At 71.4% G+C, this 54,092-nt stretch carries 60 protein-coding genes and 1 tRNA gene (2 of these 61 running past the window's edge); 44 read left to right on the top strand and 17 right to left on the bottom strand.

Annotation, left to right across the window (positions count from 1 at the left end):
* Positions 1-1,036, bottom strand: the 5' portion of a protein-coding gene (locus tag NUT86_RS22325) for an ATP-grasp domain-containing protein (RefSeq protein ID WP_274737269.1). It extends 11 nt beyond the left edge of the window; the window shows 1,036 of its 1,047 coding nt (coding positions 1-1,036); it begins with the start codon at positions 1,034-1,036; its stop codon lies off the left edge, out of view.
* Positions 1,037-1,527: 491 nt separating this feature from the next.
* Between NUT86_RS22325 and NUT86_RS22320 the strand changes: the two genes are divergently transcribed.
* From NUT86_RS22320 to rocD, 4 genes are all read left to right on the top strand, one after another.
* Positions 1,528-2,928: an amidohydrolase family protein gene (locus tag NUT86_RS22320; protein ID WP_274740578.1), complete on the top strand. Its 1,401-nt coding sequence runs from the start codon at positions 1,528-1,530 to the stop codon at positions 2,926-2,928.
* Positions 2,929-3,076: 148 nt separating this feature from the next.
* Entirely contained in the window at positions 3,077-3,571 is a 495-nt protein-coding gene (locus tag NUT86_RS22315; protein ID WP_262042832.1) for an Lrp/AsnC family transcriptional regulator, read from the top strand.
* A gap of 255 nt (positions 3,572-3,826) precedes the next feature.
* A complete protein-coding gene (ddaH, locus tag NUT86_RS22310) occupies positions 3,827-4,648 on the top strand; it encodes a dimethylargininase (RefSeq protein ID WP_274737266.1) in 822 nt (273 codons plus the stop codon).
* Positions 4,648-5,883 (top strand): ornithine--oxo-acid transaminase, encoded by a 1,236-nt coding sequence (rocD, locus tag NUT86_RS22305; RefSeq protein ID WP_018089890.1) that lies wholly within the window; start codon positions 4,648-4,650, stop codon positions 5,881-5,883. The genes ddaH and rocD overlap by 1 nt, the downstream gene beginning before the upstream one ends.
* Before the next feature lie 79 nt (positions 5,884-5,962).
* Here rocD and NUT86_RS22300 read toward each other — a convergent pair whose 3' ends face one another.
* The 4 genes from NUT86_RS22300 to NUT86_RS22285 all read right to left on the bottom strand — a co-directional run bounded on the left by NUT86_RS22300 (position 5,963) and on the right by NUT86_RS22285 (position 9,628).
* A complete protein-coding gene (locus NUT86_RS22300; RefSeq protein WP_159487172.1) occupies positions 5,963-7,483 on the bottom strand; it encodes a SulP family inorganic anion transporter in 1,521 nt (506 codons plus the stop codon).
* 91 nt (positions 7,484-7,574) lie between these two features.
* A complete protein-coding gene (locus NUT86_RS22295; RefSeq protein ID WP_159487174.1) occupies positions 7,575-8,174 on the bottom strand; it encodes a carbonic anhydrase in 600 nt (199 codons plus the stop codon).
* 335 nt (positions 8,175-8,509) lie between these two features.
* Positions 8,510-8,905, bottom strand: a complete 396-nt coding sequence (locus tag NUT86_RS22290; RefSeq protein WP_274737264.1) for a hypothetical protein — start codon at positions 8,903-8,905, stop codon at positions 8,510-8,512.
* 147 nt (positions 8,906-9,052) lie between these two features.
* The gene (locus NUT86_RS22285; protein WP_274737263.1) at positions 9,053-9,628 is read right to left on the bottom strand and encodes a TetR/AcrR family transcriptional regulator; all 576 of its coding nucleotides are present in this window, start codon (positions 9,626-9,628) and stop codon (positions 9,053-9,055) included.
* 97 nt (positions 9,629-9,725) lie between these two features.
* Here NUT86_RS22285 and NUT86_RS22280 point away from each other — a divergent pair, with 97 nt between their 5' ends.
* Positions 9,726-10,184 (top strand): nuclear transport factor 2 family protein, encoded by a 459-nt coding sequence (locus tag NUT86_RS22280; protein ID WP_274737261.1) that lies wholly within the window; start codon positions 9,726-9,728, stop codon positions 10,182-10,184.
* 280 nt (positions 10,185-10,464) lie between these two features.
* A complete protein-coding gene (locus NUT86_RS22275) occupies positions 10,465-12,006 on the top strand; it encodes an IPT/TIG domain-containing protein (RefSeq protein WP_274737259.1) in 1,542 nt (513 codons plus the stop codon).
* A gap of 170 nt (positions 12,007-12,176) precedes the next feature.
* Here NUT86_RS22275 and pdxR read toward each other — a convergent pair whose 3' ends face one another.
* The gene (gene pdxR, locus NUT86_RS22270; protein WP_446750779.1) at positions 12,177-13,607 is read right to left on the bottom strand and encodes a MocR-like pyridoxine biosynthesis transcription factor PdxR; all 1,431 of its coding nucleotides are present in this window, start codon (positions 13,605-13,607) and stop codon (positions 12,177-12,179) included.
* Between the two features lie 193 nt (positions 13,608-13,800).
* Between pdxR and NUT86_RS22265 the strand changes: the two genes are divergently transcribed.
* On the top strand, positions 13,801-14,622 hold the full coding sequence (locus NUT86_RS22265; RefSeq protein WP_274737258.1) for a methyltransferase domain-containing protein: 822 nt from the start codon (positions 13,801-13,803) through the stop codon (positions 14,620-14,622).
* A 42-nt stretch (positions 14,623-14,664) separates the two neighbouring features.
* Here NUT86_RS22265 and NUT86_RS22260 read toward each other — a convergent pair whose 3' ends face one another.
* Positions 14,665-15,570, bottom strand: coding sequence for a helix-turn-helix transcriptional regulator (locus NUT86_RS22260; protein ID WP_266440899.1), 906 nt, complete (start codon positions 15,568-15,570; stop codon positions 14,665-14,667).
* A gap of 178 nt (positions 15,571-15,748) precedes the next feature.
* Between NUT86_RS22260 and NUT86_RS22255 the strand changes: the two genes are divergently transcribed.
* The 6 genes from NUT86_RS22255 (at position 15,749) to NUT86_RS22230 (ending at position 21,418) form a co-directional block, all read left to right on the top strand.
* The gene (locus NUT86_RS22255; RefSeq protein WP_274737255.1) at positions 15,749-17,227 is read left to right on the top strand and encodes an MFS transporter; all 1,479 of its coding nucleotides are present in this window, start codon (positions 15,749-15,751) and stop codon (positions 17,225-17,227) included.
* Between the two features lie 90 nt (positions 17,228-17,317).
* The gene (locus NUT86_RS22250) at positions 17,318-18,301 is read left to right on the top strand and encodes a BtrH N-terminal domain-containing protein (protein ID WP_159487190.1); all 984 of its coding nucleotides are present in this window, start codon (positions 17,318-17,320) and stop codon (positions 18,299-18,301) included.
* 194 nt (positions 18,302-18,495) lie between these two features.
* Positions 18,496-19,113 carry a TetR/AcrR family transcriptional regulator gene (locus tag NUT86_RS22245; RefSeq protein ID WP_274740574.1) on the top strand — a complete coding sequence of 206 codons (618 nt, stop codon included), beginning with the start codon at positions 18,496-18,498 and terminating at the stop codon, positions 19,111-19,113.
* Positions 19,110-19,766, top strand: coding sequence for a peroxiredoxin-like family protein (locus NUT86_RS22240; RefSeq protein ID WP_093641790.1), 657 nt, complete (start codon positions 19,110-19,112; stop codon positions 19,764-19,766). The genes NUT86_RS22245 and NUT86_RS22240 overlap by 4 nt, the downstream gene beginning before the upstream one ends.
* Before the next feature lie 228 nt (positions 19,767-19,994).
* On the top strand, positions 19,995-20,246 hold the full coding sequence (locus NUT86_RS22235) for a hypothetical protein (protein ID WP_018089873.1): 252 nt from the start codon (positions 19,995-19,997) through the stop codon (positions 20,244-20,246).
* Positions 20,247-20,257: 11 nt separating this feature from the next.
* Positions 20,258-21,418 (top strand): flotillin family protein, encoded by a 1,161-nt coding sequence (locus tag NUT86_RS22230; RefSeq protein ID WP_266440911.1) that lies wholly within the window; start codon positions 20,258-20,260, stop codon positions 21,416-21,418.
* 132 nt (positions 21,419-21,550) lie between these two features.
* On the opposite strand, the gene NUT86_RS22225 is transcribed toward NUT86_RS22230, so the two are convergent.
* Positions 21,551-22,048 (bottom strand): MarR family winged helix-turn-helix transcriptional regulator, encoded by a 498-nt coding sequence (locus NUT86_RS22225; protein ID WP_093641783.1) that lies wholly within the window; start codon positions 22,046-22,048, stop codon positions 21,551-21,553.
* Between the two features lie 311 nt (positions 22,049-22,359).
* Between NUT86_RS22225 and NUT86_RS22220 the strand changes: the two genes are divergently transcribed.
* Positions 22,360-23,598, top strand: a complete 1,239-nt coding sequence (locus tag NUT86_RS22220) for a cytochrome P450 (RefSeq protein WP_274737252.1) — start codon at positions 22,360-22,362, stop codon at positions 23,596-23,598.
* Between the two features lie 102 nt (positions 23,599-23,700).
* Positions 23,701-23,907, top strand: a complete 207-nt coding sequence (locus NUT86_RS22215) for a ferredoxin (protein ID WP_018089869.1) — start codon at positions 23,701-23,703, stop codon at positions 23,905-23,907.
* 174 nt (positions 23,908-24,081) lie between these two features.
* Here the strand turns inward: NUT86_RS22215 and NUT86_RS22210 are convergent, their stop codons facing one another.
* A complete protein-coding gene (locus NUT86_RS22210; RefSeq protein WP_274737251.1) occupies positions 24,082-24,513 on the bottom strand; it encodes a nuclear transport factor 2 family protein in 432 nt (143 codons plus the stop codon).
* 138 nt (positions 24,514-24,651) lie between these two features.
* Here NUT86_RS22210 and NUT86_RS22205 point away from each other — a divergent pair, with 138 nt between their 5' ends.
* From NUT86_RS22205 to NUT86_RS22185, 5 genes are all read left to right on the top strand, one after another.
* Entirely contained in the window at positions 24,652-25,221 is a 570-nt protein-coding gene (locus NUT86_RS22205; protein ID WP_093641777.1) for a PadR family transcriptional regulator, read from the top strand.
* A gap of 191 nt (positions 25,222-25,412) precedes the next feature.
* A complete protein-coding gene (locus tag NUT86_RS22200) occupies positions 25,413-25,760 on the top strand; it encodes a hypothetical protein (RefSeq protein WP_159487196.1) in 348 nt (115 codons plus the stop codon).
* A 195-nt stretch (positions 25,761-25,955) separates the two neighbouring features.
* Positions 25,956-27,011, top strand: a complete 1,056-nt coding sequence (locus NUT86_RS22195; protein WP_159487198.1) for an NAD(P)-dependent alcohol dehydrogenase — start codon at positions 25,956-25,958, stop codon at positions 27,009-27,011.
* 247 nt (positions 27,012-27,258) lie between these two features.
* Complete coding sequence (gene rpmF / locus NUT86_RS22190) at positions 27,259-27,429, top strand: 50S ribosomal protein L32 (protein WP_018089864.1); 171 nt, start codon at positions 27,259-27,261, stop codon at positions 27,427-27,429.
* Between the two features lie 6 nt (positions 27,430-27,435).
* A complete protein-coding gene (locus tag NUT86_RS22185) occupies positions 27,436-28,683 on the top strand; it encodes a GTP-binding protein (protein ID WP_274737247.1) in 1,248 nt (415 codons plus the stop codon).
* Between the two features lie 63 nt (positions 28,684-28,746).
* Here the strand turns inward: NUT86_RS22185 and NUT86_RS22180 are convergent, their stop codons facing one another.
* Positions 28,747-30,963: an MMPL family transporter gene (locus tag NUT86_RS22180; RefSeq protein WP_274740572.1), complete on the bottom strand. Its 2,217-nt coding sequence runs from the start codon at positions 30,961-30,963 to the stop codon at positions 28,747-28,749.
* A gap of 207 nt (positions 30,964-31,170) precedes the next feature.
* On the opposite strand from NUT86_RS22180, the gene NUT86_RS22175 reads away from it, so the two are divergent.
* The 5 genes from NUT86_RS22175 (at position 31,171) to NUT86_RS22155 (ending at position 33,842) form a co-directional block, all read left to right on the top strand.
* Positions 31,171-31,560, top strand: coding sequence for an ArsR/SmtB family transcription factor (locus tag NUT86_RS22175; RefSeq protein WP_159487204.1), 390 nt, complete (start codon positions 31,171-31,173; stop codon positions 31,558-31,560).
* Positions 31,557-31,793 (top strand): hypothetical protein, encoded by a 237-nt coding sequence (locus NUT86_RS22170; RefSeq protein ID WP_018089860.1) that lies wholly within the window; start codon positions 31,557-31,559, stop codon positions 31,791-31,793. The genes NUT86_RS22175 and NUT86_RS22170 overlap by 4 nt, the downstream gene beginning before the upstream one ends.
* 135 nt (positions 31,794-31,928) lie before the next feature.
* Positions 31,929-32,456 (top strand): LAETG motif-containing sortase-dependent surface protein, encoded by a 528-nt coding sequence (locus NUT86_RS22165; protein ID WP_274737244.1) that lies wholly within the window; start codon positions 31,929-31,931, stop codon positions 32,454-32,456.
* 31 nt (positions 32,457-32,487) lie between these two features.
* The gene (locus NUT86_RS22160; RefSeq protein WP_266440935.1) at positions 32,488-33,192 is read left to right on the top strand and encodes an RNA polymerase sigma factor; all 705 of its coding nucleotides are present in this window, start codon (positions 32,488-32,490) and stop codon (positions 33,190-33,192) included.
* Entirely contained in the window at positions 33,189-33,842 is a 654-nt protein-coding gene (locus NUT86_RS22155) for a hypothetical protein (protein ID WP_274737242.1), read from the top strand. The genes NUT86_RS22160 and NUT86_RS22155 overlap by 4 nt, the downstream gene beginning before the upstream one ends.
* Before the next feature lie 5 nt (positions 33,843-33,847).
* Here NUT86_RS22155 and NUT86_RS22150 read toward each other — a convergent pair whose 3' ends face one another.
* A complete protein-coding gene (locus tag NUT86_RS22150) occupies positions 33,848-35,464 on the bottom strand; it encodes an apolipoprotein N-acyltransferase (protein WP_274737240.1) in 1,617 nt (538 codons plus the stop codon).
* Positions 35,465-35,685: 221 nt separating this feature from the next.
* On the opposite strand from NUT86_RS22150, the gene NUT86_RS22145 reads away from it, so the two are divergent.
* The 3 genes from NUT86_RS22145 (at position 35,686) to NUT86_RS22135 (ending at position 37,599) form a co-directional block, all read left to right on the top strand.
* On the top strand, positions 35,686-36,312 hold the full coding sequence (locus tag NUT86_RS22145) for a DUF4232 domain-containing protein (RefSeq protein ID WP_274737239.1): 627 nt from the start codon (positions 35,686-35,688) through the stop codon (positions 36,310-36,312).
* A 183-nt stretch (positions 36,313-36,495) separates the two neighbouring features.
* A complete protein-coding gene (locus NUT86_RS22140) occupies positions 36,496-36,792 on the top strand; it encodes a type II toxin-antitoxin system VapB family antitoxin (protein ID WP_006604254.1) in 297 nt (98 codons plus the stop codon).
* A gap of 156 nt (positions 36,793-36,948) precedes the next feature.
* A complete protein-coding gene (locus tag NUT86_RS22135) occupies positions 36,949-37,599 on the top strand; it encodes a LytR C-terminal domain-containing protein (protein ID WP_266440947.1) in 651 nt (216 codons plus the stop codon).
* 76 nt (positions 37,600-37,675) lie between these two features.
* On the opposite strand, the gene upp is transcribed toward NUT86_RS22135, so the two are convergent.
* Positions 37,676-38,311, bottom strand: a complete 636-nt coding sequence (gene upp / locus NUT86_RS22130; protein ID WP_018089855.1) for a uracil phosphoribosyltransferase — start codon at positions 38,309-38,311, stop codon at positions 37,676-37,678.
* A gap of 175 nt (positions 38,312-38,486) precedes the next feature.
* Between upp and NUT86_RS22125 the strand changes: the two genes are divergently transcribed.
* From NUT86_RS22125 to NUT86_RS22110, 4 genes are all read left to right on the top strand, one after another.
* Positions 38,487-38,705 carry a hypothetical protein gene (locus NUT86_RS22125; protein WP_018089854.1) on the top strand — a complete coding sequence of 73 codons (219 nt, stop codon included), beginning with the start codon at positions 38,487-38,489 and terminating at the stop codon, positions 38,703-38,705.
* 210 nt (positions 38,706-38,915) lie between these two features.
* Positions 38,916-39,461 (top strand): tRNA adenosine deaminase-associated protein, encoded by a 546-nt coding sequence (locus tag NUT86_RS22120; protein WP_093641754.1) that lies wholly within the window; start codon positions 38,916-38,918, stop codon positions 39,459-39,461.
* Positions 39,462-39,531: 70 nt separating this feature from the next.
* Positions 39,532-40,032 (top strand): tRNA adenosine(34) deaminase TadA, encoded by a 501-nt coding sequence (tadA, locus tag NUT86_RS22115; protein WP_148592440.1) that lies wholly within the window; start codon positions 39,532-39,534, stop codon positions 40,030-40,032.
* 79 nt (positions 40,033-40,111) lie between these two features.
* Positions 40,112-40,198, top strand: a tRNA-Ser gene (locus tag NUT86_RS22110).
* A 241-nt stretch (positions 40,199-40,439) separates the two neighbouring features.
* Here the strand turns inward: NUT86_RS22110 and NUT86_RS22105 are convergent.
* Positions 40,440-40,925 carry a hypothetical protein gene (locus tag NUT86_RS22105; RefSeq protein ID WP_266440957.1) on the bottom strand — a complete coding sequence of 162 codons (486 nt, stop codon included), beginning with the start codon at positions 40,923-40,925 and terminating at the stop codon, positions 40,440-40,442.
* Positions 40,926-41,403: 478 nt separating this feature from the next.
* Here NUT86_RS22105 and NUT86_RS22100 point away from each other — a divergent pair, with 478 nt between their 5' ends.
* The 4 genes from NUT86_RS22100 to NUT86_RS22085 all read left to right on the top strand — a co-directional run bounded on the left by NUT86_RS22100 (position 41,404) and on the right by NUT86_RS22085 (position 44,107).
* A complete protein-coding gene (locus tag NUT86_RS22100) occupies positions 41,404-41,619 on the top strand; it encodes a hypothetical protein (protein ID WP_141725595.1) in 216 nt (71 codons plus the stop codon).
* A gap of 137 nt (positions 41,620-41,756) precedes the next feature.
* The gene (locus NUT86_RS22095) at positions 41,757-42,050 is read left to right on the top strand and encodes a Dabb family protein (protein ID WP_018089849.1); all 294 of its coding nucleotides are present in this window, start codon (positions 41,757-41,759) and stop codon (positions 42,048-42,050) included.
* Between the two features lie 220 nt (positions 42,051-42,270).
* A complete protein-coding gene (locus NUT86_RS22090) occupies positions 42,271-43,080 on the top strand; it encodes an RNA polymerase sigma factor SigF (protein WP_026169670.1) in 810 nt (269 codons plus the stop codon).
* A gap of 190 nt (positions 43,081-43,270) precedes the next feature.
* Positions 43,271-44,107, top strand: a complete 837-nt coding sequence (locus NUT86_RS22085; RefSeq protein WP_026169669.1) for an RNA polymerase sigma factor SigF — start codon at positions 43,271-43,273, stop codon at positions 44,105-44,107.
* A 194-nt stretch (positions 44,108-44,301) separates the two neighbouring features.
* On the opposite strand, the gene NUT86_RS22080 is transcribed toward NUT86_RS22085, so the two are convergent.
* Positions 44,302-44,772 carry a MarR family winged helix-turn-helix transcriptional regulator gene (locus tag NUT86_RS22080; RefSeq protein WP_159487218.1) on the bottom strand — a complete coding sequence of 157 codons (471 nt, stop codon included), beginning with the start codon at positions 44,770-44,772 and terminating at the stop codon, positions 44,302-44,304.
* Between the two features lie 144 nt (positions 44,773-44,916).
* Between NUT86_RS22080 and NUT86_RS22075 the strand changes: the two genes are divergently transcribed.
* The gene (locus tag NUT86_RS22075; protein WP_274737231.1) at positions 44,917-45,735 is read left to right on the top strand and encodes a hypothetical protein; all 819 of its coding nucleotides are present in this window, start codon (positions 44,917-44,919) and stop codon (positions 45,733-45,735) included.
* A 161-nt stretch (positions 45,736-45,896) separates the two neighbouring features.
* On the top strand, positions 45,897-46,370 hold the full coding sequence (locus NUT86_RS22070; protein WP_127152175.1) for a VOC family protein: 474 nt from the start codon (positions 45,897-45,899) through the stop codon (positions 46,368-46,370).
* A gap of 150 nt (positions 46,371-46,520) precedes the next feature.
* Here NUT86_RS22070 and NUT86_RS22065 read toward each other — a convergent pair whose 3' ends face one another.
* Positions 46,521-47,072 (bottom strand): MarR family winged helix-turn-helix transcriptional regulator, encoded by a 552-nt coding sequence (locus NUT86_RS22065; RefSeq protein WP_229838096.1) that lies wholly within the window; start codon positions 47,070-47,072, stop codon positions 46,521-46,523.
* Between the two features lie 73 nt (positions 47,073-47,145).
* Between NUT86_RS22065 and NUT86_RS22060 the strand changes: the two genes are divergently transcribed.
* From NUT86_RS22060 to NUT86_RS22045, 4 genes are all read left to right on the top strand, one after another.
* Positions 47,146-48,474: an amidohydrolase family protein gene (locus NUT86_RS22060; RefSeq protein WP_274737228.1), complete on the top strand. Its 1,329-nt coding sequence runs from the start codon at positions 47,146-47,148 to the stop codon at positions 48,472-48,474.
* Positions 48,475-48,742: 268 nt separating this feature from the next.
* Complete coding sequence (locus NUT86_RS22055; protein ID WP_159487222.1) at positions 48,743-49,060, top strand: WXG100 family type VII secretion target; 318 nt, start codon at positions 48,743-48,745, stop codon at positions 49,058-49,060.
* A gap of 2 nt (positions 49,061-49,062) precedes the next feature.
* Positions 49,063-50,337, top strand: a complete 1,275-nt coding sequence (locus NUT86_RS22050) for an amidase domain-containing protein (RefSeq protein ID WP_274737227.1) — start codon at positions 49,063-49,065, stop codon at positions 50,335-50,337.
* On the top strand, positions 50,337-50,720 hold the full coding sequence (locus NUT86_RS22045; protein ID WP_266440976.1) for a hypothetical protein: 384 nt from the start codon (positions 50,337-50,339) through the stop codon (positions 50,718-50,720). Before NUT86_RS22050 ends, NUT86_RS22045 begins: the two co-directional genes overlap by 1 nt.
* 87 nt (positions 50,721-50,807) lie before the next feature.
* Here the strand turns inward: NUT86_RS22045 and NUT86_RS22040 are convergent, their stop codons facing one another.
* Together NUT86_RS22040 and NUT86_RS22035 are read right to left on the bottom strand one after the other, a co-directional pair.
* Positions 50,808-51,044: a GntR family transcriptional regulator gene (locus NUT86_RS22040; protein WP_274737226.1), complete on the bottom strand. Its 237-nt coding sequence runs from the start codon at positions 51,042-51,044 to the stop codon at positions 50,808-50,810.
* A 361-nt stretch (positions 51,045-51,405) separates the two neighbouring features.
* Entirely contained in the window at positions 51,406-51,624 is a 219-nt protein-coding gene (locus NUT86_RS22035; protein ID WP_109891247.1) for a hypothetical protein, read from the bottom strand.
* 354 nt (positions 51,625-51,978) lie between these two features.
* On the opposite strand from NUT86_RS22035, the gene NUT86_RS22030 reads away from it, so the two are divergent.
* Together NUT86_RS22030 and NUT86_RS22025 are read left to right on the top strand one after the other, a co-directional pair.
* Positions 51,979-52,452, top strand: coding sequence for a MarR family winged helix-turn-helix transcriptional regulator (locus NUT86_RS22030; RefSeq protein ID WP_266440981.1), 474 nt, complete (start codon positions 51,979-51,981; stop codon positions 52,450-52,452).
* An 11-nt stretch (positions 52,453-52,463) separates the two neighbouring features.
* A protein-coding gene (locus tag NUT86_RS22025) for an MFS transporter (protein WP_266440984.1) crosses the window boundary here: on the top strand, positions 52,464-54,092 show its 5' portion. It continues 981 nt past the right edge of the window; only the first 1,629 of its 2,610 coding nucleotides appear in the window; its start codon is at positions 52,464-52,466; the stop codon falls past the right edge of the window.

Genomic DNA, 54,092 nt, shown 5'->3' with positions numbered 1-54,092 from the left:
CGCCGATCGACGCCGCGGGCCGGGCGGGGCGGGGAAGGGGCTGCACGGTGAACGGGGCCGCCGGGGCGGCTGGGGCGGCTGGGGCGGCCTCCCGTACGGATGCCTCCCGTGCCTCCCGCGCCTCCCGTGCCTCCCGCACGGACGTCGCCCCTACGGACACCTCCCGTACGGACGCCTCCCCTACAGACGCATCCCGCCCCCTCGTCCCATGCCGGGCCAGGTCCAGGACGGCGGCGGACACCCGGGCGACCGCGTCCGGCACCTGGCGGAAGCTGGGGAAGTCATTGATGTCGACGATCACCGGGCCGTCCGGTCCCAGCAGGATGTCGACCCCGTAGAGGTCGAGGCCGAAGACGTCGCCTATCTCGGCGGTGATCCGGGCGACTTCGGGGGTGAGCGGTACCTGCCGTTCGCGGACGGCGTGGGCGGGGTGCAGCGGGGAGCACCGCTCGGTCGCGTACAGCTCACCGGCGACGCTGTACACCTTCAGATCCGTACCGGAGTTGGGGACGTAGGGCTGGGCGATGAGCAGTCCGCCGTGCGGGCCGTCCGGTGCGTCCGGGCCGCCCGGCGCCACCGGGACCGGCAGCCGGTCCGGCGTCGCCACCAGCCGGACGGCGCGCCCTGAGCTGCCGTCGGCGGGCTTGACCACGAGGGGGAACTCCGCCTCCGGTATCTCCGCGAACTCCTCGGGACGGGCCGCCGCATACGTCACGGGAACGGGCAGCCCCTTGCTGCGGGCGATCACCGCGGCCAGCGCCTTGTCCCGTACGCCACGGATGGCCCGGACGTCGTTGACCGTCGTCAGCCCGACGGAGGCGGCCGCTTCCAGGAGGGTCAGGCCCGGACCGCCGGAGACGGTCTTGAGGACCCAGGCGTCGTGGCTGCCCGCCTGTATCGCCTCGGATATCCGGATCAGCGAGCGGCCGGGCCACACCACGTCCACCTGGTGGTCCCAGGCGCGGAGTTGGTGGATCACCTCCAGGGGCATGCCGTCATGGCGGTACTGCTCCTCCACCAGGAAGCAGAGTCTCATCGGGCACCCTCGTCATCGCCGCACGTCCACCGACCGTCCGGCAGATCCATGACACACCAGGATCCCATGCGGCGCCCGCCGGGGACGGAGGACCCACGCGCCCGGCCCCGCCCCGTATGCCGGATACGTCACGCCACCCCCAACACCCCGCCCGTAGGCCACGACCAGGGGCTCACCGGGCCCGTGCGGGTGTGGCACCACCCGCCCGCCCCGCCCATGAATCTCGCATGCCGGAACCCTTGTTCCAATTCCGCAGTGGTTCTAGGGTCGGGCCACCCCGGGGACGGCTCAACGAGAGGCACTACACGCAGCGAAGTACGGGAACCAAGTACGGGAAGCAGGCGAGCGGGTTGACGAACGAGCAGCAGGGTCCGACGGGGCAGCAGGGCCTGCCCGGGGAACCACCGCAGGACCCCGGCACTCCCCCGGGCGGACAGCAGGACACGGCCGCGGCGCACGGCGGCTTCCGGCGGCGGGGGTTCCTGGTCGGCATGGGGGCGACCGGCGCGAGCGGGTTCCTCGGCGGCACGGCAGCGGCCGACGCACCCCACGGGAAGGGCGCACTGCGGCCCGAACGGTTCCACGGCACGCGGCAGCTGCTGGTGCCCGAGGTACTGCTGTTGCCGGAGGGACCGGTGCGGGGCCGGGCCGTGCTCGTCGACGGCGGACGGTTCCGCGCGGTCGGACCGGCGCGACAGCTCCTCGCCCGGCACCGTGACCTGCAACCGGTGCGCCTGGACGGCCACTTGCTGATGCCCGGATTCGTGGACGCGCACCACCATCTGACCCAGAGTTTCGGCAAGGCCCAGTCCTTCGGACAGCCCTCGGAGATCTTCAAGACGATCTGGGAGCCGCTGGAGCACGCGCTGGACGAGGAGAGCGCCTACGTCTCGGCGAAACTGGCCGCGCTGGAAGCCCTCCGCGGCGGCTTCACCACGGTCGCCGATGCCGGGACCCGGGCCCCCGTGGACGTCCGGGCGGTGGCGCGGGGCACCGAGGAGGCCGGTATCCGGTGCGTACTGTCCAAGATCGTCTCCAAGGGCACGGGCGGCCCGGCACACCTGGCGCGGTGGGACGGGCATCCGCTGATCCACCCCTCGCTCGCGATCGCCGTCCCCGAGGACGCGCCCGGCAAGGTCATCAAGAGGACCGCCGATCTGTGCGCCGAGGCGGGCGCGGTGCTACAGGTCCACGTCAATGAACATCTCGCCTCCGTGGAGCGCTCCTTGAAGAGCGTCGGCCGGCGCCCGCTGGAACATCTGCACCACCTGGGCGCGCTCGGCCCGCACACCCTGGGCGCGCACGCCACCCTCCTCACCCCCGCGGAGATGCGGCTGCTGGCCGGCTCCGGCGCGGCGATCAGCTACAACCCGGTGGCCAGCGCCTGGAAGGGCAACGGTGTCGCGCACGCGACCATGCTGGCCGCGATGGGTGTGCGGTTCGGCATGGGCACCGACGGCACCCGCGCGGACGGCTTCCGGCTGCTCGACGCCGGGGAGACGGCACAGCGGCTGGCGTACGGCATGGCCGCGGGCGACTCGGTGTGCGGGGCCGGGCGGCTGTGGCTGGAGCATGCGACCGCCCGCAGCGCCGACGCGCTCGGCCTGGGCCGCGTCACCGGCGAGATCGCGGCCGGCAAGGCCGCCGACTACCTCGTCGTGGACCTCGACGTCCCCGAACTGACGCCCTCCTACGACCTGGAGTGGGAACTGGTCCGCCTCGCCGGCCGCGACCAGATCACCGCGGTCGTCGTCAACGGCAAGCTCCGCCTGTGGCAGGGCTGGCCACCGGACTGGGACGGCCCCGCCCTGGTGGCCCGCGCGGCCCGGCTCGGACCGGAGGTCGTACGGCGGGCGGGGCTGCAACGCGTGGAGCCGGCGCAGAACCCCTGAGGGCTGTCCCGTGGCGAGCCACTACCCGGTCCCGAACTCCTGGCGAGCCACCAGCCCGCCCCCGCTCCCCCCGCCCCCGGTGTCGCTACCGTGAGGCGACCGCGACGGAGCATCACCGGGATGGACCGGGATCAATCGGGAGGCCCCCGTGACCAACAAGGCCGTGCCCTTCGACGACCTCGACCGCAAGATCGTTGCGGCGCTGATCGACAACGGCCGGGCGAGCTTCGCGGAGATCGGTGCGGCGATCGGGCTGTCGTCGACCGCGGTGAAGCGGCGGGTGGACCGGATGCGGGAGAACAACGTGATCACGGGGTTCACCGCCACCGTCCGCCCGGCCGCGCTGGGCTGGCTGACCGAGGCGTACGTCGAGGTGTACTGCGACAGCGCGGCGCCGCCCCGCCGGCTCGCGGAGGTGGTGCGCAACCACCCGGAGATCGCGGCGGCGATGACCGTCACCGGGGGCGCCGATGCGCTGCTGCACGTCCGGGCGACCGATGTGGAGCACTTCGAGGAGGTGCTCGAACGCATCCGGGCCGAGCCGTTCATCCGCAAGACGATCAGCTACATGGTGCTGTCCCACCTGCTGCCGGACAGCCCGGAGGCGGGCGCCCGCCAGTCCTCGGGAGGGACCACCCACTGAAGCGGGCCGGTGCGCGCGGCCCGTCACAGCCGCCGGGACCCCGGCACCCACGCCCCGGACGCGGAATGCGCGGCAGGATCGCGCAGTAATGCTGCGCTCAGCGCCCCCTACACGCAGCATTGCTGCGCCGCTGAGCAGCATTTGTTTCTTGTGTCCCGAATCCCCCGCTCCTTACCTTGGAAGCACTTCGGGTGACCCTCTGTGACACCAGGTCACCCGCATGCTCCTGAGAAGCGAAGGGATCGTCCCGTGCCGATGAGTCGTGTGTCGCGCCCCCGGCGCTATCTGGTCTGCGAGCCCAGACACTTCGCCGTGCATTACGCGATCAACCCATGGATGCGTGCGGATGTGCCGGTGGACACCGCGCTCGCGGGGCGCCAGTGGGAGGCCCTGATGGGCACCTACCGCGCGCACGGGCACACCGTGGAGACCGTGGCCCCGGTGGCCGGCCTGCCGGACATGGTGTTCGCGGCGAACTCCGCGCTCGTCGTGGGCGGCCGGGTCTTCGGCTCGCACTTCCACGCGCCGCAGCGGCGGCCGGAGTCCACGGAGTACGAGACCTGGTTCAAGGCGGCCGGATACGACGTCTACCGGCCGGAGTCGCAGTGCGAGGGCGAGGGCGATCTCGTACCGGCCGGCCGCTACATCCTGGCGGGCACGGGCTTTCGCACCACCCCGGCGGCGCACCGCGAGGTGCAGGAGTTCTTCGGCGTACCGACGATCGGCCTCCAGCTGGTGGACCCGTACTTCTACCACCTGGACACCGCGCTCTTCGTCCTGGAGGAGACTCCGGAGACGGGCGAGGCGAATATCGCCTATTACCCCGAGGCCTTCTCGTCCGGCAGCCGTGAGGTGCTGCGGCGGCTGTTCCCCGACGCGGTGCTCGCCACCCGGGAGGACGCCATGGCCTTCGGCCTCAACTCCGTCTCCGACGGCCGCCATGTCTTCGTCGCCCCGCAGGCGACCGGCCTGATCGCGCAGCTCGGCGCGCTCGGCTATGTCCCCGTCCCCGTCGACCTGTCGGAGTTCCACAAGGCCGGCGGCGGCATCAAGTGCTGTACCCAGGAGATTCGCTGATGACCGCTCCCACCCGTACCGTCCCGGCCCAGGCTCCCCGTTCGTCCGCGGAGCTCATCCAGGCCGAGGGCCCGGTCCTCGCGCACAACTACCACCCGCTGCCCGTGGTGGTCGCCCGCGCCGAAGGCGTCTGGGTCGAGGACGTCGAGGGGCGCCGCTACCTCGACATGCTGGCCGGCTATTCGGCCCTCAACTTCGGCCACCGCCACCCGGCCCTGATCGAGGCCGCGCACCGCCAGCTCGACCAGCTCACCCTCACCTCGCGGGCGTTCCACAACGACCGGCTCGCCGGCTTCGCCGAGGGCCTCGCCGAGCTGACCGGCCTGGACATGGTGCTGCCGATGAACACCGGCGCCGAGGCGGTGGAGAGCGGCATCAAGGTCGCCCGCAAGTGGGCGTACGACGTCAAGGGCGTCCCGGCGGACCGGGCGACGATCGTGGTGGCGGGCGGCAACTTCCACGGCCGGACGACCACCATCGTCGGCTTCTCCGACGACGACACGGCCCGCGTCGGCTTCGGCCCCTTCGCCCCCGGCTTCCGCACCGTCCCGTACAACGATCTCGCCGCGCTCGAAGCGGCCCTGGACGAGACGACGGCCGCCGTCCTCATCGAGCCCATCCAGGGCGAGGCGGGCGTCCTCATCCCCGACGACGGCTACCTCACCGGCGTACGCGAACTGACCCGGCGCAACGGCTGTCTGTTCATCGCCGACGAGATCCAGTCCGGGCTGGGCCGCACCGGCACGACCCTGGCGGTCGAGCACGAATCCGTGGTGCCGGACATGCTGCTGCTCGGCAAGGCGCTCGGCGGCGGCATCGTCCCGGTCTCCGCGGTCGTCGCCCGCCGCGAGGTGCTGGGCGTGCTCGGCCCCGGCCAGCACGGCTCGACCTTCGGCGGCAACCCCCTGGCGGCCGCGGTCGGTTCGGCGGTGGTCGAGCTGCTCGCCACCGGGGAGTTCCAGCGCCGCGCCGCCGAACTCGGCGCACAGCTGCGCAGCGGTCTGGCCGCGCTGACCGGCAAGGGCGTGACCGGCTTCCGCGCCCGCGGCCTGTGGGCCGGTGTCGACATCGACCCCGCGCTCGGCACCGGCCGGGAGATCAGCGAACGCCTGCTGAAGGAAGGCGTCCTGGTCAAGGACACCCATGGCTCGACGATCCGGCTGGCCCCGCCGCTGACCATCACCGCCGAGGAGCTGGAATCGGCGCTGGGCAGCCTGGAGCGGGCGCTGGGGTAGGGGCGGGCGGCTCGGTCCCGGAAGACACGGCGCGGCCCCGGCGGTTCCTTCACCGCCGGGGCCGCGCCGCGCATTCGCGTCAGGAGGCCGTGGACCGCCCGGCCGTCACCGTCGCCGGCCGGTCCGCGGAGGCCGGGGCCACCGCGGCGTTGTGCTGGGTGGTCCAGCCGTCCAGCGCGGTGCGGCAGGCGTGGTCCAGGTGCCGCAGTTCCGTCAGGTCCAGCTCGACGGGCTTGTCGCGGGGCAGCGTCTCCAGCGCGTCCAGGATCTTGGGCAGCCGCAGGAAGGTCGCATTGCCGCTGAGCGCGACGAGGGTCCGTCCGCCCGTCAACTCCCGTACGTCGATCTGGACATGGGAGGTCTCCCAGGCGGTCTTCACGACGGCCAGCAGCAGGCCGAGCAGCACGCCCTCGAACATGTTGGTGAAGACGATCGCGCCCGCGGTCACCCCGAGGATCACCGCCTCGCCCCGGTGCTCCCGCCACAGCTGCGGCAGCTGCCGTACGGGCACCAGCTTCGCTCCGGCGTGCACCAGGACGGCGGCGAGCGCGGCGAGCGGGACGACCCCGAGGGCCGCCGGGAGCAGCGCGGCGAACACCAGCAGCCAGACGCCGTGCAGCACCCGGGAGGCCTTGGTCCGTGCCCCGGCCTGCACATTGGCCGCGCTACGGACGATCACCGCGGTCATCGGCAGGGCACCGAGCAGCCCGCAGACCGTGTTGCCCGCGCCCTGCGCCATCAGCTCCTTGTCGTAGTCCGTACGGGCCCCGGTCATCCGGTCCACCGCCGCGGCGCTGAAGAGGCTCTCCGCGGAGGCGATGAGGGCGAAGGCGAGCACGGTGCCGAGGACGGACAGCTGCGCCAGTCCGCCGAGTTCACCGAGGCCGGGCGGCTGGATCGACGCCAGCAGGCCCTTCACCTCCACCTTGGCGATGGGCAGCGCGCACACCGCGGTGACCAGGGTGGCGACGGCGATGGCTGCCAGCGGCCCGGGCACCAGACGGACCTTGGCGGGCAGCCGCGGCCACAGCACGAGCAGGCCGAGGGTGCCCACGCCGACCGCGAACGCGGTGAGGGCCTCGGGGCTGGTCGCGATCGAGGCGGCGAGGCCGGGCAGCCCGGTGATCTTGGCGAGGCCGCTGCTGGGCTGGTCGGTGTCGGCCATGGCGTAGACCTGGCCGAGGATGAGGATCAGCCCGATCCCGGCCAGCATGCCCTGGACGACGGCGACGGAGATCGCGCGGAACCACCGGCCGCAGCGCAGCGCGCCGAGTGCCAGTTGCAGCAGTCCGGCGGCGAGCACGATCGCGCCCAGGGATGCCAGGCCGAATTGCTGCACGGCCTCGTGGACGAGCACGGTGAGCCCGGCCGCGGGGCCGCTGACCTGGAACGAGCTGCCCGGCAGACAGCCGACGACCAGGCCGCCGACGATGCCGGTGATCAGCCCGAGTTCGGCCGGCACTCCGGAGGCGACGGCGACACCGACGCAGAGCGGGACGGCGACGAGGAAGACGACGAGTGAGGCGAGGACATCACGGCGGAGTGTGCCGGGACTGAGGGTGGGGAACTTGCCTGTGGTGCGCTTGAGCGCGGTGAGCATGGAGATCTCTCCGATGGGGTGCGTGGGGCGGGACGGGCGGCGGTCGGTGGGCCGGGGGGTCGTTCAGCCGACGGGTCGGGCCGGCGCCCGCTCACAGCGACTCGAAGCGCCCCGTCTCCGACCGGTGCCGGCGCACGGCCCCCGTATGCACCTCGTAGAACCAGACGTCCAAAGACAGCCGCCCGGCGGCGAGGCCCTCCGCCACACACGGGTAGGACCGCAGCCGCTCCGCCTGTGCCAGCGCGTGCCGCTGGACGGCGTCGGCGAGTTCCGGCGTGCCGCCGTCCGCCCCGGGGCCCGAGAGTTCCGGTGCGGAGCTCTCCAGCCAGCCCCGGACCGCGGGCACCCCGGTCAGGTCCTCCCCGCGGACCAGCGCACCGACCGCCCCGCAGTGTGAGTGGCCGCACACCACGATGTGCTCCACGCCCAGGACCTGTACGGCGTACTCGATGGTGGCGGCCTCCCCCGCGGGCCGCTCGGGGCGGTACTCGGGAACGATGTTGCCCGCGGTGCGCAGTTCGAACAGGTCGCCCGGCGCCGCCCCGGTGATCAGCGCGGGAACGACCCGCGAGTCGGAGCAGGTGACGAACAGCGCCTGCGGCGACTGCCCGGCTCCGAGCCTGCGGAACTCCTCGCCGCGCTCGGCGCAGCGGTTCTCGAAGGAACGGGCGTGCGCGGTGAGTTGTTGCATGGTGGCCTGCCTCCTACTCGCCCCGTGGGACGCGTGGTGTGGTCGGGTCATGGGTGGCGCGGCGCTGCCTCGACGGTGAGACGGCGGCGTACCCCGGCGCGGGACGGTTCCCCGTGCCGGGCGTGCTGCCTGAGCACGTAAGGCCACCCTTACGCACCCTTCCTGAAGCCAACCTGAAGACCGCCCCAACGACAGGTGTCCCGGGCCCGTCGTCAGCCGGGGGGCGATCGGTACTCGGGAATCCGGAGCGGATACCGGGCCGCCCCTCCCCCGCCGAAAGGCCGACGCGGCCGCAGCTCCGGTGAGCTGCGGCCGCGTCGTGACGGGAGGGAGCCCTAGAAGGAGCCGTTCCGGTCGATCAGCTCCACACAGGCCTTGTGCGAGCTGCCCTTGAAGCGGACACAGAGATCCCCGGTGCCCTGAAGGCCGGGGGCGGTGCGACCGACGATCTCGCTGCCGGACCGCTTCGCCTTGAACGAGTAGGAGACGCCGGGCGTGGTGATGTAGACGGTCGCCGACGTCCGGCTCTTGGGCGGGTTGGTCCAGGTCGCGGTGACGGTGCCGGGGTTGGGCAGCCCGTCCTGGCCACTGGTCTCGATGCAGATCTGCGGGCCCGACCAGTCATGGGTGCAGGCGGACGCTGCGGCGTGCGCGGCCGGGGTGGTGGCGACGGCGCTCAGCGCGATCGTTCCGGCGACGGTCAGCGCGCGAAGCAGCTTCGAACGGGTCATGTGTGGGGGGGAGTCCTCTCCTCGGAGTACGGGCGGAAGACGCGAAAAATCCCGCCACGAATGGGGCGTGGCGGGCACCGCGTGCACGTAGTTGATCTTAGTAGGTTTTCGAACTCACGTGCCATTAAGTTCCGTTGCGCGCCACCCTCACCCCGTCACACTCCCCGCCGCCTCCATGAGCGCGGCGGCGGCGGTACGGGCCTGCCGGGCGGCGGAGGGCTCGCCCATGAGGGCGGCACCGGCGATCGCGCCGTCGATCAGCAGCACCAACTGCCGCGCCAGCGACTCCGGTTCAGCGACCGGCGCCGCTCGCACCAGCCCGGCCACATACCCCAGCAGCGCCTCCTTGTGCTCCCGCGCGACGCACCCGACCCGCTCGGAGGTCGCCCCCAGCTCCCCGTACGCATTGAGGAAGGCGCAACCACGGAAGCCGTCCTCCGCGAACCACTCGCCCAGCCAGTCGAAGACCGCGAGCGGCCGGACCGAGGGCTCGTCGGCATGCGCGTCGACATACTCGGCGAGCGCCGCGCGCCAGCGGCTGTCACGGCGTCGCAGATACGCCTCGACGAGGTCGTGCTTGGCGGGGAAGCACGAGTACAGCCGCTTGAGCGACACCCCGGCCGCGGTGCGGAGTTCATCCATCCCGACGGACTGGATTCCGCGCTCGTAGAAGAGCTTCTCCGCGGCGTCGAGTATCCGCGTGCGGGCTTCGTCGTGGTCCATGACACTTCCCGTGACTTTGCAGGAGAACGAACGTTCTCTACACTAGCCGACACCGAGGAGAACGCACGTTCTCCTTCGCTGAGAAAGGGAGTCCGCCATGGGATCACGCCCACCGTTCCCGCCGTTCGACGAGCCGGGTGCGCTCCAGAAAGTGCAGGCGGCCGAGGACGCCTGGAACACCCGCGACCCGGAGCGGGTCGCCCTCGCCTACACCGAGGACTCGGTCTGGCGGAACCGCGACACCTTCCTCACCGGCCGCGACGAGATCGTCGATTTCCTGCGCCAGAAGTGGACCCGCGAACTGGACTACGCACTGCGCAAGGAACTCTGGGCGTACAGCGGCAACCGCATCGCGGTGCGCTTCCAGTACGAGTCCCATGACGCGGCCGGCCAGTGGTGGCGCAGCTACGGCAACGAACTGTGGGAGTTCGACGAGAACGGCCTGATGCGGCGCCGGGAGGCCGGTATCCACGATGTCGCGATCACCGGCGACGAACGCCGCATCTTCGGCCCCCGCCCGGAGGAGGAGCGGGGCCACCCCCTCCCGTTCCGCTGATCAGCCGACGCCGGGCAACTCCCCGTCCTTCGCGGCCGGCAGGGGCGGGCGACTGCCCGTACCGAACGATCCGGATGCCGACGGGTGAAGGCACCGGGCGTCGGCAGTCATCCTCGGACGTTTCGCTTGCCCGCAGCGCGGGAACGAAGAAGCCACCGAACCACTGGGCTGCCCATCCCTCCTCGGGGATGTGCAGCCCGCCGTGCTGTTGCCACGTGTGGACTGTGGTTGTGGTGCCCCGGAGCGGGATCTCTGGACGGCCCCCACAGAAGGGGTCCACATGACTACGCAAGTTCAGTCGCCGCTGCAGGATCTGCTGCGGACAGCCGCGCTCCCCGACCAGACGGGGCAGGCGAGCCGGGCGGTAACCCCGGCGCGCACCTTCCTGGCCGTCACGACGATCCCCGTCGGCACCAACCCGGTCGGGCTGGCGTTCATCCCCAACGGCGACCTCTACGTCGCCAACTCCGGGTCGAGCAATGTGCAAACCATCGACACCGCCACGGACACCGTCATCGGCGCCGCGATCCCGACCGGCACCACGCCGGCCTGGCTGACCGTCGCCCCCAACGGCAACGCCTACGTCCCCAACAACATCTCCAACAACGTGACGGTGATCGACACCGCCACCAGCACCGTCATCACCACGATCGCCCTCAGCGGCGGCCCCGCCGCGGCGGCGGTCATCCCCAGCGGCAATGTCTACGTCAGCCGCTTCGCGGCGAACAGCGTGCAGGAGATCGACACCGCCACCAACACCGTCGTCGGCGCCGCGATCCCCACCGGCAGCGGACCGGTCGGTATCGCGGTCGCCCCCAACGGCAAGGCCTATGTCGCCAACCGGAACGGGAACAGCGTGACGGTGATCGACACCGCCACCAACACCGTCGTCACCACGATCCCCGGCTTCAACCAGCCGAACTTCGTGGCGATCGGCCCCAGCGGCGACGCCTACGTCGCCAACATCGGGTCGAACAACGTGACGGTGGTCAACACCACCACCGACACGATCACCACCACGATCCCCGTCGGAACCAACCCCTGGGGCATCGCGGTCGGCCCCAGCGGCAACGCCTACACGGCCAACCGCGGCTCGAACAACGTGTCGGTGATCGACACCACCACCAACACCACCATCGGCGCCCCGATCCCGGTCGGCAACCAGCCGATCGCCCTGGTGGTCGCCCCCAACAACAAGGTCTACGTCAGCAACATCTCCGGGGCCAGTGTCAGCGTCATCCAATTCGACCCGACGATCACCAGCATCACCCCCAACTCGGGGCCCATCACGGGCGGCACGGTCGTGACGATCACCGGCACCAACCTGACCGGGGCGAGCGTCACGATCGGCGGTAACCCCGCCACCGGGGTGAGCGTCAACGCCGCAGGTACGCAGCTCACCGCGACCACTCCGCCCGGGGCAGCCGGTCCCGCGGACGTCACCGTCACCACCCCTGGTGGCAGCACCACTCTGGTGGGCGGCTTCACCTACTTCGTCCCCGTCCACGCCACCACGCTGACCGCGACCCCGGCGCTGGCGAAGCTGTTCCCGCCGCACGTGTACTTCCCGTTCCTGACCGCCACGCTGACCGATCAGGTCACCGGCCTGCCCGTGCCCGGCCAGACCATCACCTTCAAGATCGGCAGCAACCTCGTGGGCATCGGCATCACCGACGCCCAAGGCGTCGCCCGGTTCAACGAGACGCTCATCCTGACGCTGATCCTCGCCAACGGCGGCTATGACGTCGAGTTCGCCGGCGCCGCCACCCCGACGGCGATCCTGTCGCCGTCCAGCGACCACGCGGGAGTCATCGAACCCTGACCCCCGCCCGGTCACCGGCCGACCCGGCGGCACCGGCGGGCAACACCCCACTACCCCGCCACGCCGCGCCCGAGCAGCCGCCGGGTCACCGGGCCGGCACCCCGCCATTCCGTGCGCTCCGCGAACAGGAGCGCACGGAATGGTCTGCTGCCCAGGGGCGCTCAGCCCCGTCACCCGCCGCTCAGCACCTCGCCCACGACGGCCACGCCCTGCGTGATCTCGTCCGGGGTGCGGGCGGCGTAGCCGAGGACCAGGCCCGGCGGGGCCGGGAGTTGGCTGTGCCAGGACAGGGGGTGGACCTTGACGCCGTGGGCGAGGGCAGCCGCGGCCAGGTCCGTGTCGGAGCCCCGGTAGCCGTCCCGTCCGAAGGTGAGCGTCAGATGCAGACCGGCCGCGGCGCCGTGCACGGTCGCGCCGGGAAGACGGTCGCGGATCGCCGCGATCATGGCGTCCCGGCGACGGCGATGGCGGCGGCGCAGCAGCCGCAGCCGGCGCTCCAGTTCGCCGGACTCCATCAGCCGGGCCAGCACGAGTTGGGGCAGCGCGGCGTTGCCGAGGTCCGCGAACCGCTTGGCGTCGACCAGCGCCTTCCGGTACTTCCGCGGCGGCAGCAGCCAGCCCACCCGCAGGGCGGGGGCCAGCAGCTTGGAGACGCTGCCGGCGTAGCAGACCTGCTCGGCGAGGAGCGAGCGCAGGGCGGGGACCGGCGCGCGGTCGTAGCGGTGCTCGGCGTCGTAGTCGTCCTCGACGACCAGGCCGCCGTCGGCCGCCCAGCGCATCAGCTCCCGGCGCCGTCCGCCACCGAGCACCACCCCGGTGGGGAACTGGTGCGCCGGGGTGAGCAGAACGGCCCGCGCACCGCTCGCCCGCAGCGCGTCGACCCGTATCCCGTCGTCGTCCACCGGGACCGGCGGCGTCGCCATCCCCCAGTGCTGGAGATGCTGCCGCGCGCCCAGCGATCCGGGGTCCTCCACCGCGATCTCCAAAATCCCGTCGCGGTGCAGCACCTGGGCGATCAGGCCGAGCGCCTGCACGGTGCCGACGACGATCACCACCTCGTCCGGGTCCGCCCTGATGCCGCGGTTGCGGGCCAGCCAGTTGGCGACGGCGCGGCGCAGCGCGACGGTCCCGCGGGGGTCCCCGTATCCGAAGTCGGCCGACGGGAGGTCCGCCAGCACCGCGCGTTCGGCGCGCAGCCAGGCCGCACGGGGGAAGGCGGCCAGGTCCGGCACACCGGGCGAGAGGTCGATCCGGGCGGGGGCGGTGCGCAGCTCGTCGAAGATTTCCGGGCCGGGTGGTGCGGCGAAGGGAGCGGGGTCCCGGCCGGGGCGGGGCGTCGCTCCCGTGCTCGTCGCGGCGGCCGTCACGGGCGCGGCGACGACGATCGTGCCGCCCCTCCCCCGCCCGGCGAGCTGCCCGTCCTCGGTCAGCCGCTGATAGGCCTCGGTCACCACACCCCGCGATACCCGCAGGTCGGCGGCGAGCGTCCGGGTCGCGGGCAGTCTGCTCCCGACCGGCAGCCGGCCGTCCGCGATGGCCCGCCGCAACTCCTGGGCCAGCCAGTCCGAACGGCCGCCCGCGGGCGCGTCGTCGAGGTTCAACTGCAGGAAGTCGGAGGAGCCGGGGGACCCGGGGCGGGGCGGCGGGGCCGGGGAGGGGGGGGGCGGGGCCGGGGGGGGCGCGGGGGCTGGGGGCGAGGGGGCTGGAGGGGCTGAGGACGAGGGCGTTATGGACCGGTTGGCAGGGCGCTCTTTGGACCTGTGCACCGGGCCATTGTCGCGGCACGGTGAAGGCATGAACACGAACACGGCGTATGTGCACGGCTATTCACCCCAGGAGTCACGTCGTCTCGGCGACCAGGCGGACACCCTGGCCGGGTTGCTGCACGCCGGTACGGCGTACGCCGCGGGCAGCCGGGTGCTGGAGGTCGGCTGCGGGGTGGGCGCGCAGACCGTGCATCTGGCCAGGAGCAGCCCGGGCGCGCGGATCGTGGCGATCGACCGCTCCGCGGAGTCGCTGGCGCAGGCCCGCGCGTATGTGACGGCGCAGGAGCCCGCCGCCGAGGTGGAGTGGCGGACCGCCGACCTGCACCACCTCCCTTTCGGCAACGCGGAGTTCGACCATGTCTTCGCCTGTTTCGTGCTGGAGCACCTCCCGGACCCGGGCCGTGCGCTGGCCGGGCTGCGACGCGTGCTGCGGCCCGGCGGCACCCTCACCGTGATCGAGGGCGACCACGGCTCGGTGGTCCTGCACCCGGACAGCGTCCACGCCCATGAGGTGATCAGCCACCAGGTACGGCTGCAGGCCGCGGCCGGCGGAAATGCGCTGCTCGGACGGGCGTTGCAGCCGCTGCTCAGCGGCGCCGGCTTCGACCAGGTGGTGGTCCGGCCGCGCACGGCCTATGCCGACGCCACCCGGCCCGCGCTGGTGGACGGTCTCACTCGGAAGACCTTTATCGCCATGGTCGAGGCGGTCCGCGACGAGGCGCTGCGCACCGGGCTGAGCACCGCCGCCGACTGGGACCGGGGGATCGCCGATCTGCGGCTGGCCGCCGCCGAGGGCGGCACCTTCCACTACACCTTCTTCAAGGCCGTGGCCGTCAACCCGCAGGGGTAGGGGGCCGGAGCCCGCCAGGGCCTACGACGGGGGCCGGGTTCCTCACACCGGCGAGACGGTCACCTCGCCCGCCGTGCCCGGGTCCGCCGCCTCCGCCGCCTCCGCGTCCGGTGACTCTCCGCCCGCCGCACACCGCTGCAGCGCGGGCAGTTTCTCCGTCGTCGCGGCATCGGCCGGCATACAGGCGAACAGCTTGATGCCGGGCGCGTCCAGCGCCGCCAGCTTCACATAGTCGAAGGTCAGCGCCCCGACGCGGGGATGGGAAAAGGTCCGTCGGCTGCTGCCGAACTCCGCGATGTCATGCGCCTCCCACCAGGCCCGGAACTCCTCGCTCGCCTCCCGCAGGCCGCCCGTGAGCTGCTCGAACCGCGGGTCCCCGGAGCGCTGCCGGGAATCGGCCCGGAACTGGGCGACCAGATCCCGCGCCTGTCCGTCCCAGTCGGCCAGCAGCGCGCGCATCGCCGGGTCCATGAACACCAGCCACAGCAGATTGCGTTCGGCCGGCTCCAGCTCGCCCGGGTCACCGATCAGCCCCGCCTCGGCGCGGTTCCAGCCCACCAGGTCCCAGTTGGCGTCGAGGAGGTAGGCGGGGTGCGGTTCGAGCGCGTCCACCAGCCGCTGCAGGGCGGGCCCGGGGCCTCGGCCCGGCGGCCGCTCCGGCAACGGCACCCCGGCCAGCGCGAACAGATGCCGGCGCTCGACCGAATTCAGCATCAGGGCGCGCGCCAGGCTCGTGAGGACCTGCCCGCTGACGGTGATGTCGCGCGCCTGCTCCAGCCAGGTGTACCAGGTCACGCTGACCCCGGAGAGCTGGGCGACCTCTTCGCGCCGCAGGCCCGGGGTGCGCCGCCGCGGCCCCGCGAGGATGCCCGCTTCCCGGGGCGAGAGCCGCTCCCGGCGCGAACGCAGGAACTCCGCGAGGTTCCGCCGCCGTTGCTGGTCAGCCATCAATACTCCCGTTCGCCGCGGGTCGCGGGTTCCGGCCGGACGGGGCCCGCCGCGTCTGCGGCCGGAAGGGGCCCGCCAGTCGTCTCCGGGCACAGCACGGATGACGGATGGGGGGTTGTGGGGACACCAGCATAAGTGGTCTCTGTATGTCCGGCCGGGGCCGTCCGACGCTGGCGGCATGACCCAGACCTCACCCACAGGCACCACCGGACGGCATACCGCGCCGCTCCCGCCGTCCGCCCGGCAGGCCGGTGCGGCGCCGTGGCGGGCCCTGACCGTCGTACTGGTCGGGGCGTTCATGGCCGTGCTCGACACCTTCATCGTGCTGGTCGCCGCCCCCGCCATCCAGGCCGATCTGCACTCCTCCCCCGCCGATGTCCAGCTCATCCTGGCGGGCTATCAGCTCACCTACGCCCTCGCCCTGATCACCGGCGCGCGGCTCGGCGACCGCTACGGCCGCAAGCGGCTGTTCCTGACCGGGATGGCGCTGTTCACCCTGGCCTCCGTGGGCTGTGCGCTCGCGCCCGGCTCCGGCACTCTGATCGCCGCGCGGCTGGTCCAGGGCCTCGGTGCGGCCGGGATGTTCCCGCAGGTCTTCGCGGTGATCCAGGTGCTGATCCCGGAAGCCGAACGCCCCAAGGCCTTCGGCGCGCTCGGCGCGGTCATCGGCATCGCCACGATGTCCGGTCAGCTGGTCGGCGGTCTGCTGATCGCCGCCGACCTCTTCGGCTCCTCGTGGCGGCCGGTCTTCTGGGTCAATGTGCCCGTGGGCGTGGTGACGCTGCTGCTCGCGGGCCGGTTCGTGCCCGAGTCGCGGGCGCCCCGGGCCCGGCGGCTGGATCTGCCCGGCGCCGTCGTGCTGACGGTGGCCCTCTCTCTGCTCGTGGTGCCGCTGGTCGAGGGCCGGGCGTACGGCTGGCCGCTGTGGGCCTGGCTCGGACTGGCCGCGTCCGTGCCCGCGTTCGCCGTGTTCGGCCTGGTGGAGCGGCGGGTGGGCGCCAGGGGCGGCGCCCCGCTCGTACGGCTGCGACTGTTCGGCGAGCGGCCGTTCGCGGTCGGGATGACCCTGGTCGTCCTCACGTACGCGGGCATCAACTCCTTCTTCCTGATCCTGTCGTTGACGCTGCAGGACGGTCTGGGGCTGGACGCGCTCGGCGCGGGCCTGGTCTACACACCGCTCGCCGTCGCCTTCTTCGCCGCCAGCCTGATCGCCGGCCGGCTGGCCCGCTTCGGGCGGCGGGTGCTGCAGCTCGGCGCCCTGCTCGGCGGAGTGGGCTTCCTCGGCACGCTCCTGCTGGCCGCCCGCGCCGGTGCCGCGCTGACCGCGTGGGAGCTGGCACCGGCCCTGGTCCTGGTGGGCGCGGGCAACGGTCTGCTGGTGACGCCGCTGCTGAATGCGGTGCTCGGCAATGTCGGTCCGGAGGAGGTGGGCATGGCCTCCGGGGTGCTCTCCACCGGCCAGCAGATCGGCGGCGCGGTCGGCGTGGCCGTCGTCGGCATCCTCTACTACGGCGCGCTGGGCGGCGCCGCGCACCATGCCATCGGCGCGTACGGGCAGGCGCTGGCGGCCGCGGTGGCCCTCAACGTCGCCCTGTCCGCCGCGATCTCGGCACTGCTGCCCCTCCTCCCGGACCTGGCCGCGGCCCGCCGCGCTTAGGGCCGCTCCGGCGGATCACTCCTGGGACGCGGCGGCCGGGCACCCTCATCCGCAGGGTGGCCGTCAGGTGAGGGGAGGAGAATCAGCGGCATGGCCATGGTGAAAGACATCGATGTCCGCGGTATGCAGCACTGCGAGACGACGGCGCTGGGCGTGCTTCTGCGGCATGAGGGAATCGACTTGTCCGAGCCCATGCTGTTCGGGCTCGGCTCCGGGCTGTCCTTCGTCTACTGGGACAGCAAAGCCATGGGTTTTCCCTTCCTGGGAGGCCGGGTCAAGCCGTTCGAGCTCACCAGGAACCTGGCCGCCGCCCTCGGGCTGGAGCTGCTGATCGGGGAGACCACCTCCCCGCGCAAGGCATGGCAGAACGTGGCGGCACCCCTCGACGCCGGCCGGCCGGTCGGCCTGCAACTCGACAGCTACCACCTGGACTACTTCACCACCAAGGTCCACTTCGGCGGGCACGTCGTGGCCATGTACGGCTACGACGACCAGGACGCCTACTTGGTGGACACCGCCCCGCAGGGCGGAGCCGTCTCCACCAGCCTCGCCGGCCTGGCCAGAGCCAGGGCCGAGCGCGGTCCCATGACCGCCAAGCACCGCTCCTTCACCATCACAGCGCCCAGCAGCCCGACGCCACCGCAGGACCGGATCATCCCCGCGATCAAGACCTGCGCCGACGCCTTCCTGAACCCGCCCATCGCGAACCTGGGCCACCGGGGCATCGAGAAGGCAGCCAAGCACGTGCCGAAGTGGCTGCAGCGCAGCGACAGTCCGCGAGAAGACCTGCCACGGACCGCCGTCCTCATGGAGAGGGCCGGCACCGGCGGCGCCCTGTTCCGCAATCTCTACCGGGACTTCCTCGCCGAGTGCGCCCAGCTGATCGACAGCAGCCACCTGCGCACCGGCCACACCCTGTACACCGAGGCCGCCACCCTCTGGACGCAGGTGGCCGAACTCCTCGCGACCGCAGGCGAATCCGGCGACGCGAAGCACCTCATGCAGGCCGGCTCCGTCCTCCACGAGCTCTCGCGCATCGAACGCGAGGCGATGCAGGCACTCAGCCAGCTCTAGGTGTACGCCCTGCCCTGCCCTTCTCCAACCCCCTTGCCGGACGGGCAGGTTCCGGATGTTGTCCACAGTCGATTTCCCCAACTCCTTGTCAGGGAAGGGCTCTCGGCTTATCTTGGAATAACCGTTCCAAGATATGGGGCGGGACCGACCGACCCTGCATGACTTCTCGTGACAACGAAACGAGCAGCCCGGCCATGCCCGACATCAAGCACTTCAACCCCGACCTCGTGCTCGACGACGCGATCCAGGTCTTCTGGCGCCACGGCCTGCCGACGACCGGCATCCAGGCGCTGGTGACCGCGACCGGCGTGAGCCGCTCCAGCCTCTATGCGACCTTCGGCAACAAGGACGGCCTCTACGCCGCGGCGCTGGGCCGCTATATAGCGCAGCACTCGACACCGGCCTTCGCCCATCTGTCGCAGGCGTCCTCGGGGCTGACCTCGATCGAGGAGTTCTTCGCCGGGCTGATCGAGGTGCGCTGCTCCGGCCCGGTCGCCGGCTGGGGCTGCATGGTCACCAATGCTTACGCCGGCCCGGAATGCGACGACACCGGCATCCGCACCCTGCTCGAAGACCACCACCAGATGCTCCAGTCAGCCATGCGCGCGGCCCTGGCCAACGCCGCCGACCTGGGGCACCTCCAGCCGTCCTGCGATCTCGACGCCTCCGCCGCGGTGCTGGCGACCCTCGCGTACGGCGTCAATCTCCGCTCCCGTGCCGGTGCCGAAGCCCAGGCACTGACCGACACGGTGACCGCTGCCCTCGCGCCACTGCGCGCCCCTCACTCACCTCAGGAGCACCCACCGCAATGAGCCTTCAGGAAGAACTCACCACCCTCCTCCGCACCGGCTTCCCCCACCTCCCCGACGCCGCCCGTGAGGTGATGGAGCGGGCCGCCCGTGATCTCGCCGCCTCCGGCCTGGCCGGGCGCGCCCTGCAGACCGGCGACACCGCCCCCCGTTTCAGCCTCCCGACGGCGACCGGCGACACCGTCACCCTCGATGCCCTGCTGTCCGCGGGCCCGGTCGTGCTCACCTTCTACCGCGGCGCCTGGTGCCCCTACTGCAACCTCGCACTGCGCGCCCTCCAGCGGCACCACTCCGATATCACCGCCCGCGGCGCCCAGTTGGTCGCCATATCGCCGCAGATCCCCGACGAGTCCCTCACCCTCACCGAAAAGCACTCGCTCGCCTTCGACGTCCTCAGCGACCTCGGCTCGGACACCGCCAAGCAGTTCGGCATCAGCTTCGACCTGCCCGACGATCTGGCCGTCGTGTACGAGTCCTTCGGCTTCGACCTGCAGCGGGTCAACGGCGGACACCCGCGCACCCTCCCGCTCCCCGCCACCTACGTCATCGACCAGGACGGCACCATCCGCTGGACCTTCCTCGACACCGACTACACCACCCGCGCCGAACCGACCGACATCCTCGCCGCCCTCGACACCCTGCCTTCGCCGCACTGAATTACTCGCCGAGGCCGGAACACCGGGACACCGGAACACCGGCCTCCACTCCCGAATCCGCGACAGTTCTGCCCCACGGAAATCCACACCACATTTGGGCTTCTCTTAACGAGAAATTGATCGGGACCGAGCCGGTGTGCCAACTCGCCACCATCCCCCCATAGGCCGCCGCGCAGCGGAGCGCTAAGGTCGGATTCCAGGAACGTAAACGGGGGAGGGCAGCCGCCGATGGCGCAGGACGATGCCGTAATCGGCTGTACGGGAGTGCTTTTGATCGGCACTCGTGGGGCTGCCGGTCCCGGTGAGGTTCTGGTGCGGATCAGGGGCGGCTCCGAGGCCTTTCTCGCCTGGTCCGCCGAGCCCCTTCCGGTAGGGGCGACCGTGCTCGTCATCGAGTGCCGTGGCAGTCGCCAGGTCGACGTCATGGAGTGGGCCGACCCGTTGGACGCGTTGACCGGCGGGGCCGGCGACGCAGGCTGAGGAGATAAAAGATGTTCGGTTACCGCGTTCCTGCCCCCGATCAAGCCATGCTGATTTCGGGCGGCAGGCGTGGACAAGGGGGCGCGCCATTCCGAGTGGTGACCGGGCACGGCAAGTTCGTGCTGCCGATCTTCCGCAAGGTCCGCTTTCTGACCCTGGCGATGTGTGAGTCGGAGGTCGCCGAGACCTGTGTGACCCGGCAGGGCATTGCGCTGACGGTGCGCGCGGTGATCGCGTTCAAGGTCGGCAACGACACCGAGAGCGTGGTCAACGCCGGTCAGCGGTTCCTGTCCGAGCAGGACCAGATGGCGGTGCTGACCGGCCGGATCTTCGCCGGTCATCTGCGCTCCATCATCGGTTCGATGACGGTCGAGGAGATCGTCACCGAGCGGCAGAAGCTGGCCACCGAGGTCCTGGAGACGTCCAAGACCGAGATGGCGAAGATCGGTCTGATCGTCGACTCGCTGCAGATCCAGTCGATCGACGACGGCGAGACCGGCTACATCGAGGCGATGTCCGCCCCGCACAAGGCCGCCATCCAGCGGCAGGCGCAGATCGCCCAGGCCCAGGCCACCCAGGCCTCGGTCGAGGCGCAGCAGGAGGCCGCGCGTAACCAGGCCGAATACACCCGGCAGACCGCCATCGTGCAGGCCGAGTACTCCGCCGAGGTGGACCGCGCCCAGGCCCACGCCGCCCAGGCCGGCCCGCTCGCCCAGGCACACGCACAGCAGGAAGTCCTCGCCGCCCAGACCGAACTCGCCCAGCGCGCCGCCCAGTTGCGTCAGCAGGAGCTGGTGGCCGAGGTCGTCAAGCCCGCCGAGGCGGAGGCCGAGCGCATCCGGCTGCTGGCCATGGCCGAGGCCGAGCGGATGAAGATCCAGGCCGAGGCCGCCGCCTCGCACGACCGGGTGGCCCTGGACCGGATGCTCATCGACCAGCTCCCGCAGATCGTCAAGGAGGCCTCCGCGGGCCTGGCCAACGCCAACGTCAATGTCCTCAACGGCACCGACGGCCTCGGCGAGATCGCCGCCGGCCTGGTCGGCCAGGGCCTGACCATCCTCGATTCGGTCCGCCGCAACCTCGGCACCCCCGACGGGCAGACCGCCAACGCCGACAAGAACGGCGGCTCCGGCACGACCAACGGCCACAGCGGCCGGGTCGAGATCGAGTAGCACGTCACGGAGGGACGGGGCGGGGGCCAGGCCGGGCACGTACGTACGGATCAGGCCCGGCCCCCGGCGTCCAGCCCGGCGGCCAACCCAGCGGCCAACCCGGCACCCCGCCCCGCGCCGGGCGCCGCTCGCTCACATCTCCCGCCCCCGCTGCCGCTCTTCGGCCGTGAACTTCTGGCGGGCGTAGGACACCAGATGGTTGAGCACGGCGACGGTGGCGGCGATATCGGAGTCGTCGAATCCGGCGAGCGCCTCATGGAGACCGGCTTGGCTGGTTTGCTGAAGCCGGTTGAGGACCGCCTTGCCATGCGGGGTGATCGCCACTTTGCGGGCGCGGCGGTCGAGCGAGTCCGGGGTCCGTTCAACCAGGTCCTGGGCCTCCAACTGGCTGATCTGCCGGGTGACATGAGGCGGTTCGACCATCAGCAGGGCGGCCAGATCACCGACCCTGCTACTGCCTCCGCTGTCCTCCAGCGCCATCAGCAGCCAGAGATCGGAGCGTGCCGCCGTGACGCCCGCCTCGGCCGCCTGGCGTTCGTGCGCCCGGGAGCGGGTGAGCAGGTAGGACAGCGTGGCCAGCACTCTTTGCAGAGCGACGGTGGGGTCCTGGTCTCTTCCGGGGTCCGGCATGCAGGCACTTTAGCGGCCCGCGCCACGCCGCGATCCGCCCCGTGACCTGCCCGTTCCGTAGGGGCGTCCGCTCGGTTTGAGCCAACCTCGTGCGCGCCGCGCGCTGCCCTTCCCTCCCCCTCCGCGGGTGAGTTAGCGTGGAAAAAACTTAGTTGCTTAAGTTAGGTAACTAGTAATCGCCGACCGTGATCGCCGCTGGTCACCGCGGCCGCCGGGCCGGCTACCGAGTTCGCATGTCCCGTCAAGGAGTGGCGCTACCCGCACCGTTCGCCACGGCAGTGCCGTGTCCCGATCGTGGAAGGACCAGCCGAATGACGACTGCAGAACGTATCGAGAGGGAGCAGGAGACCGGACCGGGCGTGGGCCGCACCCCCGTCGCCGTCCCGGCCGCACGGGCCACCGGCTGCCCCTTCGACCCGGCACCCGCGCTCGAACGGGCCCACCGGGAGGAGCCGATGACCCGGGCCACCCTGTGGGACGGCTCCTCCTGTTGGCTGGTGACCCGGCACCAGGACGTACGGGAGGTGCTCGGCGACCCGCGGTTCAGCGCCGATGCGACCCGCCCGGGATTCCCGTTCCTCACCGCCGGCGCACGGCAATTCGCCTCCGGCAACCCGTCGTTCATCCGCCAGGACGACCCCGAGCACGCACGGCTGCGCCGGATGCTCACCGCCGACTTCATGGTGAAGAAGGTGGAGGCGATGCGCCCCGAGGTGCAGCGCATCGCCGACGACCTGCTCGACCGGATGACCGAGGGGCGCCACGCGGCCGACCTGGTCGCGGAATTCGCGCTGCCGCTGCCGTCCCTGGTGATCTGCCTGCTGCTGGGCGTCCCGTACGGCGACCATGAGTTCTTCCAGAAGCACAGCAGCGTCCTGCTCAGCCTCCGGTCGACGGTCGAGGAGGTGGACCTCGCGCAGAAGGAGCTGCAGGACTATCTGTGCGGGCTCGCCGAGTCCAAGCGGCGCGAGCCCGATGACGGCATCGTCAGCCGGCTGGTCGCCCGCGGCGAACTCGACGACGCGGCCATCGCCTCCATGGGACGGCTGTTACTGGTCGCGGGCCATGAGACCACCGCCAACATGACCGCGCTGTCCACCCTCACCCTGCTGCGCAACCCCGACCAGCTGGCGCGGCTGCGCGCGGAACCCTCGCTCATCAAGGGGGCCGTCGAGGAGCTGCTGCGCTATCTGACGATCGTCCACAACGGTCTCCCGCGGATCGCCGACGAGGACGTCACCATCGGCGGCCACACCATCCGCGCCGGCGAGGGCGTGCTGTGCGTGCTGAACGTCGCCAACCGCGATGAGGAGATCTTCCCCGGGGGCGCCGCGCTCGACGTCGGCCGCGATGCCCGCCGGCATGTCGCCTTCGGCTTCGGGGTCCACCAGTGCCTGGGCCAGCCGCTGGCCCGCGTGGAACTCCAGATCGCCCTGGAGACACTGCTGCGCCGGCTGCCCGGCCTGCGGCTCGACATCCCCTTCGAGGACGTCCCGTTCCGTCACGACATGGGGATTTACGGGGTGCACGCCCTGCCGGTCGCATGGTGAGCCCGCACTCCCGGCACCGCCGCCCCGGCAGTTCCCGTCATCCCGTTCCAGCTCGTCCGCCCACGGCCTTCGGAAGCCGGGCGGCCCATCATGGAGAGAACCATGCGCGTACTCATTGACCAGGACAAGTGCTGCGGCGCCGGAAGCTGTGTGCTGTCCGCGCCGGAGGTGTTCGACCAGCGCGAGGAGGACGGCATCGTCCTGCTGCTCGACGCCGAACCACCGGCCGCGCTGCACGAAGCGGTGCACGAGGCGGCGGCCATCTGCCCGGCAGCGGCGATCACGGTGGAGCAGTCGGAGCGCGTCTAGCCGACCTCTTTGAAACTAGGGCGCCGCGGCACGCCCCGAGCCGCGCCCGCCACCACATGATCCGCGGAATCTGCTGTCGCCGTCAGGAGGACAACTCCCTCCTGACGGCGGCGACATTCACGGGGCAGCAGCCCGGCAGCCCCGAAAGAACCGGCCCGGCCCGGCCGGGCACCGCTACCCCTGCGGCACCAGCCCGTCCTCGACCAGTCCGGCCAGCACCGCCTCGCCCAGCGCATGCACCGCGGACTGCGGCCGCACCATCACCGTGAACTCCTTGATCCGGCCCGCCTCGTCGAACTGCAGCAGATCGATGCCGTGGATCTGCTTGCCGTTCACGGTGGCCCGGAAGATCAGGACCGTGGAGTCGGCGGAGCCGCCGTCCGGTCCCGCCGCCGTCTGGGCGCTGCCCGTCAGCTCGCCGACGTAGTGGAAGTCCTCGAAGGTGCGCAGCAGCACCCCGAACAGCGCGAGCACCATCGGCCGTCCCTCGAAGGGCGTGAACTTCACCGGGCTGTAGAGGCGGACGTCCTCGGTGAACAGCTCTTCCACCGCGTCGAGTTCCTGTGCCTCCACCGCCGCCTTGAAGCGGTCCGCGGTCGTCCCCATGACTCTTCCTCCTCGCCTCGGCCGGGCAGCCGTCCGAGCAGCCCCGGCCCGCACCTCGGCCGCGGTTCGGACCCCGCCCTCTCATAGTCGCGACTATGATTAGTCATATTCTTGAGTATGGGAAGGGGTGGCCGGGTCATGGCCCTCAGGCACGCGGTGCTGGCGGCGCTGCTGGACGGCGAGTACAGCGGTTATCAGCTGGCCAAGGCGTTCGACGCCGGCGTCGCCAACTTCTGGCACGCACTGCCGCAGCAGCTCTATGCGGAGCTGACCAAACTGGAGGCGGACGGGCTGGTCGCCGGCCGCCAGGTGATCCAGGAGACCCGGCCCAACAAGCGGCTCTTCCATGTCACCGAGGAGGGCCTGGCCGAGCTGGAGCGGTTTGCGGCAACAACAGCCAAGCCGTCGTTCATCCGTGACGATCTGCTGGTCAAGGTGCAGGCCGTGGACCGGATCGACGCCGCGCCGGTGATCGAGCAGCTGGACGCGCGGGCCCGGACCGCCGCCGCCAAGGTCGAGATCCTCGAACAGCTGGCGGTACGGCTGCGCGGTGGGCGGGACGAGGCGGAGTTCCTTGCCCACGGCGCGCGGCTCGGCCCGTATCTGACCTGTCTGCGCGGTCTCGCCTTCGAACGGGAGACCCGCGACTGGTGCGAGCGGAGCGCCGGCATCCTGCGGGCGCGGCACGACGGTCACCAACAGTCCTAGGCCGGCCCTGCCTTCACCGACGGACCCCGGCCGCCCCGGCTGCCCCGGCCTTCATCAACGGACCCCGGCCGCCCCGAACAACGGCCGAGGGATCGTTTCGCCGCAACTCCTTCGTGTGACGACGCACATCACCCGGCGAAAGGCCGGGAAGCACACATTCCGCACGGAACCGGAATGGAAGGAATATCCGTATGCGCCTTCGTCACACCGCCGCCCTCGCCGTCAGCGCCCTCGCACTCACCCTGTCCCTGCCCGCCACCCCGGCCGGCGCGGCCACCGGCCCCTTCACCTACATCTACACCGACCAGACCGGCACTCCGCATGTGGGACTGCTGCCCGACCCGGTGAGCCGGGTGTGCATCACCCTCCCCGAAGTGGCCGACCCGGCCGTACCTCCCGCGCACACCCCGAAGAACTACACCTCGTCGGTCGCGACGGTGTTCGCGGGCGCCGACTGCACGGGCGACTTCTTCAGCCTCCGGCCGAACGGCGGTCATGGCTCGGAGCGGCTGAAGGTGCGTTCGGTGGTCTTCTCCTGAGCCGACGCCGGCCGCCGGAGCGCTTCTGGCCCGACCGCGACCCCGGTTCAGCGTGGTAGGTGATCACCTGCCGGCCGGGGTCGGCGGCCGGCCCCCGGCCCGGCCCGGAGGGGGGTTCCGTCAGTACTAGGCACGCCCTGCATATGTCCAATGGTGTACTGGCTAGGGCGAGCGGAACGAAGCATGCTCGGTGGCATGACGCACACCTCTGTCTCCGCGTACGCCGCACCCGCCCCGAAAGCCCCGCTGGAGCGGATCACGATTCCGCGCCGCGAGCTGGGTGCCCACGACATCCTGATCGACATCAAGTACGCCGGTATCTGCCACTCCGACATCCACACCGTGCGCGCCGAGTGGGGCGACGGCGGGGCCTTCCCGATCGTCCCCGGCCATGAGATCGCCGGTGTGGTCACCGAGGTCGGTGCCGAGGTCACCCGGTACCGGGCGGGCGACCGGGTCGGCGTCGGCTGCTTCGTCGACTCCTGCCGCGAGTGCGCGAACTGCCTGGCCGGGCTGCAGCAGTACTGCACCGGTGAGCTCGGCAACGTCGGCACGTACAACGCCACGGGCCGGGACGGCGAGACCACCTACGGCGGCTACTCCACCCATATCGTCGTCGACGAGAACTACGCACTGCGGATACCCGAGAGCATCCCGCTGGACGCCGCGGCCCCGCTGCTGTGCGCCGGCATCACCCTCTACTCCCCGCTCGCCCACTGGAAGGCCGGCCCCGGCAAGAAGGTCGCGGTCGTCGGCCTCGGCGGCCTCGGCCACATGGGCGTGAAGATCGCGCATGCGATGGGCGCGGAGGTCACCGTGCTGAGCCAGTCGCTGCGCAAGAAGGACGACGGGCTGCGGCTGGGCGCGGACCACTACTACGCGACGTCCGACCCGGCCACCTTCGAGGAGCTGGCGGGGACCTTCGACCTGATCGTCAACACCGTCTCGGCCAACCTGGACCTGAACGCCTACCTCGGGCTGCTGCGCACCGACGGCACCCTGGTCCAGGTCGGCGCCCCGGAGAATCCGCTGCCGGTCGCGCCGTTCGCGCTGATCCCGCAGCGCAAGTCGATCGCCGGCTCGATGATCGGCGGCATCGAGGAGACCCAGGAGATGCTCGACTTCTGCGGTGAGCACGGGCTGGCCGCGGACATCGAGGTGATCAGCGCGGACCGGATCAACGAGGCGTACGAGCGGGTCATGGCGAGCGATGTGCGCTACCGCTTCGTGATCGACACCGCCACGATCTGATCCGGCAGGGACCCGTAGGGACCCTCTTCCCGCCCAGGCGCGGTACCGCCCGGGGTGGCCCACGGTGGCCGCCCCGGGCGGCTGCGTTCCCGGCGTCGGCGGACCGGGCCGCCCCGCGATCCCGCTCCGCGATCCCCTCCCTGCACCCCCGCGCAATTGAAAATGGAACCCATTTCCATATAGCCTCCCGACGACGTCCGCCGGTGCACCATGCCGGCACCCGCCCGTCCCGTAGGAGGCCCGCCCCATGGCCGTACCCAAGCGCAAGCTCTCCCGCAGCAACACCCGCCATCGCCGGGCCCAGTGGAAGGCCACCCCTCCCCAGCTGGTGCCGGTCACCGTCGACGGCTCCGTGTACCAGGTGCCGCGCCGTCTGGCGAAGGCCTACCGGCTCGGCCTGATCGACCCGAAGGGCTGACCGGCCATGGTGCACCCCCGGCTGCCGGTCACCGTCCTCTCCGGCTTCCTCGGCGCCGGCAAGACCACTCTGCTCCACCACATCCTGGGCAACCGGGAGGGCTTGCGCGTCGCCGTCATCGTCAATGACATGAGCGAGATCAATATCGACGCCGCCCTGGTGCGCGGGGGCGAAGCGGCGCTGTCCCGCACCGAGGAGCGGCTCGTCGAGATGACCAACGGGTGCATCTGCTGCACCCTGCGCGACGATCTGCTGGAGGAGGTCGACCGGCTGGCCCGGGAGGGGCGCTTCGACTATCTGCTGATCGAGTCCAGCGGTATCTCCGAGCCGATGCCGGTCGCCGCGACCTTCGCCTTTCCCCGCGACGACGGCGCCACGCTCGGCGATCTCGCGCGACTGGACACCATGGTCACCGTCGTCGACGCGGCCGGCTTCCTCCCCGAACTCGAAGGCGGCGACGGCCTCGCCGAGCGCGGTCTCGGCCAGTACGAGGACGACGAGCGCACGGTCAGCGATCTGCTCATCGACCAGATCGAGTTCGCCGACGTCATCGTGCTCAACAAGACCGATCTGGTCGACGCCGAGGCCGCGGAACGCCTGCAGGCGACGCTGGCCCGGCTCAATCCGGCCGCCCGGATCGTTCCGGCGCGGCACGGCACGGTGGCGCCCGCCGAGGTGCTGGGCACCGGCCTCTTCGACCTGGAGCGCGCCCAGCTGGCGCCGGGCTGGGTCCGCGAACTCAACGGCGACCATGTCCCGGAGACCGAGGAGTACGGCATCTCCAGCACCGTCTTCCGCGCCGGCCGGCCCTTCCACCCGGCCCGCCTCTGGCACTTCGTCACCGAACAGCTCGACAGCGGCGCCTTCGGCGGCATCCTCCGCTCCAAGGGCTTCTTCCGGCTCGCCACCCGCCCCGGCGTCACCGGGCTGTGGTCCCAGGCCGGTTCGGTCGCCCGCTTCGAGCCGTCGGGCGTGGACGACGGGCGTACGGAGTCCGTCACGGCAGGCGGTGCGGAGCCGGGCCCGGCCGGCCAGGAGCTGGTCTTCATCGGGACCGGTCTGCGCGCCGGGCCGCTGCACACCGCCCTGAACTCCTGCCTCCTCTCCCCAGACGAGCCCGCGCCCACGGCGGCCGACGACCCGTTCCCGGCCTGGGGCGTCCACGGCACCGAGGACCTGTGCCTCCACGAGAGCGCCGCGGACCGGCCCACGGACCGGCCCGCGGACCACCCGGCGGTGCCGCTCGCCGGGTGACGCGGGCGCGGGACGGGCGCGGGACGGGCGCGGGACGGGCGCGCGGTTACGGCACGGGCAGGGTTATGGCACGGGCACGGCGCTCTGTGCCCGCCGCATCGTCCGGGACGGCCACCAGCTCGCCCGTCCCAGGAGGGTCAGCGCCGACGGCAGGATCACGACGCGGATGACGAAGGCGTCCAGCAGGACCGCCACCGCGAGGCTGAACCCGATCTGCTTCATCTCCGCGAGGTGCAGGAACATGAAGCTGGCGAAGACCGTCACCATGACCACCGCCGCGCTGGTGACGACCTTGGCGGAAGCACCGACCCCGTCGAGCACCGCCTCCCGGGTCGGTACCCCGCGCAGCGCCGCCTCCCGTATCCGGCTGACGACGAAGATCTGGTAGTCCATCGACAGGCCGAAGAGGATCACGAACAGGAACAGCGGTACGCGCGAGCCGATGGCGCTGGTCGCCGCGGTGTCGAACCCGAACAGCGTGCTCGCCAGGCCGTGCTGGAAGAAGATCACGACCAGCCCGAACGCCGCGGCCGCGGAGAGCAGATTGAGCGCGACACCGATCAGGCCGATGACGACGGAGCGGAAGACCAGCGTCGTCATGAGGAAGGTCAGCAGCAGCAGCGCGCCGACGACCAGCGGCAGCTTCCCGTCCTGGTGGGCGAGGTAGTCGGTGTCGTGGGCGACATCGCCGCTGACCGCGAACTCCGCCCCGGGCACCGCGCCCACGGTGTCCGGCAGATGGTCCGTACGGAGGCGGTCGAGGGAGGCGACCGCCTCGGGGGAGCTGACCTTGTGCGGCGTCGACAGCTCCATGGTGGTGGTACGGCGGTCCCGCGAGGTCTTCACCAGCGGGGTGACGCCCTTGGCGTAGAGCGGATCGGACTGCGCCCGCTCGCTCAACTTCCGTAGCGCTGACGCCACTTCGGCAGCCTCCGCGGCGGGCGCCCGGACCACGATCTGGTGCTGGACGCGCAGCTCGGGGAAGGCCGTGGTGAGCCGGTCGTAGGTCTGCAGGGCGGGGATCTCGCGCGAGTGGCTGTCCTTGTTGAGGACGCGCAGCTGCATGCCCAGCGCGGGTGCGGCGAGCGCCAGCATCAGCAGGACGGACACACACAGGGTGCCGGCCGGGTGCTCGCTCGCCGGGCGCAGCAGGGCGCGCCAGAGACGGCCCGGGCCGTCCGGCCTCTCCCGCGGCTCCGGGCGGCGGCCGGTCCGCTGGGCACGGCGGGCCGCGCGGCGGTCGGCACGTTGGGCGATCTTGACCAGCAGTGCGGGCAGCGCCGTCAGCGAGCTGAGGACCGCGGCCAGGACGACGATGACGGTGCTGGTCGCGAGCGAGGAGAAGACCACGTCGGTGGCCAGGTACAGGGTGGCGGTGGAGACGATCACCGCGAGGCCGGAGACCACGATCGCCCGTCCGGAGGTGGCCGCGGCCAGCTCCACCAGCGCCTCGGGGCCGAGCCGGCCGCCCGCGCGGGCCCGTTCCTCCCGTTCGCGCTTGAGGTAGAAGAGCGTGTAGTCGACGCCGACGGCCATGCCGATCAGCAGGATGATGTTGGTGCCCACCCCGGCGTCCGGCTGGAGGTGGGAGACCACCATCGACAGGCCGATGGCGGCCGCGATCGAGCTCAGTGCGAGCAGCAGCGGCACCGCCACCATCAGCGCGGACCCGAAGACGGCCAGCAGCGTCAGCAGGGTGACGGGCAGCGTGATCGCTTCGGAGAGCGCCAGGTCATCGCCGCGCTGGGTGTCGACGCCGACGCTCACCGACGGGCTGCCGGTCTCCGCCACCCGCAGCTCCGGGTGGCTGCGCTGGACGGCCGCGGTCTGGGCGGCGAGCGGCGCCACATGGTCGTCGGCGTCCGCCTCCGCGCCCTTCATGATCACCGCGACCCGCAGCGAACTCCCGTCGGCCGAACGGACCGGGGGCGCCACCCGCGCCACCTCGGGCAGCTTCCGCATCCGGGCGGTCACGTCCCGGACGGCCGGTTCGGCGGCGGCCCGCGTCAGCGGGCCGGACCGGGCGGAGATCAGCACCTGTTCGACCGGCTCACGGTCCAGCCGGGCCTCGGCGGCCAGGGTTTCGGCCCGGCCCGCCTCGCCGACGCGGTAGTCCTCCCCGGTGGCCTTGTGGGTGCCCATCGCGAGCCCCACCCCCAGGCACAGCACCACGAACGCCAGCCATCCGGCCAGCGCGCGCCGGGGATGACGGGCGCTCCAGACCGCCACCCGCACCGTGACCGGCCGTTTTTCCTTCGGCCGGGACTCCGCCGGCCGCATCCGTACCGCCACGTTCACTTGACCGGCTCCTTCGACTGCACGTCGCGCCCCCCACTGGTACGCATGTAAGTCGAGAATTACAGGTGTCTGAGCAAGGCGTCAACCGTAAGATTGTGGTGGCCGGAGGGCGCCGGGCTGTTTTGACAGTCCGTCGTGCCATGCGAAAACCTCCGCTGACAGACGACCGGAACGGCAAGAAGGTGGGCCATGAACAGCGAGGAGCTGCTGGCCCTGTTGTCCGCCGTGGGCCATGCGCAGCGGCTGCGGGTGATCGGCGAACTGGCCGACGGCCGGCTGTACGTCAGCGAGCTGGCCCGCCGGCTGGGGATGTCCCGGCCGCTGCTCTACATGCACCTGGACCGGCTGGAGAAGGCCGGTCTGGTGGTGGGCCGGCTGGAGCTGTCCGAGGACGGCAAGGCGCTGAAGTACTTCGAACTGGCGCCGTTCGAGCTGAAGCTGAACGTGGCCACCGTCCTCGCCGCCCTCCAGGAGGACCGGTCCGGGGCGGCGCCGTCCGAAGAGACCGGGGACGTGGGCGGCGCGGTGGAGCCGCCGTCCGCGAAGGGACCGAACGACCCTAGGGGGACGCGTACATGAACGGCAGCATCATCATCCCGATAGCCGTCCTGGTGATCATCTTTGCCTCGGTCACCACGATCGTGGCGTCGTACTTCAAGCTGCAGCGGCATCGCGCGGATGCCGCGGCGCTCGCCGAGTACCGCCGGCTCGCGGAGCGGGTCGCCGCCCAGCAGGAGACGATGAGCGCCCAGTTGGCCGAGCTGGGCGACCGGGTCAAGGCCGTGGAGAAGCTGCTGCAGAGCGTGGGCTGAGGCCCGTTCGGCGGGCGAGCGCGGACCGGCGGAAGAAATTCCGATCCGCCCGGCAACCCCCGCCCGCGCCGCACGTCGTCAGGGGTGAGGGCGCCATCCGGCGCCGCCCCGTCGAAGAACGTGGAGCAGCCGACCGTGAAGTCCACCCGTACCTTCCGCACTCCCACCGCCGCCCGGCCGTACACCGCCCGCCCCCGTCTGCGCGGTGCGGCCGGCGCCGGGGTGGCCGCGGCGCTCGCCCTGGCCGCGCTGTCGGCCGGCACCGCGCACGCCGACGACCACGCGAGCGTGTCGCAGCACCCGACCTCCGCCCGGTCGTCGGCCCCGTCACCCGCACCGACCGACGGCAGCGCGCAGCCCACACCGCCCAGCAGCGCCTCCCCGGAGCCCACCGCACCGCCCAGCTCCCCCGGCGGCCCGCTGCCCTCCGCCAGCCCGACCCACCCGGGACCGCAGCCGAGCGAGGCCTCGCCGCGCCCCAGCACCAAGCCGTCCTCCCCCGGCAAGACCGGCCCCACCCCCGCCAGCGGACAGGGCGGCGACAAGGAACTCGCCCGCACCGGGGCCTCCTCCGCGACCACCATGGCGCTCGGCGGCGTCGCCGCTGCCCTGATCGCCGCGGGTGGCGGCACCGTCTACGCGGTCCGCCGCCGCCGCGGCTGAGCCGCTCCCCCACCGCTCGCCCGAGGAAGCGATGGAGTACTCCGCCGCCCCGCACCACGCCCCGGTACGGTTCGCCCTGCCGGGGCTCCGGCCTGCCCTGTGGCGGTGGCTGCTGCGCACCGTCCGCCCGGCAGCCGCCCACCGTGAGACGCCGCGCACCGGCCACCCGCCCCGACCCGCCGCCTACGGTCAACCGGCGGGCTCTGGGCCCCGGTTGCCGGACGGCGAGGGCGCCGCGCCGCCCGATCCCCCGCCCACGATCAGCGAGCTGTACCACGCGCACCGGCTGACCATGGTCCGGCTGGCCGTCCTGCTCGTCGACGACCGCGCCACCGCGGAGGACGTCGTCCAGGACGCCTTCGCCGCGCTCTACAAACGGCACGGCGAACAGCTCGACGAGGTCGACAACGCGCTCGCCTATCTGCGCACCGCGGTGGTCAACGCCGCACGCTCGGTGCTGCGACGCCGGCGGACCGCGCGTGCGTACACCCCGCCGTACGAGGCGGACGCACCGTCCGCCGAGGAGCGGATCGTGCTGGACGAGGAGCACCGGGAGGTGTTCGCCGCGCTGAGCGGACTGACCGCCCGCCGCCGGGAGGTGCTCGTGCTGCGCTACTGGGGCGATCTGACGGAGGCGCAGATCGCGACGACACTGGGCATCAGCCGCGGCGCGGTGAAGTCCCTCGCCAGCCGCGCCCTGGACTCGCTGGAGAAGATCTTGGAGGCGCGGTCATGAACGGCCTCGGCACGGGTATCGGCCGCACCGGAGACGGCCCGGGAGGCGGTGGGGACGGCATCGGGCCCGGACCCGATGCCGGCAGCGTGGCCGAACGCCCCGTGGAGGACCGGCTGCGACGGGCCTTCACCGCCCGCGCCGAGAACATCGGCATCCGGGATCTGCGGCCCGCCGCGCCCCCGGGGCCCGCCCTGCGCCGCGGCCGTCTGCTGCTTGCTCCGCGGCACCCCTGGCTGCGCCGTTTCGGGCTGCCGCTGGCCGCGGCCGCCGCGGCCGCCGCCGTCGCGCTCGGCTATCTGGCGACCGCCTCCGACGGCCCGCCGGACCGGCCACAGCCCGCGCGGCCGCCGCACTCCGTCACCCCGTCACCGGACTCGACGCCCACGGGACCGGCCCCCACTCCGTCGCGGAGCGAGCCGTCGGCGGGCGGCGGGCGCAGCGCCACACCCTCCGGTTCGCCGCCCCCCGCCACCGGCTCGGCACGCCCGCCGCGGAGCCTCCCCACGGAGCCCTCCACGGCCCGGCCGTCGGGCCGGCCGGACGGCAGTCCCTCCGGCACCGCCCCGCCGTCCTCCGCGGCCCCGTCCGCCACCACCCCCGCACCCCAAGGCGGCGACAAGAGCAACTCGCCTACAACATCGCCGAGTTGAGGATGTTACGGACGGTCGTCACCGGCCCCGGGGACACCGGCGCGGGCCCGCCGACCCCGCACCCCGAGCGCCACCACCAGCAGCGTCCCGCCCGCGCACAGCAGCGCGAACAGATCGCCGGTCCGGCTGTAGAGGGTGTCCGTCCGCGGCCGCACCGGCATCTCGGAGACCAGCGTCTGCCGGTCCGCGGTGAAGTAGTCGGCCATGCCCCGGATGCGGCCCTGGTGGTCCACCGCGGTGGCGACGCCGTGCACGGACTGCCGGACCATGGCGTAGCCGTACTCGACGGACCGGAAGACGGCCCGCTGCGCGTGCAGCGACTCGAACCCCGCCCAGTCGTTGGCGGGCACCATGATCAGGGCGGTGTCCCGGTCCGCCGCCTGCCGCATCAGCCCGGGGAAGTCGGCGTCGTAACAGATCACCGTGGCCAGCCGCCCGTACGGCGAGCCGGTGACGGGTACCGCCCCCTTGCCGGGCGTCATCGGCTCCATCGGGGTGGGGTGCGTCTTGTCGTAGGTCCAGGCGACCTTCCCCTCCGGTGTCACCAGGGCGGCGACATTGCGCACGTAGGGCGGCCGCGGCGTGTAGAGGGCGAAGGCGGTGTTGACGTAGACCTGACGCTTGCGGGCGATCTCGGAGACCCGGCCGAGCAGCCTCCGTTGGCCGTCCGCCAACACCCCCGCCTGGGTCTCGGGCCACACCACGATCCGCGCGCCGGCCCGCGCCTCCCGGTCGGTGGCCGCCACCAGATCGTCGGCCACCGGCGCCAGCGCGGCACGGACCCGGCGCGGATCGGCCCGCATCAGGTTCCGCGGCCGCCACAGCTCCTGCCCGGCCGTACGCAGCGCCCGTTCGGTGGCCCGTTCCGCGGCGCGTCCGGCGCTGATGCCCGCGACCCGTACGGTGTCCGTCGTCGGCGCGCAGCACACCAGCCGTACGCCACCGGCGCCCAGCACCAGCGCCAGCACCCCGGCCCACACCAGAGCGCCGCGCCGGATCTCCCGCCACCGGAAACCGCGCCCCCATGCCCAGTGCGCGACCGAGGCCGTCCACGCCACCACGAAGCTGACTCCGTACACCCCGGTGACGGAGGCGAGTTGGACCAGCGGCAGAAAGCCGTGCTGGGTGAAGCCGAGCACCCCGTAGTCGCCGAAGTCGGCCAGCTGCGTGAAGAGGTACTCACCGCAGACCAGCACCACCGGATAGACCAGCGTCGACCACGCCGAGCCGGAGCGCGCCGCGACCAGCCGGTCGGCGGCGAAGGGCAGCGTCTGCACCACGGCGAGCACCGCGAACACCGCCAGGACGGACGGCACGAATACCATCCCCGTCGAGGTCAGCCACACCAACTGGGCGAGGCCCAGCGCATATCCGACGCGCAGCAGTCCGCGGCGGGCCGGCCGCAGCCGGGAGTAGCGCAGCAGAAAGACCGGAAACAGCCAGGCGGCCGGCGCCAGATGCCAGTTGCCGTGCACGGCGAGCACCAGCAGCACGGTGCCCGCGCCCCACAGCCACCGCCCGGCCGGACGGGCCCGCGCCGTCCGCTCCCCCCGTTCCGGCCCCCTTCCCCTGGCCTCCCCCTTCCCCTCTCCCTCTCTCCTGCGCTCCCGTGTCCCGAGCACGCCGCTCTCCTCTCGTCCTCCCCGTACGCATCGCTCGATGCCTACCGGGACGCTAGGAGCGGCGGCTCCCCCGTCGCCGCTGCCGTTCGGCAGGAACGACCCCCGACTTTCGTCCAGTTCCGGGAGCGGCGGGCCGCGGGACAGGGCGCGTTAGCCAGGCGTTAGCCGATCGCCAGCACCCGCACCCAAGGTCGTTTACACGCCACCGTCCGGGGAGCACCATGCCCATCACTGTCACCGCCACCACCCGCCGGGCCGCCGTCGCAGCTCTCCTCGCCACCGGCACACTGGCCCTGACCGCCGGCTGCCACGACGGCGTCGGCAACAAAGCCGAAGACGCCGCCACGGCCGTCTCGCCGGCCCCCACCCCGCCCTCCGCGGACGACGGCGGCGACCCGCCCCCCGGCCCGGACGGCCAGATCGCCTGCACCCCCGAGATGCTCAGGTTCCATGCCGGCGCGATGCCGCGGCGGGCCCACCGCATGCTGCTGACGGTCACCAACTTCTCCGACCGGCCCTGCACCTTCGCCGCCCAGCCCTACCCCTTGCTGCGGTTCGGCGACGACCGGCAGGCCCCCCTCCCGGCGATCGAGGCCAGCGAACCGCCGGCCGTGGTCTCCCTGCCGCCCAACAGGACCGCCTACGCCCTGATCACCACCTCCGCCGCCGACGGGCCGGACGGCACGCACCACCGGGGCCGGAAGATCTCCCAGTTCGGCGTCGCCCTGACGCCCCGTGCCACCCCCACCCAGGTCGGTCTGGACGGCCGCGCCCCGGTCCGGATCGACCCGCGCACGGCCACCGTCACCTACTGGCAGCCGAGCCTGGCGGCCACCTCGAAGTGGTGACGCCCGAACGCGAGGAGCGGCCCGGCGCCCGCCGCGACAGGCCATTCCCTAGGCCGTTCGGGTCGCATCCGGCCATATCCGCCGGACCTCCGCTCCCCAATGATCCAAATTTGCCGCCAATGATCCTTTTGCACTGCTGCGGCATGGCTGCGCCCGGTGCCGCTCGCCCGGTAGGCTTTCCGTGTGATCTTCAAGCGCATCGGAAACGGCCGGCCGTACCCGGACCACGGCCGGGAGAGCACCCGCCAGTGGGCGGACGTCGCCCCGCGCCCGGTACGCCTCGACCAGTTGGTGACGACCAAGCAGCAGCTCGACCTGGAGACGCTGCTCGCCGAGGACTCGACGTTCTACGGCGACCTCTTCGCGCATGTCGTGAAGTGGGAGGGCGACCTCTATCTGGAGGACGGGCTGCACCGCGCGGTACGCGCGGCCCTTCAGCAGCGCCAGGTTCTGCACGCCCGCGTGCTCGAACTGGACTGACGCCCCGGGCCTGTCTGCCCAACAGGCCGGAAATCACCTTTTACCGCCCGGCACCGCCCAACCCACCCTGCCCGAATTGACCCTTTTGGGTTGGGTCTCGCGCCACGCGTTGATCATCTAGTAGGCACGGACCTCCGCCCGCACTACGCTGCGCCCATGAGCATGCTGACGCCCCCAGGCATGGGCGGTAAGAAGTACCGCATCACGGGCGACAGGTATCCGCGGATGCGCCGTCCCCGCCACCGTCGCCGGATCGTTCTTTCCCTCGTCGCCGCCGCCTGCGCCCTCGGTCTGGCCGGCTGGGGGACCCTGCAGCTCATCGACGTCTTCGGCGGCCGGAGCAACACCGCGCACGCCACCCAGGACAAACAGAAGTGCCCGGACGGTGCCGAGGCGGACGCCGCCCAGGCGAAGACCGCGGCCCGCAAGCTGCCCGCGCCCGGCACGCTGACCGTCAATGTCTTCAACGCCACCCCGCGCTCCGGGCTCGCCAAGCGCACCGCCGACGAACTGCAGAAGCGCGGCTTCAAGATCGGCAAGGTGGGCAACGCCCCCGCCGCCTACGACAAGAAGATCAAGGGCGCCGGGATACTGCTCGGCCCCAAGGCGGCGGTCGACGGTCCGCTGAAGGTGCTCGCCACCCAGCTCACCGGCGCCCAGCAGAAGACCGACACCCGCAAGGGCGCCGAGCTCGACCTGATCATCGGCGACGGCTTCAAGGCGCTGGCCACCCAGCAGGCCGCCACCAAGTCCCTGTCCCTGCTGACCCATCCGTCGCCGGCCCCCGTCGATGACGCCAAGTGCTGACCGCACACAAACGGGCCCCGCACCAACCCGTGGTGCAGGGCCCGAACAATGATCAGGTGGAAAGGGCGGGGACCGCTCAGCCGGCGGTGCCGTACATCCGGTCGCCCGCGTCGCCGAGGCCCGGCACGATGTAGCGGGCCTCGTTGAGCCGCTCGTCGACCGCCGCGGTGACCACCGTCACCGGGGTCCCGGCCAGCTCCTTCTCCATGACCTCGACGCCTTCCGGCGCGGCCAGCAGACAGATCGCGGTGACATCGTCCGCACCGCGCTTGATCAGCTCGCGGATCGCCGCGACCAGCGTGCCGCCGGTGGCGAGCATCGGGTCGACGACATACACCTGACGGCCCGAGAGGTCGTCGGGCATCCGCGTGGCGTACGTGTGCGCCTCGTACGTCTCCTCGTTGCGGACCATCCCCATGAAGCCGACCTCGGCGGTGGGCAGCAGCCGGACCATGCCGTCGAGCATGCCCAGACCGGCCCGCAGGATCGGGACGACCAGGGGGCGCGGGTGCGACAGCCGCACACCGGTGGTCGCCGTCACCGGGGTCTCGATGTCGACCTGCTCGGTGCGCACATCGCGGGTGGCCTCGTAGGCGAGCAGGGTGACCAGCTCGTCGGCGAGCCGCCGGAAGGTGGGGGAGTCGGTGCGCTTGTCGCGCAGAGTGGTGAGTTTGTGCGCCACCAGCGGGTGGTCGACGACGTGGATCCGCATGACATCGACAGTAACCGAGCCGGAAGGCCCCGGCGCCCGCCGTGCACCGCCCGGCAGACGGACGCGGCAGCGCGAGGTGGCCGGCATCAAACCACCGAAAGGAGGGAAAGTGGGCACGTACGCCCGATTGGCCGTTCCGTCATCAGGCGAAGAGCTCGCCCGAGGTGGTGTGCGTGTGCCCGACCGTAAGCGGACCGATGACACGAACGACGCCGTCTCCGGCAACCAGGGCCCGTCCCCGGACGCCGGGAACGAAGCGGCGCGCCGACGGCGCCGCGCACAATTTCTGCGGGAACTGCACGAGGCCAAGGAGCTGCGGGACCGCGTCCAGCCGCGCCGCGCACGGGCCGAGCGGATGCGCCAGGCCATGCGGATGCGCACATTCCGCTGGTAGCGGAGCCCTTTGCGCCGGTAGCGGAACACCTTCGCGCCCCCGCTCGCGCTGCGGCACGTGAGCGACATCTCTCACAACCTCCGCACGACGCAGCGCCGAAGACCCCGCGCGAACGCGTTGTTTCTGCCACGATTCCGAAGGGGCGGGACCAACGGCGTGCAGCGCCGCCCCGCCCGGCCCGGCACGCCTATGACCAGTGGGAGAGTCACGGTGTACTTCGCCGCACTGCTCGCGCGCACCGAAGACGGGTGGGAAGCGAGCGATACGGAGCTCGACGATGTGGAGACGCTGAACGATCTGGCCGATCTGGCCCGAGAGGCGGCGGTCGACGACGACACGGTGGTGGCCTTCATCGAGCAGGAGGACGCCTGGTTCGGCGTCATCCGGGTGGACGGCGAGGACGACCCACGGGTCTTCCTCTCCAACGCCGCCATCGCCGCCAGAAGCTCGTACGGCGCGATGCTGACCGATGAGCTGCTCGGCCGCGACGATGACGACGCGACCGACGACCTCGACAGCCTCGACCTGGACGGCACGGAGGACGGCGAACCCGAATCGGACAACAACGTGGAGGACGACGACCCCCTGGAGGCGGTGAACGGCTCGGACGGCCCGCCACACGGCCCGCTCGGCGATGCCGCCCTGCTGGCCGACCTGGGGGTCAGCGAGAAGGAGCTGCTGGCCCTCGACGGTGATGCGCTGAGCACCATCGCGGACTCGCTGGGCTGCACGGAAGTCCTCGAAGCCGTGCGCTGAGCCGGCCCGGCCGGGCTCCTGCCCCGGGGCCTGCCGGCCCCGCCCCGGTCACGTCCCCGACACTGGGGACATGACCGTCCCCCCATCCGCCTCTCTTCCCTCCCCCGCGCCCGACCCGCTGCGCGATCCGTGGATCGCGCCGATGCGGCAGGCGCTGGGCGAGGCCGCCCGCGCCCCCGGGACCGGCGATGTCCCGGTGGGCGCCGTCGTGCTGTCCGCGGACGGCACGGTCCTCGGCACCGGCCACAACGAACGCGAGGCCACCGGCGACCCGACCGCCCACGCCGAGGTCCTCGCGCTGCGGGCGGCGGCTCAAGCGGTAGGAGAATGGCGGCTGACCGGCTGCACGCTCGTCGTCACCCTCGAACCGTGCACGATGTGCGCCGGTGCGATCGTGCTCTCCCGGGTCGACCGGGTCGTCTACGGCGCCCGCGACGCCAAGGCGGGCGCGGCCGGCTCCCTCTGGGACGTCATCCGTGACCGGCGTCTCAACCACCGCCCCGAAGTCATCACCGGCGTCCTCGAAGCCGACTGCGCGGCCCTGCTCACCGCCTTCTTCCGCGAGCGCTGACCGGCCGCCGGCGCCCCCGGCGGCCGCCCTCCGGAATCCGATTTCGGCGCACGGCCACCCTTGGGCTAAGCTCTCTCTCGGTAGCGTGTCCGAGCGGCCGAAGGAGCGCGCCTCGAAAGCGCGTGAGGGGGCAACTCCTCCGTGGGTTCAAATCCCACCGCTACCGCTCAGAGGGCGAAGGCCCCGATCCACACAAGGATCGGGGCCTTCGTCGTGTCCGGGGGCACGACGGCCGACGGCGAAGTGCAGGTCTCGACCGACGAGGTCCACGGATCCACCGGACTGCTGGAGACCTGCGGGCGGTACCGGAACCACCGGGCCCGGTGGGAGCCGTGGAGCGCGCACAGAAAAAACGGCGCGCCCGCCGGGACGGGCGCGCCGCGGGGCCGGGGTGGCCGGCAGGGCGTCTACTGGGCGCTACGCCTGTTGCGCGAGCGGCGGAGGAAACGCACGAGCAGCCAGACCGCCACGACCACCAGCGCCAGGAAGAGGACGAACAGCACGATCAGGACGATGCCGAGCTTCTTGAAGAAGCTGCCCTTCTTCTTCACCTTCTTCTTCCACTTCGACGCCTTGGACTTGGCGACCGTCGAGAAGTGCGGCGCGTGGTACGCACGGTGATGGCGGTACGAGACGGGCTGCGCGGGAGCGGCGGCGAGCCGTACGGAGGCATCGGCGCCCCGGCCCGGCGCGCTCGCGGTGGCCACCGATCGTGCGGTGTCCCCCGTGCTGCGGCCCGCCGCCGCTGCCGGGGCGACGGTCGCGGCCAGCAGACCGGCCAGCAGTGCCAGCACGACGGCCGGCCGTCGCCGCGTCAGGGGCGAGCCGGGGCCGCTCCGGGCCGGCCGGGCGGCTCGGTGGGACGAATCGGGCGCGGGTGAGGCGGAGTTCATGGGCATCCTTCGGTTCCCCCTTGGGACGACGTCCCGCCATTATGTGCCGCCGCCCGGCGCCTGTCGCCGCACACGACGGAGCCCCGCTGCCGGACCGTTTCCTGGTGTCCCCCGTGGTGCCCAGGGGCGGCTCGGCAGCAGGGCTCCTGCTCGGCCGGGGGAGGCGGCGTCAGGGACGGCCGCTTCCCCCGAGGAGGACCGCGCCTCAAGTCCACGCCACCGTCCGGGGACGGTCCTGGCGCGGGCCCCGCAGTGAGGCTTCGGTCCCGGGGCCGTGGATTCCTGCCAGATCCACCGGCCCATCTCTCAGGGTGCCTCCCGGGAGCCGTTCAACAGGCAGCCGAAGGGCCCTCTTTGGTGGGCCTTTGGTCCATAAAGTCCGGATCAGTGCCGGGCGGCGGTGGACCTGCCCCGTAACTGGGCCCGCGACCTCGACTCCCGAGATCGAACACGTGTGGTTACACTCGCCCGACTGCAAATGGGAACTGCAGGCACTGCCGTAGGGGACTGCGTAGGGGAGACGGGACTGATGGCGCAGGCGAAGAAGATCGCGTTGTACATGATCATTGTCTTCGTGCTGTACACGATCATCACCTCCCCGCAGCGGGCCGCCGAAATGGTGCAGATAGGCTTCGAGGGCATCTCGTCCGCCGCTCAGGGCGTCGGCGAGTTCATGACCCAGCTGATCAACTAGGGACCGCCCGCCCCGGCCGGCAGGCCCTGGGGGCCGCCCGGCGACCGGGCCGGCCCACGGTCGGCCGGCGCCCCAGCCCCGGCCCAGCCGCCCGACGACCGGACCGGCTGCGCCCCGCCCGCCGCACGGAGGCTCCCGTGATCCGCCACCTGGTCCTGTTCAAGCTCAACGAAGGTGTCTCCCGCGACGAGGAGCGGGTGCAGGCCGGCGTCCGCGCGTTCGCGGCGCTGGAGGGCGAGATTCCGGAGCTGGCGTTCTGGGAGTGCGCCTGGAACATCACCGACCGCCCGATCGCCTACGACTTCGCGATCAACTCGGCCGTGGCCGACCAGGACGCCCTCAAGCGCTATATCGAGCACCCGGCCCACCAGGCGGCCGCTGCCCAGTGGCGCGAATTCGCCACCTGGGTGATCGCCGACTACGCATTCTGAGCCGCGGCGCACCCCCGGCCCGCCCCGCCGAGCCCCTCGCCCCTCGTGGGCGGGGGGCTTTGTCGTACCCCGGGGCCCACCGCCGCCCCACCGCCCGCACAGCACCCCACACCCACTCAACTCTCTGTTCAACACGGCGTTATGGGGTGCTTGCACACAGTGCACATGTCTTGTGATGCTATGACCGCTTTTGCCGGATACATGCACTGTGAAGGGTGGCGTGACCGTGACGGCCCGTACTGCGCCCAAGGCTCCATCCCGCGAGAGCCGAAGCGCGGACACGCGGGCGCTCACGCAGGTGCTGTTCGCGGAACTGACGGACCTCGAACCCGGTACGCCGGAGCACACGCGGGTCCGCGCCGCACTGATCGAGGCCAATCTGCCGCTGGTCCGCTACGCCGCGGCGCGTTTCCGCAGCCGCAATGAGCCGATGGAGGACGTCATCCAGGTCGGCACCATCGGCCTGATCAATGCGATCGACCGGTTCGATCCGGACCGGGGCGTCCAGTTCCCCACCTTCGCGATGCCCACTGTCGTCGGCGAGATCAAACGCTACTTTCGAGACAATGTCCGCACGGTCCATGTGCCCCGCCGGCTCCACGAGCTGTGGGTCCAGGTCAACGGCGCGACCGAGGACCTGACGGTGCTGCACGGCCGCTCCCCCACCACCGCCGAGATCGCCGAGCGGCTGAAGATCGGCGAGGACGAGGTGCTGGCCTGCCTGGAGGCGGGCCGCTCGTATCACGCCACCTCACTGGAGGCCGCACAGGAGGGCGACGGTCTGCCCGGCCTGCTCGACCGCCTCGGATACGAGGACCCGGAGCTGGCCGGCGTCGAGCACCGCGACCTCGTACGGCACCTCCTCGTCCAGCTGCCCGAGCGCGAGCAGCGGATCCTTCTGCTGCGTTACTACAGCAATCTGACGCAGTCACAGATCAGTGCGGAACTAGGGGTGTCGCAGATGCATGTCTCGCGGCTACTGTCGCGGAGCTTCGCCCGGCTGCGATCCGCAAACAGGATCGACGCATAGCCGGGACGGGCGACCCGATCCTGCACAGATATGTCGACATGGCGCTACAGCGTGTTGCCGACATGTGACATTCTGCAGGAACCGCGTTTGCCGCGGCGCTGCCTCCGGTATTCAGGTGGAGGCATAACTCCTCGGTCCACCCCGGTCCGAGGACGCCGCAGCGACCCGACCGCGACCTCAAGGGGGTGGCATGTCCGTAGAACTGGGCAGCTCGAAGGTGCTTCCCGCGATTCCCGCGCCCGCACCGCACGTGCATGACGACGACGCCATCAATACCCGCACGCTCTCCCGCTCCCTGTTCCTGCGGCTGGCCTCGCTCGACAAGGACTGCGCGGAGCGTACGTACGTACGCGACACACTCATCGAGCTGAACCTCCCGCTCGTCCGCTATGCGGCCGCCCGATTCCGCAGCCGCAACGAGCCGATGGAGGACATCGTCCAGGTCGGCACCATCGGTCTGATCAAGGCGATCGACCGTTTCGATTGCGAACGCGGCGTGGAATTCCCGACGTTCGCGATGCCTACCGTGGTCGGCGAGATCAAGCGCTTCTTCCGCGACACCTCGTGGTCGGTGCGGGTCCCGCGCCGGCTCCAGGAGCTGCGGCTCGCCCTCACCAAGGCCAGTGACGAGCTCTCCCAGAAGCTGGACCGCTCCCCGACCGTTCCCGAACTGGCCCTGTGCCTGGGGGTGTCGGAGGAGGACGTGGTCGACGGGCTGGCCGTCGGCAACGCCTACACCGCCTCCTCGCTCGACTCCCCCTCCCCCGAGGACGACGGCGGCGAGGGCTCCCTCGCGGACCGCCTAGGCTACGAGGACAGCGCCCTGGAAGGCGTGGAGTACCGCGAGTCGCTCAAGCCGCTGCTGGCCAAACTCCCGGCCCGTGAGCGCCAGATCATCATGCTGCGCTTCTTCGCCAACATGACGCAGTCCCAGATCGGCGAGGAGGTCGGCATCTCCCAGATGCATGTCTCCCGGTTGCTCACCCGCACCCTGGCGCAGCTGCGCGAGGGCCTCATCTCCGACTGAGGAACGGTCCGCCGAGGGGCTGTACGACGCTTCGTGCCGCTCGGCGGACAGTTGCAAGAGGAGCAGGAGGAAAGCGGGGACGTCGCACAGGAGATGCGCGTCCCAGCTGCCCGGAGGGCCTGTGCGGGCCTGTGCGGGCCGTCCGCGGCTCGTGTGCCCCGTCCGCGGTTCCGCAGCCCCGCCTCCTCGCGGCATCAGCGGGGTGCCGCCGCACCGCCGACATTGCGGATCATGCGCTGGAGAACGGTCAGCGCGGCGGCGTACTCCTCGTCCGTGATGCCCTCGTGAATCTCTGAACGCAGCCCGTCGACCAGGGACTTGATACGGACCTTGGCCGCCCGCCCGTCGTCCGTGAGCGTCAGCCGGCCGGCGCCGTCGGCGATGAGCCAGCCCCGGTGGAGAAGGCTGTCGACCGCGTGCCCCATCGCGTCCGGCCCCAGCTCGCCGAGGTACGCGTCCAGCCGGGCACAGACTTCCACACGGGTGAGACCCCGCTCGGCGCCGTCCACATGGCTGAGCGTCCACCACTGCGGCTGGGAGAGGTCCTCCCGGGCCATGGCGCCGCGGATGTGCCGGAGCAGCGCCTGGGCCGCGGCCCAGGTCCAGTAGGCGATGGGCTGGGCGGCGAGAGCGGTGACATCGAGGCGTGTGTGATCCGTCGTCATACGGGCCGACGCTAGAAGCTCGACCGAAGTTGAGGTCAAGGGCCCGTCGCCGTGGCGCTCGCACCGGGGTCACCATCCGGCCATACCCGAGCCGGGCGTCCGGCCACCCTGTACACCTGACGCACCGTCAGCAACACTGGCCCGATGCGACGGACGACGACTGTTGCCTCCGCCTCCGCGGCCGTGCTGTGCCTGGGTGTCCTGCTGACCGGTTGCGGGAGCGCGGCCGGCACCGGCCATGCCGCGGTGGGCGCGGCAGGCCCCGCCGACGGCCGGGTGCCGAACCGGGCCGTACCGCCCGAGGACGGCGTCGAGCTGACGCCGCTGGACGGCGACGGGGGCCATGGGCGGCACGGAAGCGGCGGCAGCGACAGCAGTGACGGCGGCAGGAGGACCGGCCGGGCCGGTGCGGAGGCGTCCGACGGCTCCGGCAAGGGAGCTGCGGCCGACGGCGCACGCCCCCCGGGCGCATCCGGTACCCGACCTGGCCCCTCCACTCCTCCCACGGGCACGCGCCCCGGCCACGGCGGCGGCACCACACCCCCGTCGTCACCCGGCTCGCCCAACTCCCCCTCGCGCCCCGGCGATCCCTCCCCGCCGCACGGCTCCCCCGCCCCCGAACCGCCCTCCCCCACCCTTCCGGCCGGCCCGGACGCCCCCGACGGCCTGCTGATCGGCATGCCCGGCCGGTCCGGCACCGACGTCCGCTGGTGCGAGCGGGTCACCCTCGACTTGCTGCACACCGGCGACCGGCCCGTCACCGCCGGCACGGTCACCTTCGGGACCCACATCATCGGCGCCCTCGGCATCGACTGGGCCACGGTCACCTCCACCCACAAGCTTCCGCTGCCGCTCGCCCCGGGGAGGAAGAAGACGGCCAGCTGGCGGGTGTGCGTGGACGGCTGGCGGGTGCCGGCTGGCATGCACATCGACACCAAGGACGTGACCTTCACCTGGAAGTGAGGCCGCCGGGGAGGCCGCCGCCCCCCGGGCCGGTCCGTTCCGTTCTCCCCCGTCGGCCCGCGAAACCACGTCCCTGGATAGCGATGACTTCCGAGCGGTGCGACGGTCTATAGAGGCACAGACGCAGCCACCGGCCGCGACCCCGTCTCAGGGAGAAGACCATGCCCAAGATCACCCCCAACCTCTGGTTCGACACCCAGGGCAAGGAAGCCGCCGAGTTCTACTGCTCGGTGTTCCCGAACTCGAAGATCAAGACCGTCACCTATTACAACGAGGCGGGCCCGCGGCCGGCCGGCACCGTGCTGACGGTGGAATTCGAGCTCGACGGCCAGGAGTACCTCGCCCTCAACGGCGGTCCGGAGTTCACCTTCAGCGAGGCGATCTCGTTGATGATCGACTGCGCCGACCAGGACGAGATCGACTACTACTGGGCCAAGCTCTCCGAGGGCGGCGAGGAGGGCCCCTGCGGCTGGCTGAAGGACAAGTACGGGCTGTCCTGGCAGGTGGCGCCCGGCGGCATGGCGGAGATGCTCAACGACCCGGACCAGGAGCGCGCGGCCCGCGCCATGAAGGCCATGTTCGGCATGAAGAAGATCGATATCGCCGCACTCCAGGCCGCGGCCGACCAGGCCTAGGCTCCAGGCCGCTGCCGACCAGGCCCGGGCGGCCACTTTCCGGCGACTGCCCGCGTCACGGGGCCCCGGGCCCACCCCTGGTCCGGGGCTCAGCGCCGCACCCCGGGCCCGGCTCGTCCCCCCGCCCCGCCCCGTCCCCGGGCCGCGGCCTCAGGACCGGCTGGGGTTCCGTCCGGTCCGTAGGGGGCGCGGGGCGGGGCTGTGCCGTATGTCCACCTCGCGCAGGGCCCGGGTGGCCGCGTCCACGGATGTGGCGGAGGCCTCGGCGAAGACGGCCTCGTGTGCGTCGGCGTTGGCGCGGACGGCCCGCTCGGCGGTCCGCACCCCCTCCGGGGTCAGGCTGATCATGGTGCTCCGGCCGTCGTCCGGTGAGGGCTCGCGGCGGACGAGGCCGCGGCCGGCGAGGTGGTTGACGACGTTGCTGATGCCGCCGGAGGAGAGCAGCAGGGAGCGGGCCAGTTCGTTCGGCTTCATACGGTACGGCTCACCCGCCCGGCGCAGAGCGACCAGGATGTCGAACTCGGCGACGGTCAGCCCGAGTTCGGGCAGCACCCCGCGGGTGGCCTGGTCCAGGGCGCGGGCGAGCTGGGCTATGCGCTTCGAGAGTTCCGTCGTCGGGCGGAGCACGTCCGGCAGCTCGGTGTGCCAGGCGTCCATCAGCGCGTCGACGGGGTCAGGGCGCGGTCCGGGTGGTGCGGTCACGTCGGCAGGATAGATCAGCACCATGATAGCTTTCTATAAAGCTTTCTTCCGAACGTGTAGAGGGTGACTTGCCATGGGAATCGAGCGCCACCACTCACCGCGCCTGCTTCTGCGCGGCGGCCTGGTCATCGACACCGCCCCCCACCCCGTCGTCCACCCGCACACCGATGTCCTCATCGAGGAGGGCAGGATCGCCGCCGTGGGCCGCGCGCTGCCCTTCGACCAGGCCGACCCCGGCCTGGAGGTGATCGACGCCCGCAATCTGATCGTGCTGCCCGGCTTCGTCGACACCCACCGGCACCTGTGGCAGGCCGTACTGCGGTCCGCCGCGGTCGACGAGAGCCTCGACAGCTATCTCGGCCGGATCCTCGGCGACCTCTCCGGCCGCTTCACGCCCGCCGATGTGTACACCGGCAACCTCCTCGGCGCGCTGGAGTGCCTGGACTCGGGCGTCACCACCGTGCAGGACTTCTCGCACGTCCAGTACACGCCGGAGCACAGCGCCGCCGCCGTCGAGGCGCTGGAGGAGGCGGGCATCCGCGCCGTCTTCGGCTACGGCTACCCCGTCTTCGACGACACCGCCCGGCAGGCCGACTGGGTGCGGCAGGTCCGCACCCGGTACTTCCCCTCCCGCGACGCGCTGCTCACGATGGCCCTGGCCCCCGTCGGCCCCTCCTTCGCCCCACCGGAGACCGTCCGGGAGGACTGGCTGCTCGCCCGTGAGCTGGGACTGCCCATCGCCGTCCATGTGACCGCCGGCCCGGTGGCGATGCGGCCGATCGCCGCCCTCCAGGAGCAGGGGCTGCTCACCGCCGGCACCCTCTACGTGCACGGCAATTCCCTGCCCGACTCCGAGCTGCGGCTGATCGCCGAGTCCGGCGGTGCGGTGGCGATCACGCCGGCGATCGAGGCCTCGATGCGGTTCGGCGCACCGATGGCGGGACGGCTGCGCCGGGCAGGCATCCCGACCGGCCTGGGCGCGGACGCGGTGACCTCGGCACCGGGCGACATGTTCTCCCAGATGCGCGCCACACTGATGAGCAGCCACTTCGACGGTAACGGCGACGGCGAGTCCGGGAACTCCACGGTCAAGGCGGCCGATGTCCTGCGGATGGCCACCGCGGAGGGCGCCCAGGCCCTCGGCCTCGCCGACGAGGTCGGCTCACTGGGCATCGGCAAACGCGCCGACCTCGTCCTCCTGCGCGCCGACGCACTCAACCTCGCCCCGGTGGCCCACGATCCGATCGGAGCCGTGGTGACCGCCGCCCACCCCGGAAACATCGACACGGTCCTGGTGGACGGCCGCCCGGTCAAGCGCGCGGGCCAGCTGGTCTACGGAGCACTGGGCGGCGTACTGGACACGGCACACCGGTCCGCGGAGCGGCTGGTGGGGGCGGGCTGAGGCCCTGACACTCCGTACGGGAGCCCGGAGCGCCGGGCACCCGTACGGGGATGGCCGGCCGGACGACAAGGCCGGCGCCCCTCGGCCTCGCCGGACGACTCGCGCACCCTTACCCCCTTCCTGATCTGACCCATTTTCGGGCAGAAACGCCTGGTGGAACCCCCTCCAGCAAGCTCCTTCTTCCCCCTCCTACGGTGTTGGATGTACGGCGCACTGGTCATGCCCATGGCCATGTGCGGAGGGGGATCACACACAACGGGGGTCACCAGTGGGTGACATACGGGTGGACACGGCGAAGGTCCGCAGCACCGGCGATGACATGAAGGCGCTGTCGAGCGACACCCAACGGCGCCTGTCACACAGCCTCGACAGCTCGCAAGACGTCTACTTCGACGCCATGTTCTGGAAGTCCGGAAACGCCGTGGAGTCGTGCCGCACCGCCTGGCAGGACCACATGATCGAGCTCGCCAAGAAGATGGGCGAACTGGGGCAGCGGCTGCAGGACTCCGCCGACGGCTACGACGCCGCGGACCAGGAAGCGGTCGCACGGCTGCGGGCCGGCATGCAGGACCTGGGGAGGCACTGAACGTGGTCACCTACGCGGAGCTCATCAGCGCCCACCCCCAGAAGTGGAAGGACGCCGCGGACGACTGGGCGGCGCTGGCGAAGTACGCGCTGAACGCCGCGAACGACGTACGCGAGCAGGGAGCCAAGCCGCTCGCCGACAACTGGGCCGACGAGGTCGGCACGGCGGCGGCCGGCGACTTCGTGAAGCTGGCGGATCAACTGGAGTCGGCGTACGACTTGTTGCTCAGCGTCAAAATGGTCATGGAAGGCATGCACAGCAGCCTGGAAACGGCGATGAGCACCGCATGCCAGATCACCGACCTCTCCCGGGCTCACGACCTTCCCCTCGGCGACGACGGCATGCCGCTGCAATGCCCCGCCCCGAACGCAGGCACGGACACGCAGCAGGCGTACAACGACATCGTCGCGCTGCGCGCACACGCGCTGCGGCAGGCGACGGAAGCGGACGAAAAGACCGCGGCCGAGCTGTACCGACTGGCAGGCATGGTCGGCATCAGCGACCCGGAAAAGGCGCTCAAGGAACAGAACCGCGCCTCGCACGTCGAGATGGACATCCTCGCCGCCGAGATCCCGAAGCCGAACACCGACCCGGCCGCGGTACGTGCCTGGTGGAACGGCCTGAGCGAGAAGCAGCAGTACGACATGATGCGCGCCGAGCCCGTTAAACTCGCGCAGCTGGACGGCATTCCCGAGAGCACGAAGCGTGAAATGCGCGGCACGGACGGGAAGTTCGACCGGGTGAAGATGGTGGAGTACGCGCTGGAGAACTGGAACCAAGAGGATCCCGTCGACTTCGGCAACAACTGCACCAATTTCGTGTCCAACGCCCTGGCCCATTCCGGGATGCAGGAGAAGACCTCCTTCTGGGCGGGAACCCGCGGAGACGACACCTGGATGAAGGGCAACCCGACGGGAATTCCCCTGCCCGGTTTCGAGCAGGTGGACCGCTCTCTCGGGCACTCCAAGACATGGGCCGGTGCCGAGAACCAGAAGAGCTTCATGCTCAAACACGGTGGCGAAGAGGTTGATCGCTCGCAGGCCCGGCCCGGCGACATCATTTACTACGACCAGGCCGGCCCGAACGACGGGCTACAGAAGGGGGCGGCGCACCACGCCGCGATCGTCACCGGGGTGATGCCGGACGGCGAGATCAAGTACACACAGCACAGCGACCCGTATCAGAACGCGAGTTTGCAAGGCCGTCTCCCGGCAGTGGAGAAGGGCGAGGGACAGCAGCGGGTGCGCATCGTGCGCCCACACCCGGATTGGTACTGATGACTGACACCTCCACCAGCACCCGACGCTCCCCACTGCTCGTCCCGCTGTTCGCGCTGCTCGGCGTGGGCGGTCTCACCGCCTACAGCAAGGCTGACGACGCACATGTCGCCGCGGAGTGGGCACACTGCGGGGACCTCCCGCTGACCTGGCAGATCTACCTCAGCGCCTACGGCGCGCTGGCCTGCGGGATACTCGCTCTCGCACTGTTCTGGTGGCTCGCCAGGCGCGCCCGGCGACGCGACACATGGGTGGGCGACAGCTGGCCGGGCAAGCTCGCGATCGCCGCCCTCGTCGTCGATGTCCCGCTGGTGGCACTGCAGTTCTTCGTGGTCTGGTACCTGTACCAGCCGTCGCCCGGGGGACCCATCAGCTGCGTCTGAGAGGGGCTCGCCCCTGATTACGGAACGGTCTTGAGACGGCCCCGGCGATTCGCGCCCGCCGGGGCCGCACCTGGGCGAACCATGGCGTCAGGCGCCCGGTCGCCGCTCCGTCACGAAGGAGCCCATGCCGGGTGCGGTGACGATGAGCCCTTCTTCCCTGAGGGCGGCGGTGACCTTGCGGATGGTCACGCGCGCGACGCCGAATTCCTGCTCCATCCGCACCTCGGAAATGAGCTGGCGCGGAGGGTACGTGCCGTCCGCGATCCGCGCACGGATCACGTCGGCAATCTGCGTCCACTTGGGCCGCGTCGGGTCGTAGTCCATAGAGCTAGGCGTCGTTGGATGAGCCACCGGCCGCCAAATCTTCCGGAAGGCCCTTGGGTGCAATTTCGATCACGGGAACAAGGTAGGCACGCCACACCATGGCACCGTCACGTACCAGCCACGGCGGCCGCGCCGTCACCCCCGGCTCCAATAGGCCGCCGAGCTGATGAACGGGCCGGTGGAGACGACCGCCCAAGAACTCCGCTTCTGTGTCCACAGGCTGTGTGAAGCGCTGCGGGACGCGCTGCGGATCGCGGAGAGCAGGGGTGGGCGTGTGACCTGACCGCCGGACGGCAAGATCAAGGGCCCGGCATCGCGTTGCCGGGCCCCGTGCGCATGAAGGCAGTTGTGAAGAGGTGCGTCAGGCGAGCGCCAGCCAGGCCGCGCCCGCGATGACCAGGATGGCGACGATGACGCCGACGATGACGCCCACGCGGGGGCCGGCCGACTGCTGCGGGGCCGGGGCGCGGCGGCCGCCGGTCTGCGGGGTGCCGCCCTCGTCCACGAAGGCGCGGAACATCTGCGTGCTGCCCGCCGGGTCGTAGTTGCCGCCGGCCTGGTTCTGCGGGTTGGTCGCCATGGGGAAGGACCCTAGCGAACCGGGGGCCGAGCGGCACCCTTGGGGCGTGTGCGCAGCAGCCGCGGGGGCGCCTACGGAGCGGGTACGGGCCGCGTACGGGGTGTGGGCGAGGGGGCGGGCGGCTCGTGTGAGGGTGTCCTGCTACCGGCCGGTATCGGCCAGCGGCCGCCATCCCGCCTCCGACCTGCGGGTTTACGGGTCGCGTCGGCTCCATTGACCAATCGCCGGGCCAGACTTTTGGCTCCCTTTACTTCAAGGCTGGACGAATCGTTTGCCTTCAGCAACCAACATTGCTTATGGTTGCCCCAAGCAACAAAAGATGCGAAGAGTGCGAACGATCGCTTGGAGGAGCCGGTGGCCGCTCACAGTCAGTTCGAGGAGCTGGCCAGGCAACTCAGTGCCATCGGTGCCGTCAAGCGGGAGATGGGGCGGATGCTGCCCCAGGACTGCCCGCCCGCGTCGGCCGGTGTGCTCACCCTTCTCGACCGGCACGGTGAGATGCGGATGAGCCAGCTCGCCGAGCTGCTCGCGATCGACATGTCGGTGACCAGCCGGCATGTCGCCCATGTCGCCGAGCGCGGCTGGATCGAGCGGAAGCCCGATCCGGCGGACAAGCGGTCGCGGCTGCTGCGGCTGACCCCGAGCGGCACCGCGCTCCTGGAGGAGCTCGCCGAGCGTTACACGGCGGCGCTCGCCCGGTACTTGGACGACTGGTCCGACGCCGACGTCGGGAACCTCGTCGAGCTCCTCGCCAGGCTCCGCACGAGCTTCGGCGACTGCCGCACCCGGGCGCATCACGACTCCCTCACCCGTACACCCGCAGGATGAAAAGGAACTACATGGCTACGACCACACCAGCCGGTGTGCGGGGCGGCCACGCCAAACACGGAGGCGGACAGCACGCCTCCGACGGGGCCCCGATGACGCACCGACAGATCATGGAGGCGTTGTCCGGGCTGCTGCTCGGCATGTTCGTCGCCATTCTGTCGTCGACGATCGTTTCCAACGCGCTGCCCGAGATCATTCATGACCTCGACGGCGGCCAGAGCGCCTACACCTGGGTCGTCACCGCTTCGCTGCTCGCGATGACCGCGACCACCCCGCTGTGGGGCAAGCTCTCCGATCTGTTCAGCAAGAAGCTGCTGGTGCAGTTCGCGCTGGTCATCTATGTCGCGGGCTCGGTCGTCGCCGGTCTCTCGCAGAACACCGGGATGCTGATCGCCTGCCGCGTGGTGCAGGGCATAGGCGTGGGCGGTCTGTCCGCCCTGGCCCAGATCGTCATGGCCGCCATGATCTCGCCGCGGGAGCGCGGGCGTTACAGCGGCTACCTCGGTGCCACCTTCGCCGTCGCCACCGTCGGCGGCCCGCTGCTCGGCGGCGTCATCACCGACACCGACTGGCTCGGCTGGCGCTGGTGCTTCTACGTCGGCGTCCCGTTCGCCGTCATCGCGCTGATCGTGCTGCAGAAGACCCTGAAGCTCCCCGTCGTCAAGCGCGAGGGCGTCAAGGTCGACTGGGCGGGCGCGTTCTTCATCAGCGCGGCGGTCTCGCTGCTGCTGGTGTGGGTGACGCTGGCCGGTGACAAGTACGACTGGATGTCGTGGCAGACCGCCGCGATGGTCGGCGGCGCGGTCGTGCTCGGCGCGATCTTCGTCTTCGTCGAGACCAAGGCCAAGGAGCCGATCATCCCGTTGCGGCTGTTCCGCAACAAGACGATCACCCTGGCGTCGCTGGCCTCGCTGTTCGTCGGTATCGCGATGTTCGCCGGCACCGTCTTCTTCAGCCAGTACTTCCAGCTGGCGCGCGGCGAGTCGCCGACGATGTCCGGCGTCCTGACGATTCCGATGATCGGTGGCCTGTTCATCTCGTCCACCGTCTCGGGCCAGGTCATCACCAAGACCGGCAAGTGGAAGGCGTGGCTGGTCAGTGGCGGTGTGCTGGTGACCGCGGGCCTCGGCCTGCTGGGCACCATCCGCTACGACACCGAGTACTGGCACATCGCGATCTACATGGCCCTGATGGGTCTCGGCATCGGCATGATGATGCAGAACCTGGTGCTCGCCACGCAGAACCAGGTGGCCCCCGAGGACCTCGGCTCCGCTTCGTCCGTCGTGACCTTCTTCCGCTCCCTCGGTGGTGCGGTGGGCGTCTCGGCCCTCGGCGCGGTGCTCGCCAACCGTGTCGACCACTACGTCAAGGACGGTCTGGCCGACCTCGGCCCCAAGGCCGCCAAGGCCGCCGCGCACGCCGGCAACAGCGGCGGCGGCATCCCCGACCTGGACTCCCTCCCGGCGCCGCTGCGCACCGTCATGGAGAGCGCCTACGGCCACGGTGTCGGCGATGTGTTCCTCTACGCGGCGCCCTGCGCGCTGCTCGCCTTCCTCTTCACCCTGTTCATCAAGGAGGTCGCGTTGAAGACGCGTGGCGGACTGGCCCAGAGCTCGCAGGACGCAGCGGTCGCGGCGACC

Origin of the sequence: Streptomyces sp. G7(2002) (assembly GCF_028870195.1) — a bacterium.
GTDB lineage: Bacteria > Actinomycetota > Actinomycetes > Streptomycetales > Streptomycetaceae > Streptomyces > Streptomyces nigrescens.
This window is presented reverse-complemented; position numbering and strand designations above follow the sequence as displayed.

What these genes read in the sequence shown, in the direction of transcription:
- NUT86_RS22320 (WP_274740578.1), top strand. Translation starts at nt 1,528, where the DNA reads ATGGGGGCGACCGGCGCGAGCGGGTTCCTCGGCGGCACGGCAGCGGCC.
- ddaH (WP_274737266.1), top strand. Translation starts at nt 3,827, where the DNA reads ATGAGTCGTGTGTCGCGCCCCCGGCGCTATCTGGTCTGCGAGCCCAGA.
- rocD (WP_018089890.1), top strand. Translation starts at nt 4,648, where the DNA reads ATGACCGCTCCCACCCGTACCGTCCCGGCCCAGGCTCCCCGTTCGTCC.
- NUT86_RS22300 (WP_159487172.1), bottom strand. Translation starts at nt 7,483, where the DNA reads ATGCTCACCGCGCTCAAGCGCACCACAGGCAAGTTCCCCACCCTCAGT.
- NUT86_RS22295 (WP_159487174.1), bottom strand. Translation starts at nt 8,174, where the DNA reads ATGCAACAACTCACCGCGCACGCCCGTTCCTTCGAGAACCGCTGCGCC.
- NUT86_RS22290 (WP_274737264.1), bottom strand. Translation starts at nt 8,905, where the DNA reads ATGACCCGTTCGAAGCTGCTTCGCGCGCTGACCGTCGCCGGAACGATC.
- NUT86_RS22285 (WP_274737263.1), bottom strand. Translation starts at nt 9,628, where the DNA reads ATGGACCACGACGAAGCCCGCACGCGGATACTCGACGCCGCGGAGAAG.
- NUT86_RS22280 (WP_274737261.1), top strand. Translation starts at nt 9,726, where the DNA reads ATGGGATCACGCCCACCGTTCCCGCCGTTCGACGAGCCGGGTGCGCTC.
- NUT86_RS22275 (WP_274737259.1), top strand. Translation starts at nt 10,465, where the DNA reads ATGACTACGCAAGTTCAGTCGCCGCTGCAGGATCTGCTGCGGACAGCC.
- NUT86_RS22265 (WP_274737258.1), top strand. Translation starts at nt 13,801, where the DNA reads ATGAACACGAACACGGCGTATGTGCACGGCTATTCACCCCAGGAGTCA.
- NUT86_RS22260 (WP_266440899.1), bottom strand. Translation starts at nt 15,570, where the DNA reads ATGGCTGACCAGCAACGGCGGCGGAACCTCGCGGAGTTCCTGCGTTCG.
- NUT86_RS22255 (WP_274737255.1), top strand. Translation starts at nt 15,749, where the DNA reads ATGACCCAGACCTCACCCACAGGCACCACCGGACGGCATACCGCGCCG.
- NUT86_RS22250 (WP_159487190.1), top strand. Translation starts at nt 17,318, where the DNA reads ATGGCCATGGTGAAAGACATCGATGTCCGCGGTATGCAGCACTGCGAG.
- NUT86_RS22245 (WP_274740574.1), top strand. Translation starts at nt 18,496, where the DNA reads ATGCCCGACATCAAGCACTTCAACCCCGACCTCGTGCTCGACGACGCG.
- NUT86_RS22240 (WP_093641790.1), top strand. Translation starts at nt 19,110, where the DNA reads ATGAGCCTTCAGGAAGAACTCACCACCCTCCTCCGCACCGGCTTCCCC.
- NUT86_RS22235 (WP_018089873.1), top strand. Translation starts at nt 19,995, where the DNA reads ATGGCGCAGGACGATGCCGTAATCGGCTGTACGGGAGTGCTTTTGATC.
- NUT86_RS22230 (WP_266440911.1), top strand. Translation starts at nt 20,258, where the DNA reads ATGTTCGGTTACCGCGTTCCTGCCCCCGATCAAGCCATGCTGATTTCG.
- NUT86_RS22225 (WP_093641783.1), bottom strand. Translation starts at nt 22,048, where the DNA reads ATGCCGGACCCCGGAAGAGACCAGGACCCCACCGTCGCTCTGCAAAGA.
- NUT86_RS22220 (WP_274737252.1), top strand. Translation starts at nt 22,360, where the DNA reads ATGACGACTGCAGAACGTATCGAGAGGGAGCAGGAGACCGGACCGGGC.
- NUT86_RS22215 (WP_018089869.1), top strand. Translation starts at nt 23,701, where the DNA reads ATGCGCGTACTCATTGACCAGGACAAGTGCTGCGGCGCCGGAAGCTGT.
- NUT86_RS22210 (WP_274737251.1), bottom strand. Translation starts at nt 24,513, where the DNA reads ATGGGGACGACCGCGGACCGCTTCAAGGCGGCGGTGGAGGCACAGGAA.
- NUT86_RS22205 (WP_093641777.1), top strand. Translation starts at nt 24,652, where the DNA reads ATGGCCCTCAGGCACGCGGTGCTGGCGGCGCTGCTGGACGGCGAGTAC.
- NUT86_RS22200 (WP_159487196.1), top strand. Translation starts at nt 25,413, where the DNA reads ATGCGCCTTCGTCACACCGCCGCCCTCGCCGTCAGCGCCCTCGCACTC.
- NUT86_RS22195 (WP_159487198.1), top strand. Translation starts at nt 25,956, where the DNA reads ATGACGCACACCTCTGTCTCCGCGTACGCCGCACCCGCCCCGAAAGCC.
- rpmF (WP_018089864.1), top strand. Translation starts at nt 27,259, where the DNA reads ATGGCCGTACCCAAGCGCAAGCTCTCCCGCAGCAACACCCGCCATCGC.
- NUT86_RS22185 (WP_274737247.1), top strand. Translation starts at nt 27,436, where the DNA reads ATGGTGCACCCCCGGCTGCCGGTCACCGTCCTCTCCGGCTTCCTCGGC.
- NUT86_RS22180 (WP_274740572.1), bottom strand. Translation starts at nt 30,963, where the DNA reads ATGCGGCCGGCGGAGTCCCGGCCGAAGGAAAAACGGCCGGTCACGGTG.
- NUT86_RS22175 (WP_159487204.1), top strand. Translation starts at nt 31,171, where the DNA reads ATGAACAGCGAGGAGCTGCTGGCCCTGTTGTCCGCCGTGGGCCATGCG.
- NUT86_RS22170 (WP_018089860.1), top strand. Translation starts at nt 31,557, where the DNA reads ATGAACGGCAGCATCATCATCCCGATAGCCGTCCTGGTGATCATCTTT.
- NUT86_RS22160 (WP_266440935.1), top strand. Translation starts at nt 32,488, where the DNA reads ATGGAGTACTCCGCCGCCCCGCACCACGCCCCGGTACGGTTCGCCCTG.
- NUT86_RS22155 (WP_274737242.1), top strand. Translation starts at nt 33,189, where the DNA reads ATGAACGGCCTCGGCACGGGTATCGGCCGCACCGGAGACGGCCCGGGA.
- NUT86_RS22145 (WP_274737239.1), top strand. Translation starts at nt 35,686, where the DNA reads ATGCCCATCACTGTCACCGCCACCACCCGCCGGGCCGCCGTCGCAGCT.
- NUT86_RS22135 (WP_266440947.1), top strand. Translation starts at nt 36,949, where the DNA reads ATGAGCATGCTGACGCCCCCAGGCATGGGCGGTAAGAAGTACCGCATC.
- upp (WP_018089855.1), bottom strand. Translation starts at nt 38,311, where the DNA reads ATGCGGATCCACGTCGTCGACCACCCGCTGGTGGCGCACAAACTCACC.
- tadA (WP_148592440.1), top strand. Translation starts at nt 39,532, where the DNA reads ATGACCGTCCCCCCATCCGCCTCTCTTCCCTCCCCCGCGCCCGACCCG.
- NUT86_RS22105 (WP_266440957.1), bottom strand. Translation starts at nt 40,925, where the DNA reads ATGAACTCCGCCTCACCCGCGCCCGATTCGTCCCACCGAGCCGCCCGG.
- NUT86_RS22100 (WP_141725595.1), top strand. Translation starts at nt 41,404, where the DNA reads ATGGGAACTGCAGGCACTGCCGTAGGGGACTGCGTAGGGGAGACGGGA.
- NUT86_RS22085 (WP_026169669.1), top strand. Translation starts at nt 43,271, where the DNA reads ATGTCCGTAGAACTGGGCAGCTCGAAGGTGCTTCCCGCGATTCCCGCG.
- NUT86_RS22080 (WP_159487218.1), bottom strand. Translation starts at nt 44,772, where the DNA reads ATGACGACGGATCACACACGCCTCGATGTCACCGCTCTCGCCGCCCAG.
- NUT86_RS22075 (WP_274737231.1), top strand. Translation starts at nt 44,917, where the DNA reads ATGCGACGGACGACGACTGTTGCCTCCGCCTCCGCGGCCGTGCTGTGC.
- NUT86_RS22070 (WP_127152175.1), top strand. Translation starts at nt 45,897, where the DNA reads ATGCCCAAGATCACCCCCAACCTCTGGTTCGACACCCAGGGCAAGGAA.
- NUT86_RS22060 (WP_274737228.1), top strand. Translation starts at nt 47,146, where the DNA reads ATGGGAATCGAGCGCCACCACTCACCGCGCCTGCTTCTGCGCGGCGGC.
- NUT86_RS22045 (WP_266440976.1), top strand. Translation starts at nt 50,337, where the DNA reads ATGACTGACACCTCCACCAGCACCCGACGCTCCCCACTGCTCGTCCCG.
- NUT86_RS22040 (WP_274737226.1), bottom strand. Translation starts at nt 51,044, where the DNA reads ATGGACTACGACCCGACGCGGCCCAAGTGGACGCAGATTGCCGACGTG.
- NUT86_RS22035 (WP_109891247.1), bottom strand. Translation starts at nt 51,624, where the DNA reads ATGGCGACCAACCCGCAGAACCAGGCCGGCGGCAACTACGACCCGGCG.